This window comes from Xanthomonas sp. BRIP62415 (assembly GCF_003993515.1).
GTDB lineage: Bacteria > Pseudomonadota > Gammaproteobacteria > Xanthomonadales > Xanthomonadaceae > Xanthomonas > Xanthomonas euroxanthea.
The window spans coordinates 56832-114502 of the sequence record NZ_QEZH01000013.1; the positions used below are offsets into that span (position 1 = coordinate 56832).

Below are 57671 nucleotides of genomic sequence, written 5' to 3' on the forward strand. Positions count from 1 at the left end.
CAGGGGAATGGCGACTCACAAACCTCGGCATGCGAACTGAACCGATTGAATAGGGCAATCGCGTCTCGCTCCCACGTCGCTTGGTCGTCGCAGGCCGCGCTAGGGCGTGGCGAAGCGGAACAACACCAGGCTGATCGCCAGCGTGCCCATGCCGGCGACCAGGCCGTAGACCGTCTCGTGGCCCTGCGCGTAGCGCTTGGCGGCCGGCAGCAATTCGTCCAGTGCCAGGAACACCATCACCCCGGAAATCAGGCCGAAGACGGTGCCGAACACCGCTTCGGACAGCACGCTCGACAAGGCCAGATAGCCGATGCCGGCGCCGATCGGTTCGGCCAGTCCGCTGAGCAGGCTGGCGCCAAAGGCGTAGAGCTTGTTGCGGGTGGCGAAGTACACCGGCACCGCAATGGCGATGCCCTCGGGAATGTTGTGGATGGCGATGGCGAACGCGAGCGGCATGCCGACCGCGGGGCTTTCCAGCGTGGCGAAGAAGGTCGCCAGGCCTTCGGGAAAATTGTGCGCGGTGATGGCGATGGCCGTCATCAGGCCGACCCGGCGGATATAGGCCCGGTTGTCGTCGCGGAACAGCGGATCGTCGCTGGACAGGCTCTGGTGCGGGTTGGGCACCAGGCGGTCGATCACCATGATCAACAGCATGCCCCCCAGAAACGCCAGCGTGCCGAAGGTGAAGCCGAGCTTGTCGTTGTAGGCGTTGGAGAACGAAGCGATCGATTTGTTGAGAATCTCCGACAGCGATACGTACACCATCGCGCCGCCGGCGAATGCCAGCCCGAACGCCAGCAGGCGCGGATTGGGCTTCTTGGAGAACACGACCATCAGGCTGCCGAGTCCGGTCGCCAGGCCAGCTGCCAGCGTGACCGCAAATGCGGTCCAGACATTGTGGGATGACACTTCGAGCATGTGACGCACGACCTCGTGGAATGGAACCGACCTGCGGGGAGCGTGGCGACTGCTGCTGCGCACTTTGCGCATGGCCACGCTGCGCCTGCAGGATGGCCATGCCTGGATGACGAACACGTGGTGTCTGACGCGGCAGGCCTGGCGCGTGCACGCTGACAGCTGGCGAACACTGCGGTGGCTGGCGCTGCTGCAGGCCTGCGCGGTGCTCGGCGTTGGGGGCGGCGCGCCAGCGGGTTACCGCCGCCGCGTCTGTTCGCGCAACGTATCAACAGCGGCTTAGCCGCCTCGACGCGCCCGCTCTTCGATGGCAAAGCATTCGTCCGGGCGCGGCACCGGCGGCTTGAAGGCGACCGGCACCTGGATCGTCTGCGGCACCGCCTGGCCATTGCGCGTGGCGGCCCGGAATTTCCATTCGCGCACGCGTTTTTGCGCGGCTTCGTCCAGCACCGGCTGACCGCTGCTTTGCGCGACCGATACATCGGTCGGGGTGCCTTCGACACCGACCACCACCCGGAGCACGGCAGTGCCGCCGATGCCGGCACAGGCCAGTTGCGGGGAGTATTCCGGCGGCGGCGTCTTCAAGGCGGCCAGTTCGGTCGGAGCCACCGCCGGCGCGGCCGGCGGCTGCGACGACTTGCCACAGCCGCTGATGCCGACGGCAATGAACAGGCCGGCGAGGGCGGTGCGAGACGGGGTCATGGGGTGGCTCCTTGATCGTAGAGCTGGGCGGCCTTGGCCGCGCAGATGAAGTCGTTTTCGCTCAATCCGCCGACGTCGTGGGTGGAATAGCGCACCACCACGCGGTCGTAATGCACGCCCAGGTCGGGGTGGTGGTCTTCGCGGTGGGCGATCCACGCCAGCGCGTTGACGAAGGCCAGCGTGCGGTAATAGTCGGCAAAGCGGAACGTGCGGGTGATCGCCGTGCCCAGTTCGGCCAGCTCCCAGCCTGGCACCTGCGGCAGCAATTCGGCCAGGCGCGCTTCGCCGAGCTTGTGGTCGCTGCCCTTGCGCGGCAGGCAGTGGGCCTGTTCCAGGGGAATCAGATCGGTCATGACAGTCTCGCAGGGGTGGCGGACAGCGCGTTCACTCAGGATCACGGTGTTCCATGAGCGCAGGCGCATTGAGCGGTAGAATAACCCCATGATCCAGATATCCGACAAAGCCCAAACCTATTTCCGCAAGCTCATCGAACGCGAGGGCGTGCCCGGCATGGGCGTGCGCCTGAGCGCAGTGGACGCCGGCACCCCGCGCGCCGACGCCCGGCTCGAGTTCGCCGAACCGGCGGACCTGAGCGGTGACGAATGGGCGATCGACTGCGACGGCTTCACCTTGTATATCGTCGCCGCCAGCGTGCCCTGGGTGGATGGCGCCGAAATCGACTACGTCACCCAGTCCACCGGCAACCAGCAGCTCACCATCAAGGCGCCCAAGATCAAGGGCGAAGCGCCGGCCGACTCCGCATCGATGGTGGAGCGCGTGCGCTGGGTGGTGGAGAACGAGATCAACCCGCAGCTGGCATCGCATGGTGGCCGTGTGGCGGTGCAGGAGGTCTCGGCAGAGGGTGTCGTGCTGCTGCGCTTCGGCGGCGGTTGCCACGGCTGCGGCATGGCCGATGTGACCTTGAAGCAGGGCATCGAGAAGACCTTGATGGGGCGCGTGCCCGGCGTGATTGCGGTGCGCGACGCGACCGATCACGCCACCGGCGACGCGCCGTATATTCCGCGCGACAGCGCGGCCTGATTCCGCGCCACCGGTGACCACGGCCGCCGATCTGCTGCAGGCATTGCGCGCGCGCATGCCGGGCAAGCTCATCCTGGATCGGCGCACCGGCCTGCCTTACGGTTGGGCAACCTGGATGAGCAGTCGCATCGGGCCGGCGGCTGCATTCAACGATGACCAGGTGATGGGTGTGCTGCTGGCCCGGCCAGCGCCGCCTGCAGGCGCTGGCATGGCGTTGCTGTTGTCGCCGTTCCAGGCATTTCGCAGCCTGTGGTGGCAGCACTGGGAGCCGCGGCCGAAGGACCAACGGCCGCAACACTGGCTGGCGCTGCTCGCTAGCCTGTTGATCCATCTCGGTTTCATCGCACTGCTGATCTGGGTCGTCACGGTGCGCTGGGCGCCGGACGACACCAAGACCGGCGACGAATCGCGGGTGCGCATGACCTTCATTGGCAACGGAGCGGCGGAGCAGGGCGGTGGGCAAGGGCAGCCCGCTGACGCGGCGCAGGCCGCCTCGGGCGATGCGGCTTCAGCGCCGCAATCTGCTGCGTCCGTTGCAACCGGCAGGCCGAGCAAAGCAAGTGCAGCACCGTCGGAGCCTGCGCCCGCCGAGCCACCAGTCGATCCTTCAAGTACTGCCCAGGCGCAGGACATCGCGCCGGAACCGGAGGCTGCCGCTGCCAGCGAACCGGTGGCGCCTGAGGTGCCACGTGTGAGCGTGCAGGTGCCGCCGGTGACGATTGAATCGCCGCTGCAGGTCACCGAAACACCGGTGGCCACGAACGACTTCGTCGTGCCGCCGCCGCCCACGATCACGGTGGCTCCGCGTCCGGTTGCGCCGGCCGCGCCGCAGATCGAGGTGCGCCAGCGCGATATCCAGACCGTCACCGAACAGCCGCAACTGCGCGAATTGCAGCGTCCTGCAGCCACGGTGGCGGTGCGCACTGCCAACGCGCCAACGGTGCGCGAGCGGGAAGTCGTCGTGCCGGACCGGCCACAGGTCGTTGCGCCGTCCGTACGCAGTCGCGAGATCACTCCGACGGTTCGCATGCCCGATGTCGCCGTTCGAACGGCCGAACTGCCAAGCGTGCCAGACCCGGCGCCCCAGCCGGCACCGGCGGCACCAGCCCAACAGACGCCGGTGACTCTGTCGCCGGCAGCATCCGCGTCGGCTACTGCAGCGACGCAGCCATCGGTAGCTTCCACGCAGCCCAACCAGGCGCAGGCGAATCCAGCGCGAGGCGCGCAATCCAGCAACACCGCAGCGGCGGCCGCATCCGCAACCAGGCCGGCGTCCAGCAATGCCGGTCCAGCCCCGGCAGACCGTAGCGGCGGCTGGGATACCGCGGCCAATGCGGACGACTGGAGCAAATCCGACCGTCGTCGCAGCGGCGAAGCAACAGGTGCCAACGGAACGCGCAATGGCATGTTCAACGCAGACGGCAGCGTCCACGTCGCCGCCGGAACCGGCGATGCCGGCACCGGTGCTGGCGACCGCGGGCCGCCAGGCAGCGAAACCGATACCTGGACTCGCGACCAGATCGCCCAGGGCGGCACCTGGCTCAAACGTCCGCCATACGGCTACACGCCGACCTCGCTGGACAAATACTGGATGCCAAACCAGTCGCTGCTGCAGGAATGGGTGCGCCGCGGCCTGAAGAAGATCGAGATCCCGATCCCGGGAACGACCACCAAGATCAGCTGCGTGGTGTCGTTGCTGCAGTTCGGCGGCGGCTGCGGCTTGAGCGACCCGAATCTCAACGATCAGCCGGCAACAGCCAGACCGCCACCGGCTGTGCCGTTCAAGCGAGAGCTGCAAGAAGACAATGGGGCTGTTAGGTAGCTAGTTGCTAGGCTTGACCTGACATAATATACATTATGCGAAATTGGATCTTGGGCGGCACGGGCGCGGTTCCGCTGGATCTGGCTCTTGTCAGTTTTTTAATTCGTGTTGGGCACCGCACTCTTTGATGGTCCACCGACGCACTCTGAGTATCCATTTAACGCAGTCAAGGGGGTCTATAGTTCCGGGAACGCAGTAATGAGTGCCTGGTTTTCCCAGTCGCGCACTCTGGGGGGCGAACAATTGAAGGTGGCCCGGCGTTTGGCGTCCTTGCTTGCCGCTGCCTGTCACGGGTTTTGGGCTCTATGGCCCGCGCAGCTGCTGAGGCAGATCGCTTAACGTAAATGGCGGGCCTGATCGACCTTGCCCAGCGCATGCTTTCCGGTGGCGCCAACCCGGTTCCGAAATTCCCCGCGCTCCTGCTGGTGCTGTCGCCCCCTGCGCTTCCAGTCACACGTTCAACGTCGCCAGTTGCTGATCCAGGCGTTCGTTGCGGGCGAAGGCCCGTTGAGCTGACGATGCAGGCGATTGCCTACGAAGATACGTGCCGTCGCTCAAATCCGATGAGGACCTTTGGGGTAACTGCGGAACCAGTCCTGCTCGAACTGCGAGGTCAAGTAAGGCCGCACAAACGCCGACTGTGTGAGGTCCCGCAACCGCTCCTCATGTTGAGGGTCGGCAGGGATTCGTGAGAAAAACAGCCGAATCGGCTCTAACACCATGATTCAACGAGGAAACACCCCTCGACGTCAGGCAGTTCGTGGATTACAGACCTAGGCTTGATCGACCCAGAAGCCGCGTGACACAGGCATTCCTGGAGTACTGCTCAGGAAGGCTCCGACCGTCGCCTGATCCATTGCAGTAGTTCCTCGTGCGGGATCGTACGTCCAGCGTCGACGTCGGCCATACCCTCGCGGGTCCGCCGATCCTTCTCTTCCTCGGTCAATTCCGGAAGGAGTGCTAGTAGCTTGTCTTCAGGGCTCAGAGGCCGATGAGCTGCGCTCAAGTTGGCTTGATTCTCGTGAATATGGGCAGGATCTGGGGATCATCCAAGCCCGCCGGCAAAGGCAGCGATACGTCATGGACCGCCAAGTCGATGATTACGTCCAAATCTGAGCATAAGGGCTGTATGGCGGTGGTCACCAGACGAGCCGCCCGCTCGGCGAAAGCCAGGTCGACCACCAGCCAGATCAGCAGACCGGGAGGCTGTTCGACGCCCCCTGACGAGTTAGTTTCCAGGAGATACGCCGACGAGACGAAGTCGGCGTGCTCAAGGCTGCCGCTGATGGCCGGAGCGAGCCAAGCCGGTGCGGCCTGGGCAGGTCTCACCGCGAACTCCGCCGGCGCCAGCCGTTCCACCCTGGCCAGAAAGCCCGTATCCAACAATGTCGCAACCTCTTCCGGGTACAGGACAACGCCACCGTCGTTGGGATTGAGCATCAACGTCGCGCCGCGAGTACCGGTTAGCAGCTCACGGCCTGATACTCCCAGAATTCTGACAGCAGCCGAGCTGGCCGCCTGCGCCTTGTCGAGCGAGGTAAAGAAAGGGATCGCATCGAAACCGTCAGGATGGCGGAACTGGACCAGTCGCAGTGTCAGAGCGTCGTCCGAGACGGGCGCATGTACGTACACGATCGCATCCATCAGTCGCTTGAAGAATGCGCGTTCCTCGGCTGCACTGTCGCGGGCCCGTTCAAAGGAAGCCTCCAGCGCTGTCTCCGCAGACGTAGTCCCTCTTCCACGCGGCCTGCTCGATTGCTTCATGGTCAGATGCGATGAGGGCCAAGCGGGTACCCGGAGAACCAATCCGCCTCGATCTCGCTGCTCAGGTAGGGTCGCACGAAGGCCGACTGGGTCAGCGCTCGCAGCCGCTGTTCGTGCTCAGCAATCGCCTCGATGTCGCTGACGGTTGGATAGTGCCGCAGCAGTCGACATGCCTCTTGCCGCACCTCTTTGGGCACGGCTTGGCTGGCCGCTAGCTGCCTGAGGAATGCGCCCGCCTGCAGCACATTGCGGGTTCGCTCAGATGGCATCGTCATGACATCAAGAATGACTAGTACTAAGGAATGCTTAGCTTATCGCGTTTGTCGCCGGCCAGCGCACGGTGCAACTATGGACCTTGCGATTCCTGTGTTAATGTAATACAATCAATAACTTACTTCGCATAACGTCGCTTATGTAAAGCCGCGGCGTGGCCGGTATGGTGAGTCTGGTGTCTGAGTGGCTCCGCCCTCGATTGGTGTCTTGCTCACGTTGCGGCTAGCCCGCGCCGGACGCTCCAGCACTGATAGCCTTCAGTTCCGCGAGCATGATGGGCGCAGGCTTGGTAGGTTTCGAGAATCAACCCGGCACGCTTGAGGGGCACCGATGACGCAGCAAACGGATGACTCAGAGAGCGATCCTGCTCAGGCCAAGAAGAATGCTCAGGCGAATTTCGATCGAATGCTTACTGGCATTCCGATGGAAATCCAAGACAGAGAAGCCAGCTTGGCCAGTCGGCTGGCCGCCTTGCCTGGAAGCCCGATAAAAAAGCTGCGCGCCTTGCACAAGGAAATGGAGATCCTGTCCGCTGCGATGGCTCCCTATGTCGCATGCAGTGCGGGGTGCTCGGCATGTTGCCACTACCCGGTGCACCTTTATCCCGTTGAGGCCGAGCTTATTGAGAAGCGCTCCTCGCATTCTCGATTGCCGAAGTCGCTTCCTAGTGCCGACTTCCATGGTTCGCCCTGCCCCTTCCTCATCCAGGAACAATGCTCGATCTACGAGGACCGTCCAATGGTTTGCCGCCAGCATGTTGCGTTGACCAACACGGCGTACTGGTGCGATCCGGTCAGATCGGGCGAAATCACTTTGCCAATGGCCCAACTCTCCAAAGTTCAAGAAGCTTTTCATGAGCTCGTAGCAAAAGATGGCCGCACGACCCCCATGGACATTAGACAGATCTTTGCGGTACCCGGCGAAAGCTCCTAGGCATGGGAGTGCCTGAAAACTTGACCCGACAGCGCCCTTTTATGCGAGATATGCGCGCAACGGGAATGTCAGGACTGATGGAACCGCGCTTCTTGCGTACGCCCACCGTAGCCATAGGCCGAGGCGCGCGCATCGTGGACATGTACATAGCTTGTCGGGTGCACGGGGCCTAACAGGCGCTCAAAGCAGGCGAATACCTCGGCAAGATTCTCTGCCTTCTCCGCTTTGGTGTTGGTCTCATCCGTCACGATGATCTCCAGCGAGAAGCTTGAGACGCCAATCTCGCTCAGCGTCTTTCCTCCGATCAGCCAATCTTCAGGGCGGATATACGTGATGATCGTCGCGATCAGGCCCGCCTTCTTTCCTAGAATCCGGCTGGTCAGATCGCTCACCTGGGTAGATATCTTCGCGGTCAGCGCGGGAGACGAAGATGCAGAGACTTTGATGTTGATCAGAGGCATGAAGGAGCACGTGTGAAGCCGAGAGGCTAGTTGATGGCGATGACCACTTTGCCGATGGGCCTTCCATGTTCCATGCGCGCAAACGCGGCAGCAGCTTCAGCAAAAGGAAAGATGGTGTCGATAACCGGCACGATGGCGTGATCGTCGATGAAGCGGATAAGGGCTTGGGTCATTCTCTTGGACCCCACTACCACTCCGGTGAGCGACTTTCCGCCGATGAGTGAGAATGGATCGATGCTCAATGCAAATCCGCCAGCGACACCACCGATGGTCACGACTCGGCCGCCGGGGCGCAGACTTCGCAGCGAGCGAGCAATCGTGCCGGCTCCACCGATATCCATCACCAGGTCTACGCCGCCGGTGGTGTGGAGCACTGTTTCGTCCCAGTTGGGGTCGGTGTTGTAGTTGATGGTGGACTGTGCCCCTAATGCCACCATGTGCGCGATGCCCTCTTCTCTCCCAGAGAGCACTGTGACGCGCAAACCCGCGGCAAGCGCAAGCTGGACCGCCCAAGTAGACACGCCGCCGGTGCCCTGAATCAGCACATGAGCACCGTCGGGCAGCGCGCCCAACTCAAATAACGCGTGCCAGGCAGTGACTCCTGCACACGCGATCGTAGAGGCTTGCTCCCATGACAAAGTGCGTGGCGCGTGCACCAACGCGCTTTGATCGACCACCAGATGTGTCGTCAGCACACCGTCGATGTTGCCACCCAGCGACATGGACAGCGCTTCGTCACTGGGAAATCCTTCGATCCACAGCGGAAAGAAGATGGGGAGAACGGCATCACCGATGGAGAACTCGGTGACCGCCGGACCTGTAGTGACTACTTGTCCGGCGGCATCCGACAATGGGATGCGGGCTTCACCGGCTCCCATCTGGCCGTGGGCGACGAGTAAGTCACGGTAGTTGAGCGAGGCGGCCTTGACGGCCAGCAAGACTTGGTTATCACCCAAGGACGGGTGCGGAACCTCGATTCTGTGAAGGCTTTGTGGCCCCTGTCCACGGATGACGCGGTAGGCGTGCATGAGGCTCATTCGGCGAGTTTGGTGAGAGGCGGCGACCGAGATGGTGCAATGGCACATCGCATTTTTTGATGGCGCCACTAATGAACAATGTGGGCCGGATAGCCAATCGAGCTGAGTGCTTGCTTTATCAGCTCAAGCGGTCGGCGGGTTTCGAGGCCGATGCGGCGTTGGTCCGGCATGAACTGCGCCCGCATCGAAGGGTCTACGCTCATCAACGCACGTCGAATGGGCGCCACACATGCGCTGCAGGCCATGGCGGGGATATGTAGTCGATGCATGCTTTGCTGCTCCGAGCCGGGCGGACAGCCAGCCTCAGGCTTCCTACTGTGGGAACGTCAATGCCCGTTCGTCGGGCTCGCCAAATCGTCCAGAATCGGACATTCCGGGCGGTTGTCGCCATGGCATCGACTGGCCAGGTCGCGCAGCGTTCGCTGCATGGCCTGCATCTCGGTAATCTTGATCTGCAGATCGTCGATGTGGCCCTGGGCCAGTTTCTTGACCTGGGCGCTGGCTCGCCGGTCATCGCTCCACAAGCCTAAGAGCGATTGGATTTGTTTGATGGAGAATCCCAGGTTGCGGGCACGACGAATGAACCGAAGCCTGTGCACATCGGCATCGGTGTAAAGGCGATAGCCCGCAAAGGTGCGACTAGCCGGAGGGATCAGATCGATCCCTTCATAGTGGCGAATCATCTTGGCGCTGACCTCGCTAAGCGCGGCGGCTTCGCCAATGTTATGCAATCCGGCTTCGCGCGCGTCGGCCAGTTCGGGTCGCAGTGCCTTGGAGCTGCGTCTGGTTGCCATCATGCCTCTCCCACATCGATCTTGGTTGGCTGCCAACGGCGCAACAGCAGCGTGTTGGCAATCACGCTCACACTGGACAAGGCCATCGCTGCGCCAGCGATGACCGGATCAAGCAAGCCCAAGGCCGCCAGAGGAATCCCGACCACGTTGTAACCGAAAGCCCAGAACAGGTTCTGATGGATCTTGCGGGTCGTGCGGCGGGAAATGTCGATGGCATCGGCGATGAGACCCGGCTCAGCGCGCATTAGGGTAACCCCAGCGGCATGCATCGCCACATCGGTACCGGTTCCCATGGCCACCCCCAAGTTGGCGGCAGCCAGCGCTGGCGCATCGTTGACACCGTCGCCGACCATGGCCACCGGTGCCACCTGAGCCAATTCAGCGACCAACGCGGCTTTCTGCTCAGGCAATACATTGGCGCGCACCTCTTGGATGCCCAGCACCTTGGCCACCGAGGCGGCCGCGCCGGGGTTGTCGCCAGAAATCATGACGGTGCGCAAACCCAGCGTGTGCAGCCGTTGAACAGCCGCGGCTGCACCCAGACGCGGCGGATCCTCAAAAGCCAGTATCCCGAGCAACTGCGGATGATCGGTGCCCTGCTCTGCCAGCCAGGACACCGTGTGGCCGGTCTGGCTGAGTAGTTCGGCCCGGGTCTGCAATGCCGTGAGCACGACGCCATGCTCAAGCATCATGCGGGTACTGCCCAGCAACAGGTTCCTGCCATCCACCTTGCCGGTAATGCCGCGGCCAGGCACCGCCTGCACGTCGCGTGCAAGCGGAATGGCGCGCTGGCCCATCACGCTCAGTACGGCCTTGGCTAAGGGATGCTCGCTGCCTTGCTGCAGGGCCGCCGCCAACGGCAACAGATCGGCCGCATGGCCACGGGTGGCAATCTCTTCGGTCAGTACAGGACGTCCTTGGGTCAACGTGCCTGTCTTGTCGAAGGCCACCACCTTTACGGTACGTGCCACTTCCAGCGCCTCGGCATCCTTGACCAGAATGCCCGCTCGGGCGGCCACGCCGGTGCCGGCCATGATCGCGGTCGGGGTCGCCAACCCCAGCGCGCACGGGCATGCGATGACCAGCACCGCTACCGCGCTCAGGATCGCCTGGTTCCAATCACCCGTTGCCAGACCCCAGCCGAGCAGCGTGAGCAAAGCCAGGCCGATCACTACCGGCACGAAGATCGCGCTCACCCGATCCACGGTTCGCTGGATAGGTGCCTTCTTGGCCTGTGCATCCTCCACGAGGCGAATGATCCGAGACAAGGCGGTCTCGGCGCCGATGGCCAGTGTGCGCACCAGGATGCGGCCTTCACCATTGATGGCCCCACCGGTGATGCGATCGCCCTCCCCGCGCGCCACGGGCATGGATTCCCCGGTGATCAAGGACTCATCGACATGCGTGCGGCCCTCCGCGATCACGCCGTCCACGGGGATGCGCTCGCCTGGCCGCACACTGACAATGTCCGAGACGGCAACCTCGTGAATGGCAACCTCGCGCTCTTGTCCGTCCTGATACACGCGTGCGGTGGCTGGCCGCAGTGCTTGCAAGGCCCGGATCGCTTGCGTGGTCTGTTGCTTGGCGCGGGCCTCTAACCACTTGCCCAGCAGGATCAAGGTAATGATGACCGCCGAGGTCTCGAAGTACAGCGCGGCATCGCCGTGGTGTCCGGCATCATTGAACAAGTGATAGACACTCAATCCATAACCGGCGCTGGTCCCCAAAGCGACCAGCAGATCCATGTTGCCCGTGCCGGCGCGCAGTGCATGCCATCCGGCGCGATAAAAGCGCGCACCGATCCAGAACTGCACCGGCGTTGCGAGCAAGAACTGCATCCAGCCCGGCAGCATCCAGTGCTGACCTGCGACCCATCCCAGCATCGGGACGACCAATGGCAGTGAGAGGGCCGCAGCGATCAGCAGTTTAAGGGTGTCACCACTGAGCGCCTGGCGCGCCGGCGCTGTATCGATCTTGCCTTCCAGTGTCTGCGGTTCGACCGCGCGATAACCCGCTGCGCTGACGGCGGCGACCAGGGATGTGACCTCCACCAGTGACGTGGCCCGTATGCGCGCACGCTCGGTGGCCAGATTGACCGACACCTCCATCACGCCCGGCACAGCACGCAGCGCACGCTCTACCCGTGCCACACATGAAGCGCAGGTCATCCCTTCGATGATCAGATCCCGCTCCTGGCTGGCAACCTCATAACCGGCCTGCTTCACCGCCGCGATCAAGGCGGGCAACGCGGCTGCCGGCGCGGTTACCTCGGCCACTTCTGTTGCCAGATTGATCGACGCATCGCTCACGCCGGTAACGGCCCGCAAGCTGCGCTCTACCCGGCCTACACATGAGGCGCATGTCATGCCGGCGACACTGAAGCGATGGGTGGCCGCAGGCACCGGTTGCGGCAAGGTGAGCGTTAAGTCCATGGAGTAAGGGCCAATAGGAACGAGCAGGTAGCCTGAGCCTTCCCATGATGGGAAGGTCAACAACACGGGACGGTTCTCCACTCAACTCGCCTGTCGTTTGACCTTCCCACCGTGGGAAGGCTCATCGTGACAGCGTCGGCAAACCGCCGATGCTTTTGGAGGGTTGTCCATGAATCTCGTTGTTGAAGGTATGACCTGTGGTCACTGTGTCCGAACGGTGACCCAAGCCATTCAGGCCCTTGACCCCCACGCCCAGGTGGACGTCGATCTGGGCAGTGGCATGATCAAGATCGAGGGCCTGCTTGCCGTAGAACAGGCGGTTGAGGCTATCCAGCGGCAAGGCTATGTGATCGCCGCCGTGCTCCCTTCTGAGGCTGGCACGCCGGCCGCCCCGGCCGCATCCTCCTGCTGCGGCGGATGCCACAGCTGAGTCCGCGCGAGGGCTTGATCCTGATCAATGCCAGTCAGCCCCAAGAGGGCTAGACTGGCCATCATGAGAGCTCGCACGTCCCCTACCCTGATCTGCCCAGCGTCCACAGGCGCTGCTTCGGGCGTGTGGGAGCTGTCATGGTGAAGCTGCTGAGGCGATGGCGGCGCCCCCGTTCTCGTGCCCGACTGGCATGGCTGGGACTGTGGGCGCTGCTGCTGCAGCAACTGGCGCTGGTGGCTTACGCCTGTCCGCTGGAATCGGTGGAAGCTGGACAAGCGACCCTGATGGTCGGTTGCGAAGAGATGTCCGCGCCGGATCCCGATGCTCCGGCGTTGTGCGACCAGCATTGCCAGCGCGATCACATCGCCACGGCCGATGCGAAGGCCCCTCAAGTGCCTTACCAGCCCGCGCTGGCCGCCTTCGCGCTCGTGCAGGCTCTGTTGCCACCGGTACACGCGCAGTTCTATCGGGATGTTCCGGTGTGCGTGTCCGATCCGCCTCCCCTGCAGCGCTTCTGTAGCCTGCTGATTTAAGACCCCTCCTGGATTGACCCGTGCTCGTGCTGCATGCGTTGCAGCGCGCTCGTTGTCGTTTGTCCGGAGGTCTTATGGAGATGTCTTTCTTCTTGCGTGCAAGGCGCAGGATGGCGTGTGGATTCGTGTTTGCCTTGGCGCTCAGTGGTCCTGTGGTGGCGGCATCGCCCGCTATCCCGATCAGCTACACAGAAGCCCTACAACGGGCGCTTGCTAACGCCCCAACCCTGCAGGTGCGTCGATCCCAGATCGATGCCAGTACCGAAGAAGCCGCGCGTGCTGGCGCGCTGCCCGACCCACGTTTGATCGTGGGGCTGGCGAACTGGCCTGTCAGCGGACCCGATGCCTTCAGCCTGCGGGCCGATGAGATGACCACCCAGCAAGTCGGTCTGATGCAGGAGTTTCCTGCGCGTGCGAAACGACGTGCCGAGCACGCGCTGGCGCAAGCGACGCTGGCGCAAGCGCGCTCACTGTCGATGGCCGAACAGCAGATGGTGGCCCAAGCGGCCGCGCTGGCCTGGATCGAGCTGTGGAGTACGCAGCAAGCCGTAGATGCGTTGGAAGGTTTGCGCGAGCCGGCACGCATAGCCGAGCGTGCGGCGCGTGCTCGCTTGGCAGGTGGCACGGCCGGGGCCAGTGACGTGCTTGCCGCCCAGGCCGTCCTACTGCAGTTGGACAATCGCCTGGAGCAGGTACATGCGGAGCACGCCGCGGCGCAGGCCGGCCTGGCGCGGTGGTTAGGTATTGCACCAGAGGCGATCTTGGCCAGTGGTGCGGCACCGGATTTTTCGCAGTTGCCATTGGAGCCCACCCAACTGCTGGCCAAACTGGACCAGCACTCGCCACTACTGGGCTGGGAGGCACGCCAGAGCTTAGCCCAGGCCCAGGTGGATGCGGCCGTGGCCGAAACCCGCCCGGATTGGAGTGTGGAGCTCACCTACGGACGTCGCGAGCGCGCACCCGACGGCATGGCGCGCAGCGACATGCTTATGGTGGAAGTGGGTGTGGGCCTGCCGCTGTTCCAGAAGAACCGCCAAGCACGAGGCATCGCGGCACGGCGGGCCGAGCTGGAGGCAGTGTCCGCAGAGCGCGATGAGGCCCGGCGCATCCAAGCCGAGTCGGTGCAACGCGCGATAGCGCGATGGCGCGGGTTAACCGGCCAATTGGAGCGTCAGAACACGCAGAGCCTGCCTTTGGCGCGCGATCGCGCGCGCACGGCGTTGGCCGCCTACGGCGCCGGTGCCGACCTGCAGCCGTGGCTGGAAGCGCGGCGCGATGAGATCGAATTGAAACTGGAGAACGCCCGTCTGCTGGGCGAACAGGGCCGTGCCTGGGCGGCACTGGCCTATCTGCTTCCCCATGAGGAGAACACGCCATGAGCCCGACCAAGACGCGTCTCACACAGCTCGCCGTGGCCCTCGGGTTGCTGGCGCTCGGCTTTGCCGGCGGCTACGCCAGGATGACTCGAACCTCTGATACCACCCCGCCCACCGGCACGAGCGGCGCAGATCAAGCACGCAAGGTGCTGTACTGGTACGACCCCATGGCGCCGGAGCAGCGATTCGACAAGCCGGGCAAATCTCCGTTCATGGATATGGAGTTGCTGCCCAAATACGCAGATGAGGCCATGGGGGGCGGAACGCAGATCGATCCGCGCCTGCAGCAGAACGTGGGCATACGCACTCAGGAAGTGACGGTAGAGTCACTAGGGACTGCCGTACGCGTGCCGGGCACACTGACGTGGGATCTGACCCAGGAAACCCTGGTCAGTGCGCGCATGGAAGGCTTGATCACCCACGTGCAGGTAAAGGCGCCGTTTACCGAGGTTCGTCGTGGTCAAGCGCTGGCCACCGTGCAGGCCCCGGCATGGAACGCGGCCATCGCCGAAGCACATGCCCTGAGCCAAGCTCAGTCCGCGGGTGCGCGTGAGCTACAGGGTGCGGCGCAACAACGGTTGCGTTCGTTGGGTGTTCCTTCTGGCGCCTCGGCCAGAAGTGGCGTCGTGCTTGGCGCAGACCACAGTGGTGTCGTGACCGAGATCCTGGCACGCGAGGGGCAGACGGTGATGCCCGGTACGCCACTGTTCAAGATCAATGGGCTGGACACGCTGTGGCTGGAGGCCTCGGTGCCCCAGGCAGCGCTGGGCACCTTGCGGCCGGGGACCTCAGTGCAGGCCACGGTCAGTGCCTGGCCGGCAGAGCGCTTTGCCGGACAGATCCATGCGTTGCTTCCCCAGGTCGACATGGCTAGTCGCACGCAGCGGGCGCGAATTGTGCTGCGCAACCCGCAGCGTCGGCTGGTGCCGGGCATGTTCGCCGAGGTTCTGGTGCAGCCCGATGCCGAGCAGGCCCTGCCAGTCGTTCCCACGGAGGCGCTGATCGCCACCGGGCGGGACAGCCGGGTCATCGTGCAGGATCCGGACGGGAGCTTTCGGCCAGTGCGGGTGAGTGTCGGACGTAGCGTGCAAGGGCGCACGCAGATCGTGGCAGGCTTGGCCGGTGGTGAACGCGTGGTCGTCTCGGGTCAGTTCCTGCTCGACTCTGAAGCCAGTCTCTCCGGTGCGTTGGAGCGCCTGGGCGCTGCACAACCGACAAGCCCTGCCAGCGCATCAGGTGTGCACGAGCGCCATGACGCCGGGCACGACCCTCGCACTGTCGTGCCGTCACCGTCCAGACAGCCTGCGCCTGTCGCGCCAGGGACCTCCACCTCTACGCCGCCGCGCTGCCCTGTGCAGTATTGGTATGACCCGATGGTGCCGGAGAAGCATTTCGACAAGCCGGGCAAGTCACCGTTCATGGATATGCAGTTGGTACCCAAGTTCGGCCCCGCCGCAGCCGCTGATTGCCAGGCAAGCGACGTCATGTCCGAAGCGATGGAGGGCACGCCATGATCGCGCGCCTGATCCATGCTTGCATCGCCAATCGCGTGCTGGTGCTGGTTGCCGCCGCGCTGCTGGCGGTGGTCGGTATCTGGTCGGTAAAGAACACGCCGCTGGATGCGCTGCCGGACCTGTCCGATACCCAGGTCATCATCCGCACGCAATGGGCGGGGCAAACCCCGCGCATCATCGAAGACCAGGTGACCTACCCGTTGGCCACCACGATGTTGTCCGTCCCGGGCGTGAAGGCGGTACGCGGCTTCTCCTTCTTCGGTGATTCGTTCGTCTACATCCTGTTTGACGATGCCACTGATCTGTACTGGGCTCGCTCTCGAGTGCTCGAGTACTTGAGCCAGGTGCGCGATCGACTTCCACCGAATGTGAATCCGGCGCTGGGTCCTGATGCGACAGGACTGGGCTGGATCTACCAGTACGCGCTGGTGGATCGGACCGGTCAACGTGATGTGGGGCAGCTGCGTGCGTTGCAAGACTGGTTTCTTCGTTATGAGCTAAAAACCGTACCGGACGTGGCTGAAGTAGCCAGTGTGGGCGGTGCGGTGCGCGCTTGGCAGATCCAGCCGGATCCGCAGGCGTTGGCGGCCCGTGGACTGACGGTGGCCGAGCTCATCGAGGCGGTGGATGCGGCCAACGGCGCTACCGGGGGCTCCGTGATCGAACAAGGCGAAGCCGAACTGATGGTGCGTAGCGAAGGCTACCTGCGCACACAGGAGGCATTCGAACAGGTGCCGGTAACCAGCAACGACGGCATCCCCGTCTTGCTCGGCGAGGTGGCCACGATCAGTCGGGGGCCGGTCTTCCGTCGTGGTATCGCAGAGTTGGATGGTCAAGGTGAGGTGGCCGGCGGCGTGATCGTCCTGCGGACCGGCAAGGATGCCTTGGGGGCCATTCGGAACGTCAAAGCGCGACTGCAGGCGTTGCAATCCAGCTTGCCCGAGGGCGTGGAAGTGGTGCCGGTGTACGACCGCTCCGAGCTGATCCAGGATGCGGTACGCAACCTCACCCACAAGCTTGGCGAAGAGTTCCTGGTCGTAGCGCTGGTATGCCTGCTGTTCCTGTGGCACCTACGCTCGGCGTTGGTGGCCGTCATCACCCTACCCTTGGGTATCCTGGCGGCCTTCATCGTGATGCACGCCCAGGGGATCTCCGCCAACTTGCTGTCATTAGGCGGCATTGCCATCGCCATTGGTGCGATGGTCGATGCAGCGGTGGTGATGATCGAAAATGCACACAAGCATCTGGAGCACTGGCGGGAGGAGCAGGGCCGGGAACCTCAGGGTGAGGAGCGCTGGCAGTTGATGGCCCGCTCGGCGGCCGAGGTCGGACCGGCCCTGTTCGCCAGCTTGCTGGTCATCACCCTGTCTTTCGTGCCGGTTTTTGCCCTGCAGGCGCAAGAAGGGCGATTGTTCTCGCCCTTGGCCTACACCAAGACCTACGCGATGGCCGCCGCAGCAGGGTTGTCGGTGACCTTAATCCCGGTCTTGATGGGCTACCTGATCCGCGGCCACATCCGCCCGGAACAGCAGAACCCCATCAATCGCATCCTGATCGCTGGCTATCGGCCCATCCTGCTGTGGGTCCTCAAACATCCCGGTGTCACCTTGCTGCTCAGCGGCCTGCTGCTAGTGCTCACCTTGATCCCCTTTAGCCGGTTGGGCAGTGAGTTCATGCCGCCCTTGGAAGAAGGCAGCCTGTTGTACATGCCCACGGCCCTGCCCGGCCTGTCCGCCGACAAGGCCCGTCAGTTGCTCCAGCTCTCGGGCCGGATGATCAAGACCGTACCGGAGGTTGAGCACGTGTTCGGCAAGGCGGGCCGTGCCGAAAGTGCGACCGATCCGGCCCCGATCGAAATGTTTGAGACCACCGTGACCTTCAAGCCGCGGGATCAATGGCGCCCGGGCATGACCCCTCAGAAGCTGCGCCAGGAGTTGGACGCAGCGGTCAAGATTCCCGGTCTGACCAACCTATGGGTCCCGCCCATTCGCAATCGCATCGATATGTTGGCCACCGGCATCAAGAGCCCGATTGGGATCAAGGTCTCCGGACCGGATGTGGAGCAGATCGAGCGCCTGAGCCAGCAGATCGAGCAGGTGGCCAAGACCGTGCCCGGCGTGAGTTCGGCACTGGCCGAACGCGTCACGGGTGGGCGCTATGTCGATGTACAGGTGCGTCCGGAAATCGCTGCACGTTACGGATTCACTCAAGGCCAACTCCAGCAACTGATTGCCACGGTCGTTGGCGGCGATCCAATCGGGGAAACGATCGAGGGGCGCGAACGCTATCCCATCGTCTTGCGCTACCCCCGTGGCCAGCGTGACTCGTTGCAGGCCTTGCAGGATCTGCCGCTGATCGCGCCAGGCGGTGTGCAACTGACCATGAGCCAGGTGGCGGAGCTGTCAATCAGCCCAGGCCCGCCGATGCTCAAGAGCGATAACGGCCGGTTGGTGGGCTACATCTACGTGGATGTGGCCGATCGCGACTTGGGATCGGTGGTCCAGGACCTGCAAGCCGCGGTGCAGACTCAGGTGAGTTTGCCTGCCGGCTATGGTCTGGCCTGGTCGGGGCAGTACGAGTATCTGCAACGGGCATTGGCACGCCTGCAATGGGTGGTGCCCGCGGCGTTGGCGATCATCTTCCTGGTCATCTGGATGGTGTTTCGCCGGCTTAGCGATGTATCCATCATCCTGCTCAGCTTGCCCTTGGCGTTGGTGGGCGGTTTCTGGTTGATCTGGGGGCTGGGCCATGCGATTTCGGTGGCCAGCATGATCGGATTCATCGCCCTGGGCGGCGTTGCGGCTGAGTTCGGCGTCATCATGCTGCTGTACCTGCGTCATGCCTGGGAGCAGCGCTTGGCCAGCGGTGCGCCGGAAGATGTGTCTACCCTCCAAGAGGCTATCTACGAAGGTGCCGTGCAACGGGTGCGCCCGAAGGCGATGACGGTAGCCGTCATCCTGGCCGGGTTGTTTCCGCTTTTCGTCGGTGCCGGTGCCGGCTCGGAGGTCATGCAACGTATCGCCGCGCCGATGCTGGGTGGCATGCTCACCGCACCGGTGCTCTCCATGGTGGTGATTCCCGCAGCGTTCTATCTGGTGCGGCGACGTGGATTGCGCGCGGCGCGGGGCGACCAATGAGAGACAGACTGAGCACTTGAGGTCCGTCCCCACAAAAAGACGCCAGTCATGGAAGAAGTCATGACTGGCGTCAAAGGGGAGAGTACCGCCTACGTGCTTACTTATCAGTGCCCGGCGTGCGGGGAAATCTCAAAGCTCAGCGACGCCCGATCCGACACAAAATCCAACCCTTTTCTTGTAGAGGGCATCATGTGATTGGTGTGGATGTACCAGGTCTTGGCGGTGGTCACCTGGAAACTGGCTTGGCCCTGGGCATCGGTGCGCAGGAGCGTAGCGCTACCGTGCCCGCCCTTGACCGGTGCGTCAGCGCGATGGCCGACGTACACGCGCAGGTTGGGCACTGGCGTGCCCTGCTGCAGCACCTGGAAAGACAGCTGTTCGCCGACCTTCACGCTTCCAGGATTGCGGGCCAAGCGGATCTCCAACGGATAGCCCAGCGAGGCAGCGAAGTCGTCGGTCAGTTTTGTGCCCACCTGTCCAATGGCACGGGCATGCTTGGTATAGCTATAGGTGACCCCTTTGGGGAACTTGCTTGCATCATAGGTGGCCAGCGTATCGGGCAAGTCTTCCAGCTCCAGGTACTTGCCGAACTCGCTGGCCGTACGGGTACTGGTGGAAGCCATCGTCGAGACACCCAGCAGATGGGTGCCCTCGCCCGCCGGATGCACGGTGAGCTGGCTTTGCTTGCCGACCTCTTTCCAACTGGCCAAGTCCGGGGCAGCCTTAGCGCCGCTCTGACTCAGCGAAACGTCCTGTAGACGCGTTCGGGGGACTGCACCTGCACTTTCATCGAAGGTGCCATTGTTCACCAACGCGGTGTTCGCCTCGCCCGCTGCGGTACCGGGCTTGGAGAAAGCGACAAACAGGTCGTGCGCGCCGGCGCTGCCGGCCACGGCGAACAGCAGTAGTGCGGCGGATAGTTGCATGTTTCTCATGATGTGTAGCTCCTTGGGATCGTGGCTTACCAGTGGTAACCAAAGCGGACATTCCAGCGACGACCCAGCAAGTCGTACGTCATGGTGTCGGTGTTGGCGTTGGGGTTGTTCTGCACGAACGGCGCCTTCTTATCGAGCAGGTTTTCAACGCCGGCGGAGATGTCCCATTTCTTCTTGATGCCGTAGCTCAGTTGCAGGTTGTGGTACACCACGCTGGACACATGCGAGCCGATCGTGCCGGGCACGGCGATGATGTCGTCAGCGCTGCCGATGTACTGCGCCGAATAGACGCCGGTCCAACGGTTTTTGCCCATGCGCAGTGAGCCCAAGCCACGCCACTGGGTGTAGCTACCCAAGCCGCTGGTGATCTTGCCGGCGTACTCAATGGTGGTAGCACCGGCGAAGGGAGTGACGTCATAACGCTCGAGATACGAAGCGTCCAGACTCGCGCTGGCCTGCCAGCCGGCCACATCGAACTGATATAGCACGCCGATATCCACGCCTTCGGATTCCTCGCTGGCCGCATTGACCTGCTGGGACGAGAGGTAGTTGACCTCACCGGTGACCGGATCACGGGTAAAGTTGGCCGGTGAGCAGAACGGATGGGCCAAGTTCGGCGTGGTGTAGCACGCACGCAGCTTGACCGACCCTTCAATGCTACGGATCGCGTTCTCGATGCGGATACGGTAGTAATCGGCCGTGAGCGTCAGTCCCGGCGCAAACCCTGGGGTCCACACAAAGCCTGCCGTGAAGGTTCGCGCATCTTCAGGCTTGAGGTCGGGATTGCCGCCTGTCGTGGTGAGGATAGTGTTGCCCAACTGACGAAAGTTGGTCGGCACGCCCGCGGCTTGGCAGTTGGCCCGAATGACCGAGTCGGCCGGTAACGTGCTCCAGTTGCTGCACGGGTCCAGCGTAGTCAGGCTGCCTTGACCGATGCCACCGAACAACTCCGGAATGCTGGGGATACGAAAAGCCGTTGCGTAGTTGAGACGAATCTTGAGGGGTTCGGCCACCTGCCAATCCAGCCCCACCTTGTAGTTGGTGTCACTGCCGAACAGGTCGTAGTCGGAGTAGCGGCCGGCCAGGTTCAGGGTTGCGTAGTCCACCAACGGGACGTCCTGCAGCAGCGGGACGGCAAACTCGACAAAGGCTTCCTTTGCCGAGTACTCACCTTCGATCGGATCCTGACGCACGATGTTGGCGCTGCCGTTGACTACCAGCGGATCTGGGTACAGCCATCCCCGTTCCTTGCGAAACTCCACGCCCGAGGCAAACGCAACGCTACCGGCAGGCAGATCGAACAAGGCACCGGAGACCGTGCCGCTCACCCCTTGCTGGCTATTGCCACCGGATCCACGCTGGGTAAACAGGATGTAATCCAGCACTTCGGGAGTCAGGTTGCCGTAGCCCAGGTAGTTGCCGCACGGAATAGCCGCCCCTGGTGTGTTGCTGCACAGGCTGGTGTTGAGAGTGTTCTCTACCCGATCCAGGTTGGCGATGTTGGTCGAGCTGTCTGTGGCCGAATTGCGCCCCCAGTTCAACGCCACATTCCATGCCCAGTTATCGCCCCACTGCCCTTCCAGCCCTAGCACGGTGCGGAACGTATCGACCTCTTGCTCGGTGATGCGCGCTCCAGCCTCTTCCAACCGACGGCGCTCCAAGGTCAGGTTTTGGCCGGTGGGGTTGGTCGGATTCGTGGCGGCAATCCGGATCGTGCGATAGACGCCCAGGGTGTTGGGCGAGGCACGCTGGTTGGACTGGCGATTGGTCGCCATCAGTTCGGTGAAAAGGCGCGTGTTCTCAGTCAGGTCGAACTGGCCAAAGCCACTAAGCCCAATGCGTTTGATCGGGCTGACGGCATTGAGCAGCAGGTTGTAGTTGTAGTTGTGCTTGGCGGGATCGTAGAGCTCGTAAGAGCGCGGATCTCCATTGGGATCCTGATTGAAGTTGACTACCCGCCCATCGGCCAAGCGTGCACGACCGCCGATGGTGGATGAGTTGCCCACGCACTGCAGCGTGCCCGCCACTACGCCCAGCGGGCACGGCGCGCGCGAGGCCATGGTGATGGTGCCACTTTCGGCATAAGTCAGGGCGCCAGACATTGAGCTGCGCTCGCCGGTGGTACCGAAGGCCAGGTTGAAGGAGCCGATCTCGCCATCACCCTGGAAAGTCTGACCGTTCCGGGTGGATAGCTCCACGCCATCCATTTCCTTGCGCGTGATGATGTTCACCACGCCGGCTACGGCATCGGCACCGTAGATGGCAGATGCGCCGTCCTTCAGGATTTCGATGCGATCAACTAGGGCCAAGGGCACCACGTTGAGATCCACCGAGTTGTTGGCGCCGGTACCACCGTTGACTACGCGTCGGCCGTTGAGCAGCACCAAAGTGCGGTTAACGCCCAAGCCACGCAGGTTGATCTGGGTGGTGCCGTTACCGTTTCCCGTCCAAAAGTTGTTGGATTGCGAGCCGGCTGCACCGGCCGATGCAGGCAAGCGCTGGAGCAGCGTCTCTACCGACACAGCACCGGAGCTCTGGATAGTCTCGGCATCGATGACCGTGGTGGGTCCCACACCGGACATCTGAGCGCGTTTGATGTGACTGCCGGTCACTTGGACCGCATCAAAGGTGGTGGGTGAAGCGGTCGACGGCGCAGAGGCGTCGGCGCCACCGGAGAGGGAGGCGCTGTAGGCATCCGGACCGGCTTGCCCTACACCGGAGGACGGTGCGTTGCGCGCCGGCTTCGGCGTGTTGGCTCCTTCTCGCACGATCGCCAGCGCGCCGCTTTGATCACGCTTGACCGTCAGTCCCGTGCCGGCGAGCACGCGGTTCAGCGCTGCATCCTGGGACATGTCCCCGCGTGCGCCTGCGGTGCGTCGATCACGAACGTCTTCGCTCAAGTAGACCAGACGAACGCCCGATTGCCGGGCATAAGCTTCCAGCGCGACTTTCAGGTCCCCTTCGGGAATATCAAAACTGCTCGTTTGTGCAGCGGCGGAGGCCGCGATGACCAGACCACACATGACAGCCAACGCTGTCCTCGCCACTTTCGTACGTGCCATGCATTTTCCCCAGGTCGGCGCGAATCGGCCTGATATCTGTGACGAGAGGACGGCACGCTTCCGGTATGAAATATTTCAGATTGATGTCTGTGGGCGTCTCACTGCGGCTGGGAGACGCGAATCTGATCCCCCTGCGTCTCGACGCGCAGGTTGAAGCCCGTGGCCAGCAGACGTGCGAAGGCATCGACACCTGTGGCATCGAAGCTGCCGCCCACACGCATGTGGGCCGTTTCCGGATCCATCAGCACCAACTGCTTGTCGTTGTAGCGATTGAACTGGGCCGCCACATCCGCCAGCGTGGTTTGATCGAACTCCAGGGTTCCATGGCGCCAGCTCAAGGACCGGCGCACTTTGTCCTGAGCGTTTACCGCCACCAGCGTGCCCGCCGGCTTGCTGTACAGCAGTCCCCCGCCTCGCACTATCACCGGCGGCCGGCCGGGCTTGGCCACCATCGGCTCGACGCGCACCTTGCCCTCCAGCACCGCCACTTCCAGGCGCTCGCGCTCTTGCCTGACGGAGAACTTCGTTCCCAAGACCACCACCTTGTGGTCGCCGGCATGGATCACAAACGGATGCGCAGGGTCTGGCTTTACGTCGAAAAAGGCTTCGCCTTTGTCCAGCCATACATGGCGCAGCGAGGGATCCACCTGCGCGCGGAGCTCGGTGTGCGTATTCAGTTCCACCCGCGAACCGTCCGACAAGGCCACGACTTCCCGTCCCCCAACCTCGGTGGTGTAGCGAGTACCCGGCCCCCACCAGGGCATGTTCAGCAGTACGGCCAGCATTGCCACCGCCGCGGCCGCTGACCAACGCACCGGTGAGGCCCAACGCCGCGTGCGGGGTGATTGCACGCCGCGCACGGCCGCCAGTCGATCGGCTCGATCCCAGACCGACTTCAAACGAAGCCAGGCCACACGATGGGCCGTATCCTGCCCCAACCAAGCATCAAGCTGCCTCTGGTCCTGCGCGGTCCACTGCGAAGATTGGGCGCGATTGATCCACTGCGCAGCAACTTGTTCGATGTCGTTGTGCGGGCTCATGGGTGCGAACGTTCCTTGTTGAAGCGCCGGGCCGGGCGCTGAATCTTGCCGGTACCGCCAAGCATGAAGTCCGCCAATGCGCGCATGCCCAACAACGTCTGGCGCTCCACCGTATCTTCGGCAATCCTCAGGCGGCTGGCCACTTCGCGTTGGCTCAAGCCGTAGATCTTGCGAAGCTCGACGATCTGCCGGCATTTGGCGGGCAGTTTCTGCAAGCCTTGCTGGAGGCGCCGTAACTCATCGCGTGCACCCAGATGCCGCTCCGGCGTCACCTCATCGCTCTGCATCACCGCCTGCTCGACATCGGCCATGGCTTCAATGGACACGATGCGTGAGCGGCGGATGCGATCAATGAGCAAGTTGCGTACGGTGGTCATGACAAAAGGTTTGGCCTGCGACGGCAGACCCCGACGCGCGGCTTCATATATGCGTGTGTAAGCCTCCTGCCGAAGATCAGGAATCTCGCTGTCCTCATGCCCATGCCGGCGCAGAAAGGCGTGGATCAAGCCTTCCAGCGGCAAGACATGGGCGATGAACCACTCATCCAGTGCGGTGGTCACCAGGGTACTCGCTGATTCATCGGGCAGGCTCAAGCACGTCCATTCACTAGGACGAGCGCGGTCAGGAAATCCGGTACACCGCAGCACCCGCCGGCCTGCTGGGCCGGCGGGTGCTGGGATCAGATCTTGAAGTCGTCGTACGCCACCTGGCTGTCGGGTACCCCCAGCCTGCTCAGTAGCTCTCGGGTGGCCTTGAGCATGGCCGGCGGTCCGCACAGGTAAAACTCGCAATCAGCCAGGGCCTGATGGGCTTTGAGCAGACGATCATGGGCCACTTCGTGAACCAGACCCCGCAAGAGGGCATCGTCGTTCTGCGCCTCATCCGAGAGCACCAGATGCCAGGTAAAGTTCGGGTGCTGCCCGGCCAATTGCTCCATCTCCTCGATGTAAGGCGCCTCCTTAAGGCTGCGTGCGCCATACCAGAAGTGGATCCGCTCACCGCCCTGCCCCGCCAACAGCGTCCGAATCATCGCGCGCAGCGGCGCCATGCCAGCGCCGCCGCCGATGAACACTTTCTCCCGCCCGTGGGGTTTGAGCGCGAAGTCGCCGAAGGGGCCGCTGAAAGAAACCCGATCCCCCGGGGAGAGCGTGTACAGGTAGGTCGATCCCCTGCCCGGCGGTTGCCGCTTCTTGTCCGATCTGCCGGGACTGAAGCGCGCCAGCAACGTCAGACGACCCTGCGCCTGATCAATGGGCAAGGCCAAGGAGTAGGCCCGGCGTACCGGCTCGCGATTGACCAGCTTTTCCGGCAGATCCACGCCGGCCCAATCCTGATGGTGGTGTTCGGGTCGCACCAACTTGTGAACAGGCACGTCGTAATCGGGCACGTGCACCTGCAGGTAAGCACCGGGTTGATACTCCGGTCCGGCAGCCTCGTCGGGCTTGAGCACGATCTCGCGCAGGAACGGGGTCACCGCCGTAACCTGCTCCACGGTAGCCGCATACTCGGTCCATAGGCTTGCCCCGCCGGCCACCTCGACATCGGTGTCTTCCGTCACGGCCAGGTTGCAGGCCAGGCGATAGCCCATCTTGACCTTGCTGGCGCCCAGGTGGGCGCGATCGGCCGCGGTGGCTTTGGGCGCCGCGCCGCGGAAGCGCACCTCGCACAGGCCACAGCTCTGCCCTCCTCCACAGTTGGACGGCAGTTGCACGCCCTCGCGTGCCAGCGCGACGTAGACGTTGTCGCCTGCCGACGCCCGTACGGTGCGCAGCCGTGTCCCGTCCGGACCGAATACCGACAACTCGCGGGCCGGACGCCAGCGGCGCGGCACGAACTCGCTCCAGTGGAAGCTGGCAAACAGCAGCCAGATGCCGGTCAGGGCCAACCACAGACCGCCGATCGCTGCGGTGACCACCAACGGGTTGTTGAAGTTCTAGCGCCCGGTGTAGTCCATGATGTGCAACATCCAGAACACATCGAACAGACGCCAGGTCTTGTTGCGGTGGTAGAGCACTTCGCCCGTCTGGGCAGACAGGTACACCGTGGTGTCCTGCGTGTCATCGGTGTCCACACGCCACAGACGCCCCTCGTGATCGCGCACCTCCCCGCTCCACTCCAACAGGCGCGGCGCTTTCAGCGTGCCCGGTCCGGTGTAGGAGGCCTGAGCCAGGCGGGTGGCCCAGGCCGAATCCAAGGGGATCGGCTGGCCCGTAACGGCGTTGGCCAAGGTGACACCTTGCGCATCGGCCAATTGGTACACCGGCGTGTCCAACAGCCAGCCAGAACTCACGCGGCTGATTTTCTTGTTGCCACCCAGAAAGCTGGCCGGCGATCGGGCGTTGGCGGGCCAGTCATGCGCGGCATGCGCGTGGGCCTGGAACTGATGGCCCTGCACCTGATCGTGGTCCAACCAGCTCATCATCACGCCACTGGCCATCCAAAGCAGCAACTGCAGGCCGATGATCAAGCCGACCCATTTGTGCAGCGTTCTCATCCAGGGCGTCATGCTGCGGCCCTCCTGCGGAAGCTGTAGAACAACAGCCAGGCGCCACTGAGCACGAACACCAGTCCGACCGCCGAGGCCACGCGCAACAGAGTGTTGTTGACGTCCGAGCGCGCCTCGTAGTCCATGATGTGGAACATCCACAGGAAATCGAACCAACGCCACAGGCTGTGCCGCCGCGCCAGCAACTCGCCGCTATAGGGCGAGAAGTACAACGTCGTTTCACCGGCATCGGCGTAGTGCACGGCCCACATGGGAACCGGGCGGGTGGCGACTTCCTGCGGCGCCTGCGTCACCCATTCAACCCGGGCTACCGGCGCTTGGCCCTGGTACACCGCCTTGGCCAGCGCGATCGCCATCTGCTGATCGCCCGGCGAGAGCACATGGCCGGTCGTAGCGTCGAGCAGGTAAATCTTGTCGTGGGCATGGATTTCATAGACATCCCGCTCTAGCAGGCGCTTGAGCTTGACCTGGGTCATGCCCGAGTAGCGGCGCTGCAACTCCTCACCTGACAAGTGCGTGGGTGCGACCAGCGGTTGCTGATGCGCATGGGCCAGGTGATCGCCATGGATGATGTCCAAGGAAATGACCGTCATGTACACGCCGCTGATCATCCACAGCAGCGCTTGCACGCCGATGATCAGGCCAATCCATTTGTGGGCCTTACGCGCCCAGAAAGCCGATTTCATAGTGATCTCGTTCGACAGGAAGACGACACCTGCCCCCGTCACACGGACGGGGGCAGGTGAAGCGGGCCTTACCAGTGGTAACCCACGCGTGCATACCAACGACGACCCAGCAGGTCATACGTCATCGTGTCGGTATTGGCGTCGGTGTAGCTCTGGATGAACGGGGCTTTCTTGTCGTACAGGTTGTCGATGCCGAAGGACACATCGAAGGTCTTGTTCGGTGCGTACTTGAGCTGGACATTGTGGTAGGTCACGCTGGGGGCATGATCGCCAATGTCGCCGGGGCTGGCGTTGATGTCATCCGCCTTGCCGATGTACTGCAAGCTGTAAGAGCCGGACCAGGCTTCGCGCTCCATCGTCAGCGAGGTCAAGGCGCGCCAGTGAGTAAAGCTGCCACGGCCACCGGTGATCTTGCCGGCGTACTCGATCACCTCCGCGCCCGGGAACGGCCGCACGTCGTACTGGTCCAGATAGGACACATCCACACTCAAAGTCGAATCGAACCCAGCGACCGCGAACTCGTACAGACCACCCAGGTCGATGCCCCGTACCCGCTCGTTGGCCGCATTGACCGGCTGGGACGACAGGAAGTCCACTTCACCGGTGATCGGGTTGCGGGTGAAGTTGTCATTGCCGCAGAACGGATGCGCCAAGCCCGGGGTGTTGTAGCAGATCGACAGCTTGGTTGAGCCATCGATACGCTGGATGGCGTTGTCGATCTTGATGTTGAAGTAGTCCACCGTCAGCGTCAGCCCTGGCAGGAAGCGCGGGGTCCAGACCGCGCCCACGGTCAAGGACTTGGCATCTTCCGGCTCCAGGTCAGGATTACCGCCGGAGGTGGTCAGGATCGTGTTGCCCGGCTGCACGTAGCCCGCCGGTACGCCGTACGCCTGGCAGTTCTGACGCACTACCGAATCAGCCGGCAAGCTGCTCCAGCCGCTACAGGGATCGGTCGTGGTCAGGTTGCCCTCGGCCACGCCACCAAACAGCTCGGGGATGTTAGGGATGCGGAAAGCCGTGGCGTAGTTGGCGCGCACCTTCAAGGACGGCACGATCTGCCAATCCAGGCCCACCTTGTAGTTCACGTCTTCGCCGAACAGATCGTAGTCGGAGTAACGCACCGCGGCATTGAGCGTCAGGCTCTCGGCGATCACGCTGTCCTGCAACAGCGGCACGGCAAACTCGGCGAAGGCTTCCTTGGCCGTGTACTCACCGGCGATCGGATCCTGTTGGTTCGTGTTGGCAATGCCCAGCACCGTCAGCGGATCAGGATCGCGCCAACCACGCTCCTTGCGAACCTCGATGCCGGAGGCAAAGCCCACCCAACCGGCCGGCATCTCGAATAGCTGGCCGCTGATGTTGGCGGTGAAGCTTTTCTGGTCATTACCGCCGTTATCGCGCGTCCTGAACAGGATGTAGTTGAGCACCTCGGGGGTCAGGTCGCCGTAGCCGAGATAGTCACCGCAGGGGATCGCCGCGCCGGGCGTGTTGCTGCACACCGCGGTATTGAGCGTGTCATCCACCCGGTCCAGGTTGGCCACATTGGTCGAGCCATCCACACCGGTGTTGCGCCCCCAGTTCAGCGCGGCCGACCAGTCCCAGTTCATGCCCAACTGGCCTTCAATGCCCGCGACCACGCGGAAGGTATTGGTTTCCTGGAAGAACTCGCGCGGGCCGGCCTCTTCCAGACGGCGGCGCTGCAGCAGCAGGTCTTGGCCGGTCGGGTTGGTCGGGTGGCTGGCCGCGATGTTGATCGGGCGATAGACACCCAGGCTGCCGGGCGTGGCCAACTGGTCGGACTGGCGGTTGGTGAACATCAACTCGGTGAACACGCGCGTGGTTTCATTCACCGTGCTGTCGCCGAACAGGCTGAAGCTCAAACGCTTGATCGGATTGACGGCATTGAGATAGGGATTGCCGTTGTAGTTATGTTTGGCCGCCGAATACGGTTCATAGAAATCCCCGTCACCATTGGGATCCTGATTGAAGTTCACGCGCGAGCCGTCGGCTAGCAATGCGCGCCCACCGATGGTGGCCGAACTGCCCACACATTCGAGTTGCCCGTCGACCTCACCCAAGCCGCACGGTGCGCGTGAGGCCATGTTGACCGTGCCGGTCTCCGAGTAGTTGATGCCGGCCATCAACGAACCGCGGTCTGACGTAATACCCCAGGCGAAATCGAACGACTTTTCTTCGCCATCACTTTCGAAGGTCTGTCCGTACCGCACTGCCGCCTCGGCACCGTCGTAGTTCTTCTTGGTGATGATGTTCACCACGCCCGCCACGGCATCGGCACCGTAGATGGCTGAGGCACCGTCCTTGAGGACCTCGATCCGCTCGATCAGCGCTACCGGGATGATGTTCAGGTCCACCGAGCTGTTGGCACCGGTGCCACCATTGACCACACGACGACCATTGAGCAGAACCAGCGTGCGGTTAATGCCCAGGCCGCGCAGATTGACCTGAGTAGTGCCGTAGCCGTTCTCGGCCCAGTAGGCATTGGACTGGCTGCCGGCAAAGCCGGCCGAGGCCGGCAGGCGCTGCAGCAGCGTCTCCACCGAAGTGGCGCCGGAGCGCTCGATGGCTTCGGCATCCACCACGCTGACCGGACCAACACCGGAGAGCTGCAGTCGCTTGATATGGCTGCCGGTGACCTGGACGGTGTCCAGCGTCTTGGCCGACTCGCTCGTGGCGCCCTGTTCAGCCTGCTGAGCCAGAGCCACCGTGGAAAAACCGGCGCACAGAAGGGCACCGACGGATACCGCCAAAGGATTGCGCTTGAAGTACATGGGTTCTCTCTCCCCCGAAGGGCAATGCATGCGTATGACCCTGGTGCCCCAGACGTGGGGGCCTATGCGACATCAGGGCGTGCGTAGACGTCGCCAATCAATGGCGACCAAGCAGCATTAGCCGATGGGAGGTCGGAACAGCCGGGATACCTGTCGTCGCAGCGGCGGCAACTCAGGCGTAGGTAGGTAGGTGCTCGTCAGGGCGTGCTGGGCGGCAAAGATGACCGGCACACGCCCGGCGAAGAAGGTGAGCACACAGCTGCAGTCGCAGGAGGTGGTGCTGCAGTCGCACTGATGATCGTTCTGATCACCCTGCCCGGCTTGCTTGCCACCGGGACGAATTTTGTTGCAATCGTTACTAATCTTGGCGCGTTCATTGACACGCGCGCCGCCGTGCACCGAGTGGGTGCCATTCACCGCACCTGGGGGAGGAATATGCCGCACGGCCATCCGCGTGGTGGCCTGCGCGCTCAGGATCCCATCCGCGCAGAGCACGAGGATCAGGAACATACGCAGTAGCACACGAAGCGACGACATGAGCGTGTGGCGAACCCGCAGGTTGTCTATACCACAGCAATAGCACGAGGAAATTCTTAGTGTCAACTGCTTATGCAGCACAGCATCGAAAGTGGTTGGACTGGTTGTATAGACATGTAATGCTTGGCCCATGGACGAACCCAAGCCGCACTACCAGAAGCTCAAGCACTTCATCCTGCGTCACATCACCAACGGCGACTGGCCCGCGCGCAGTCGCGTCCCCAGCGAGAACGAACTGACGGCCAAGTTCGGCTTGTCTCGCATGACAGTGAATCGAGCGCTGCGCGAGTTGACCGATGCCGGCGTGCTGACCCGAGTGCAAGGCGTGGGCACGTTCGTCGCCGGGCCCAAGGCCGAATCGGCGATGTTCGAGGTGCGCAACATTCGCGAAGAGATTCAGTCCCGCGGCCAGACACACTCGGTCCAGGTATTGATCTGCGAGACGGTCGAGGCGCGCTCCAGTGTGACGACCAACTTCGGCCTGACACCGGGCACGGAGCTGTTCCACAGCCGCCTGCTCCACCACAGCGATGACAAGCCCGTGCAGTTGGAGGATCGCTTTGTGCAACCCAGCGTGGCGCCGGATTACCTGGACATCGATTTCCACACCGAGATTCCGCATCAGTACTTGATGCGCGTTGCGCCGCTGGAGCGCGCCGAACATGTGATTGAAGCCGAGACGGCCAGCAAGCGTCTGGCTGCGCAACTGAAGATCAACGAAGGCGATCCGTTGCTGGTGCTGACCCGACGTACGTGGTCGCGCGGACAGGTGGCCAGCTTTGTGCGGCTGATTCACCCGGCATCTCGTTACCGCTTTGTGGGCACCTTCCAGGTTGGCGCCCCCCTGACCCCTTGAGGATTTGATGGATACCTTGGAACGCTCCGCTTCCCCTGCGCGCACCGTTCGCGCTCCGATCGGCACCCAGCTGCACTGCAAGAGCTGGCTGACTGAAGCGGCCTACCGCATGATCCAGAACAATCTGGACCCCGATGTTGCCGAGCGCCCGGAAGACCTGGTGGTCTACGGCGGCATCGGTCGTGCTGCGCGCGACTGGAAAAGCTTTGACCGCATCTTGGAAACGTTGCGATCGCTTGAGAACGATGAGTCCTTGCTGGTCCAGTCGGGCAAGCCCGTCGGTGTTTTCCGCACACACCCCGATGCGCCACGCGTGCTGATCGCAAACTCCAACCTCGTCCCCCATTGGGCGACGTGGGAGCACTTCAACGAGCTCGATAAGAAGGGCTTGATGATGTACGGCCAGATGACGGCCGGCAGTTGGATCTACATCGGCAGCCAGGGCATCGTCCAGGGCACGTACGAGACCTTCGTGGAGTTGGGGCGCCAGCACTACGGTGGCAACTGGCAGAACAAGTGGATCCTTACCGCCGGCTTGGGCGGTATGGGTGGTGCGCAGGCGTTGGCGGCGACCTTGGCCGGGGCCAGCAGCATCGTGATCGAGTGCCAGGAGTCGCGAATCGATTTTCGCATTCGCACGCGCTATGTCGATCACAAGGCAACCTCCATCGAGCAGGCCTTGCAGATCATTGAAAGTAGTCCAGTCCCCGTGTCGGTGGGATTGCTGGGCAATGCGGCCGAACTGCTGCCGCAGTTCGTCGCCCTTGCACGTAGTGGCGGCGCCCGCCCCCATGCGGTGACCGATCAGACCTCGGCGCACGATCTGATCAATGGCTATCTGCCCGCCGGATGGACCCTCTCACAGTGGGAGCAGGCCCGCAGCGGTGACGATGGTCAGCGACGCGAGCTGGCGCAGGCTGCCGCGGCCTCGTGTGCCACGCATGTGCGCGCGATGCTCGATTTCCACGCCATGGGCGTGCCGACGATCGATTACGGCAACAACATCCGCCAGGTGGCGCTGGATCAGGGCGTGGACAATGCTTTTGCCTTCCCCGGCTTCGTGCCCGCCTGTATCCGTCCGCTGTTCTGCCGCGGCATGGGCCCGTTCCGATGGGTGGCCCTGAGCGGGGATCCAGAAGACATCTACAAGACCGATGCTAAGGTCAAGGAACTGTTTCCTGACAACACGCATCTTCACCACTGGTTGGACCAGGCCCGCGAGCGCATTGCCTTCCAAGGTCTGCCCGCACGGATCTGCTGGTTGGGCTTGGGCGAGCGCCACAAGGCCGCGCTGGCCTTCAACGAAATGGTGCGCAATGGCGAGCTCAAAGCACCGATCGTCATCGGACGCGATCATCTGGACTGCGGCTCGGTAGCCAGCCCCAACCGTGAAACCGAAGGCATGCGCGATGGCTCCGATGCGGTCTCGGATTGGCCGCTACTCAACGCGCTGCTGGCTGCCAGTGGCGGTGCGACCTGGGTGAGCCTGCATCATGGCGGCGGCGTCGGGATGGGCTTCTCGCAACACTCAGGCGTGGTCATCGTGTGCGATGGCACCGAGCAAGCCGATCGCCGGCTGGCGCGTGTGTTGTGGAACGACCCGGCAACGGGCGTGATGCGCCACGCCGACGCGGGCTACGAGCAGGCACTGGCCTGTGCCCGTGAGCATGGCCTGACCTTGCCGGCCATTCTGGAGTGAATCGCATGCTTACTCTGACACCGGGCCAGCTGACGTTGGCCCAACTGCGGCAGATCGCGCACGGGACTGATCCCATCGCCTTGGACGCAGATTGCTGGGACAACGTCCGCGCCTCTTCGCAGGCCGTGCAGGCCATCGTGGCCGCCGGCGAGCCGGCCTATGGCATCAACACCGGCTTTGGCAAGCTGGCCAAAGTCCATATCCCGCGCGAGCAACTGGAACAGTTGCAAACCAACCTGGTGCGCTCGCACGCCGTGGGCATGGGGCCATTGCTCGACGATGCCTGCGTGCGCCTGATCTTCGCCACCAAGATCGCTTCTTTGGCGCGAGGCTACTCCGGTGTACGCGAGCATACCCTGCTTACCCTGATCGCGATCTACAACGCCAGGATCTGGCCCTGTATTCCCTCCCAAGGCTCAGTCGGTGCATCCGGTGATCTGGCCCCCTTGGCGCATCTGACCTTGGCGGCCATGGGCGAAGGCCAGGTACGTGTCGACGGGCAGATCCTGTCGGCCAGCCAGGCCCTGCAAGATGCCGGGATCGCTCCCATCCGACTGGCAGCCAAGGAAGGGCTGGCATTGCTCAACGGCACCCAAGTGTCCACGGGCATTGCGCTGATGGCGCTGTTTGCCGCCGAACAAGTCTATGCGGCCGCCGTGCTAACGGGCGCGATGAGCGTGGATGCGGCATGCGGCTCCGATGCTCCGTTCGATCCGCGCATCCACGCCGTGCGTGGCCAGCCCGGCCAGATAGCAGTGGCCGCGCACTACCAGCGACTGCTGGCCGGCAGCGCCATTCGCCAATCGCACCTTCACAACGACACCCGCGTGCAAGACCCTTACAGCCTTCGGTGTCAGCCTCAGGTCATGGGGGCGGTGCGCGATGTCATGCAGCACGCCGCCCACGTGCTGCTGACCGAAGCCAACGCAGTCTCCGACAATCCGCTGGTGTTCACCGACACCGGCGAGGTGATCTCCGGCGGCAACTTCCACGCCGAACCGGTAGCCTTTGCCGCGGACCAGCTGACGATGGCGGTGTCCGAGATTGGCGCCCTGTCGGAACGGCGCATCGCCCTACTCATCGATGCCACGATCTCCGGGTTACCCGCCTTCCTGGTCGCCAATCCGGGCGTGAACTCCGGCTTCATGATCGCGCACGTGACCGCGGCCGCCCTGGCCAGCGAGAACAAGACCCTCTCCCACCCGGCCAGTGTGGACTCCCTGCCCACCTCGGCCAATCAGGAGGACCATGTCAGCATGGCCACCTTCGCCGCGCGCAAGTCGCGCGAGGTGGCCGACAACGTGCGCCGGATTGTGGCCATCGAACTGCTCGCCGCCTGCCAAGGCATCGAGTTCAGGCGGCCACTGGCGTCTTCGCAAGCATTGGAGGCAGTGCATGCGCAGGTGCGTAGCGAGGTGCCCCGCTACGATGAGGATCGCTATCTGGCGCCGGAAATGCAGGCGATGGAAGCCTTGATCGAGCGGGGCGGTTTGCGCGCGTTCCTGGACTGGCCGCTGCAGGATCTGCGCGCGTGAATCTGGCTTGGCACGGACGCGTGGACCTGCCGGCGACCGCCGATACGCAACGCTGGCACCAAAGGGTGGCCTTGGACCCGCAGCCTGAGGCGCCCGGCATTGCCCTGCTGGGATTTGCCAGCGATGAAGGGATTCGTCGCAACGCCGGCCGCCTGGGCGCCGCACAAGGGCCCGGTGCACTTCGCAACGCCTTGGCCAACCTGCCTGTGCTCCATTGTGCTCCGCTCTACGATGCGGGCGACATCACCTGCGTGGATCAGGCATTGGAGCTGGCGCAGGCCCACTACTCCCATCGAGCGCAGCAACTGCTGGATCAGGGGCATTGGGTGATTGGTCTGGGCGGCGGCCACGAGATCGGGTATGCCAGCTACGCCGCACTGCGCGGACACCTGGGCGCATCCAAAGCTCGCATCGGCATCTTCAACTTCGATGCACACTTTGATCTGCGCGAGCAAGGCAGTGCAAGCTCGGGCACGCCCTTCCTGCAGGCACTGGAGCATGCCCGCAGCATTCGCTCCCCGCTGCGGTATCACTGCATCGGTGTAAGTCGATCCAGCAACACGGCGCGTCTATTCGCCACGGCCAACCGCGAAGGCGCCCATTACCTCACCGATGACGTGCTGTGCACCTGGAATTGGCAGGCACAGGCTGAGGTTCTGCGTGCGTGGTGTGATGCGGTTGACGTTATCTACCTGACGCTGTGCCTGGACGTGCTGCCACAGGCGGTGGCCCCGGGCGTGAGTGCCCCCAACCCACGCGGGGTGAATCTGGAGGTCCTGGAAGCCCTGCTGGATCTGGTCATGGCCTCGGGCAAGGTACGTGTGGTCGACGTGGCGGAACTGTGTCCGCCCCTGGATCCGGATCAGGCCACCGCACGTGTGGCTGCGCGCTTGATCCACCGCATGGTCAGCGCGCAGGCTCAGTGGGGTGATACCGGCTGGCAAAAGGCAGTGAGCTAGCGGGAGCGCTCAGCCAGAAGTTGTTTCATCTGGGCGATCTCCTGCTTCTGCGAGGTGATGATCTCCTGGCAGAGCTTGACCAGCTCGGGATCCTTCAGGCGGTTTTCCTCGCACATCAGAATGGCGCCGGCATGATGGGGAATCATGGAGCGGATGAACTGCCGATCTGTCACCGCGGCCTGCGTGCGAATTCCCCACCAGCAGAACAGCATGAACGCCACGGTCACGCCGGCCAGGATCAGATTACGCCGACGATCGGGGTACATGCTGGACATGAGCCAAAGCTCGATCAACAGCATCGGCGCGGCCATCAGGCCCGCCATGTAGAACTGGTTGACGTTGTTATAGACGTTGGCCCACTGATCGACCATGGCATACATCAGGGCGTACATGGCCAGGAACGACAAGGCCATCATCAGCAGCAGGCGACCGTAGTGGCCCTGATGCGTCTGACCGGAACTTCCGTGCGAGGCGTGTTGCTCTGAATGCTGCGTGTGCGTGCTTTCGTGCTTACCGTGCGAAGAAGACATGTCGATCTCCGTGGGAATGGCAGAACATCGCCGAATCCCGGGGGCCAAGGAACCAGCCCCCGGGGAGATAGCAGTTACATACCCTTGCCGGCAGCGAATTCCTGCGGGCTCAGCTTGCCGTCCTTGTTGCCATCAAGCATGCCGAAGTGCGGCGCGAGCTTGTGCTTGGCCAGTTCTTCCTTGGACAGCGCACCATCCTTGTTGGTATCGAGCTTGGTGAAATCGGCATCGGCCGCGGCCGGCTTGTGCTGACCATGCTCCTGCTTCTTGTGGTCCATCGGCTTGTGCTGACCGTGGTCGGTGGTGGGCGTGGTGGTCTGGCCGCCGGCGAAGGCCGCGCCCGCCATCAGAAACAGGGCCATCATCGAGAGGGAGGCATAACGCTTCATTGCAGTACTCCTTGTGGGATATGAGCCATCAGTGACAGGAATGGCCGCGCGCAGGCTCATCGGCGCGGTCAGGGGGGGAGGTGGCAACAACGGTGGAGCCGGACAAACGCAAGGCATTGGTGACCACCGAAACCGAGCTCAGGCTCATGGCCAGGGCCGCCATCATCGGACTGAGCAAAAGGCCGAAGCTGGGATACAGCAGGCCGGCGGCGATAGGCACGCCGATGGCGTTGTAGACGAAGGCGAAGCCCAGGTTCTGCTTCATGTTGGCCACCGTCGAAGACGAGATGGCACGGGCTTGCACGATGCGCCTCAGATCACCCTTGACCAGGGTGAGCTGGGCGCTGGACATGGCCACATCCGTGCCCGTCCCCATCGCGATGCCCACATCGGCTGCCGCCAGGGCCGGCGCATCGTTGATGCCGTCGCCAGCCATGGCCACACGACGACCCTGGGCCTTGAGTTGCTGGACCAGTTCGGCCTTGTCCTGCGGCTTGACGCCGCCACGCACATCCTCGATGCCCAGCGTGCGCCCCACGGCCTCGGCCGTCGCCTGTGCGTCACCGGAGGCCATCACCACGTGCAGGCCATCGGCACGTAGCAGGTTCAAGGCAGGCAAAGTCGTGACTTTGATGGGATCTGCTACCGCAATGGCGCCGGCCAATCGTCCATTGACCGCCAGGAACATCACGCTGGCGCCTTCCTTGCGCAGACGCTCGGCGCTGCTCTGCAAGGGCGCAACATCAGCCCCTACCGATGCCATCAAGCTTTGGTTGCCAAGCACCACATCCTGATCGGACACGCGCCCGCGAACGCCTTGACCGGTGAGCGAATCAAAATCTTGGGCGGCCACCAGGTTCAAGCCACGTCGCTGGGCTTCCGCCACGATGGCCTCGGCCAAGGGATGCTCACTGCCCTGCTCCAAGCTGCCAGCCAAGCTAAGGATCTGATCGGCATCGAAACCGGCGTAGGAGAGCGTGTCGCGAAAGGCTGGACGGCCCTCGGTCAACGTACCGGTCTTGTCCACGATCAACGTGTCGATCAGACGTAGCTGCTCGATCGCCTGAGCATCGCGGAACAGGACCCCGACCTGCGCAGCGCGGCCAGTGGCGACCATGATCGACATGGGGGTAGCCAAACCCAGGGCACACGGGCACGCAATGATCAGAACCGATACGGCATTGAGGACGGCAAAAGTCCAGGACGGTTCGGGTCCAAACAGACCCCATCCGAAGAACGTGAGCACCGCCGTGGCCAGCACGGCCAGGACAAACCAGTACGCCACCTTGTCCGCCATACGCTGCATCGGCGCGCGGGAGCGCTGGGCTTGGGCTACCAACTGCACAATCTGCGCCAGTACCGTCCCGGATCCGACTTTGTCCGCCCGGATGACCAAGGCGCCCGTCCCGTTGAGCGTGGCGCCTATAACGTGATCACCGACAGCCTTCTCCACCGGAATGGGTTCACCGGTCAGCATCGACTCATCGACACTGGTGCGGCCTTCGATGACCTCCCCATCGACCGGCACCTTCTCGCCCGGTCGTACGCGAAGCAGGTCACCCACGTGCACGTGATCCAGCGCAACGTCCTCTTCGCCCCCATCGGGTTTGACGCGGCGAGCCGTCTTGGGCGCCAATCCCAGCAGGGACTTGATGGCCGCCGAGGTTTTGGAACGCGCCCGCAGTTCCAGCAGCTGTCCGAGCAGGGTGAGCGAGACGATGACCGCTGCCGCCTCGAAGTAGACCCCTACCCGTCCATGCTCGCGGAAAGAGTCCGGAAACAGGCCCGGTGCAACGGTGGCCACCACGCTGTAGCCAAACGCGGCGGCCACGCCGATGCCGATCAGCGTCCACATGTTGGGGCTGCGATTGCCGATGGACTGTAGGCAGCGCTCAAAGAATGGCCACCCCGCCCAGAGCACCACTGGAGCGCTCAGCACGAGCTCAATCCAGGTGCGCGCCTGCGTGGACGAGCCGGGCAGACGGTGTCCCAGCATGGCCAAGACCAGGACGATCAAGGTCAAGGGCAATGTCCACCAGAACCTTCGGGTGAAATCGCGTAACTCCGGATTGTCGTCCTCCTCCAGCGAGGGCATCTCCGGCTCCAGCGCCATGCCACAGATCGGACAGGTGCCGGGACCTGGCTGACGAATCTGCGGATGCATCGGGCAGGTGTAGACCGTGGCGTGGGTACCGCTGGGTTGGGCCACCGCTGCTGGGGCGGTCACTTCAACTTGCTGGGGAGCATCGTCCGTATAGCGGACGGGACTGGTGATGAACCGCTCTCGGCATTTGGCTGAGCAGAAGTGATACTTCGTTCCGCCATGCAGGGCGTGGTACGGCGTTCTAGCCGCGGAGACCTGCATACCGCATACCGGATCACGCACCGAGTCTGGACCATCGCTGGCACCCTGCGGCATCGCCTTGCCGGCTTCATCGTGGGAATGAGGGGACATGGATCACTCTGGTCTGGAAGAAGGGATCGCGAGCAAACTGTCAGCTGCGTTGACCGTGCAGGACGTAAGGCTGCGTGGTGCCATCGGGCAGTACGAACTCCACCGTATAGGGTTGAACGCGTCCGTCGGGCATCTCCATGCCAGGAGAACCGGCAGGCATCCCCGGTAGCACCAATCCACGGCCTACCGGGCGCTCACGCAGCAGGCGCAGGATGTCCTGCACCGGCACATGACCTTCGACGATGTAGCCATCGATCTCGGCGGTATGGCACGAGCCGCGTCCATAGGGAACGCCCAAGCGCGCCTTGATCGGGTTGAGGTCTTCGCTGTTGTGCACCTCAACCGTAAAACCTGCTTTCTCCAGATGCTCCACCCACAGTTGGCAGCAACCGCAGGTCGCACTCTTATGTACTTTGACCAACGGCAACGGACGCTGCGGTTGAGTGACCTGCTGCGCAGCCGCCGATGTCGGAGATTGGGCGTCCGATGCCGCCTCTGAATTGACAGCCGATTCGGGGCGCGCGCATGCGGTCAGCGACAAGGCCGTGGCCAGCAGAAAGAGACAGCTGCGTGAAGTGTTCATCATGCTTCCTTAAGAGATGCCCGAGCGCCGAGGCGCTCGGGCGTGGAGCCGGGGCAGCTCCATGAAGGGATCAATGCTGGTGATCGTGGCCGTCATCGGCCTTGGGAGCTGGCTCGGCTGGTTTGGCTGGCATGGAGCCGTGCTGATCGTGCTCGCCCTCGGACTTGGCCTGCGCAGGTTGCTTTGCCGGCTCGGCCGCATGCACGTGCGTCTTGCCGTCGGCATGCACATGCGTGGTGCCTTCCTTAGGCTTGCTCATGTCCATGCCCATGCCACCTGCTTCATGCCCCTGGCCATGGCCATGGCCATCACCCATCTCTTCGCTATCACCGCCGCCATGGTGATCTGCACCCGCTTCCTCGCCATGCGAGTGCCCGCCGGTCTCACCGCCACCGTGTGAATGGCCATCACTGCTGGCTACCAACGCCTGGTAGCCGGCCTTGTCCAGCTTGGGCAGCTTCTGCAGGAAGGCCGACATGTTCCAGATGAACTCATCGTCCATGCTGCCGCCCCACGCAGGCATGCCGCTGGCCTTGATGCCGTGCTTGATCACCCAGAACGCCTCAGCTGGACCCACCGGGTGCTTGCTTAGGTTTGGTGGCGCGGGGTACAGACCCTTGCTCATCTCGGTGGCCGCCGCATCTGGCGAAAGATGACAGGTCACACACATAGCGTTGTAGTTGCCCGCACCCTGGCGGATACGCTCAGGATCATCCAGGTTCGTGGGTACCTGAAGCTTGGCGGCGCGCACCTCAATGGAACGCTCACGCGCCGTTTCAAGTAGCGCATACACCGGGCGACTATGCGGATCATCAGCGGCCACGTTGTACACGCCCAGAGAGACCGCGGCGGTTGCGACCACCGCAACCAATGCCACGCCGGCGCCGAGCCATACCCACATCTTCTTGTTGGATTTCATTGTCAGTTCCCCTTAGAACCAGGTACGAAGGCCGATGACCAAGCGCGTGTCTTCAAAAGACTCGCCATGCTCGCGTCGCATGTCTGCGGTATTGCCAAACGCACGCTCGTACACCACGCCGATGTAGGGAGCGAACTTTCGGGTGAACTCATAACGAAGTCGCAGGCCCGCCTCAGCGGTACTCAGACCCGAACCTATTCCGCGCAATGGATCGTTCTTGCCATACGCCGTGACCTCCACCAGCGGCTGCAGGATCAGCCGATTGGTCAGCAGCAGTTCGTACTCGGCCTCGACATTGGCAGCAGTCTGGCCGCCTTCGCCGAGATAGGCTGTGGCGGATACTTCGAACTTCATCGGTGCCAAGCCCTGTACGCCGATAGCGGCGAAGTTCTGCGAAGCCCCCGGCTTGAAGTCATGGCGCACACCGGCCACCACATCCCACCACGTGGAGATACTGCGGCCGTAGAGCACTTCCAGATCAGCCGACTCGGTCTGACCATCTGTGCGTTCGCCTTCACTGCGGAACCAGACGCGATTGAGGTCCGTACCGATCCAACCCTGACCCTCCCAACCCAGCCCGGTGCCCGGATCGGCATCCCAGGCTTCCAGGCGATTGAGCAGTACGTAGCTCTTGATCGAATTGTCATGCACCGGATGCGCGTGTGCGGGCGCGATGGCCGCCTGACGATCAGCCTCGGTCACCGCAGGAATCGGGGTGCGCGGCTGCGTTGGTGCGACAGGCCCATGTCCCATCTGACTGTGGTCCATGCCCTCCATCGATTGCATGCCAGCTTCTGGCGTAGCGGATGCGGGCGAACCGTGGCCCATCTGCGAATGGTCCATCCCCTGCATCGCAGGCGTGGACGTGCTGGAGGCGTCGGACGCAGCGGGCTGTGCCATCTGACTGTGATCCATGCCCTGCATCGGCTGCGTCTGCGCTTTGGGCGCTGCAGGTGTACTCGCGGGCGAGCTGTGCCCCATCTGCGAGTGGTCCATGCCCTGCATGGCAGGCTCGGCTGCTTGAGCCGGCGGCGCGGCATGGCCCATCGCCGCATGATCGATAGTCGCTTCGCTGGTCTTGGCCGGTGTTGTAGGTTTGGGGGCTGGCGCAGGCTTTGATGTCGGCGCCTGATGTGCAGAGTGATCCTGAGCCTGGGTCTGCGCGCCCTGCTCCATCGGCATGGAGCCGTGCTGCATGGATTGGGCGCTGGCCGCATTGGCCAGGGCCAGCGAGATAGCCAGGGTCAGCGCAGTCAGGGTGGTATTGCGTTTATTGATGTTCATTCGTCGACCCTCACCGTGCGCATCATTCCGGCTTCCATGTGATAGAGCAGGTGGCAATGGAACGCCCAGCTGCCCAACGCATCGGCACGCACGCGATACGTACGTCGGCTGCCTGGCGGCATGTCCACCGTGTGCTTGCGCACCATGAAGTTGCCGCTATCGTCTTCCACATCGCTCCACATGCCGTGCAAATGGATCGGGTGGGTCATCATCGTGTCGTTGACCAATACGATGCGCATGCGCTCGCCGTAGTTCAGCCGTAGCGGCTCGACATCGGAAAACTTCTGACCATTGAAACCCCAGGAGAATTTCTCCATGTGTCCGGTCAGATGCAGCTCGATCTCGCGACCGGGGTCGCGTCCGTCAGGGTCTTCAAAGGTGCTCTTGAGCATGGAATACGTCAGTACATGACGGCCGTTATCGCGCAGGCCATTGCCCGGATCGTCCAAGCGCGAAGTCACGCTCATGGCTTGGTTGTCCAACAGCGGATTGTTGGTCTCGCTGGCAGGGTGTGATTGCATGCCCCCATGCTGCATGCCGGCCATGGCACCATCGCCGGCGGCGGGCATCGCGTGACCCGCATGGGCCGAGGCCTCATTGCCGCTGGCAGGTGGGGTCATGCCGGGCATGCCCATGGCTGCACCACAGCCGCCTTCCATGCCCTTGCTGCCGCCAGACATATCCATCGATCCATGATCCATGCCCATGTCTGCCATCGTCAGCAGCGGCCGGGGATCCACAGACGGAAGAGGCGCGCGTAGTCCTTCGCGCACGGCGAGCGTGCCGCTGACGTAGCCGGTGCGACCGGAGTCCTGGGCAAAGATGGTGAATGCGTCCTGCCCGGAGGGCTCCACGATCACATCGAAGGTTTCTGCTACTGCAATGCGGAACTCGTCGACCGAAACCGGATGGACGTACAAGCCATCCGCCGCGACCACGGTCATCTTCAACCCCGGAATACGCACATCGAAGTACGTCATGGCAGAGCCATTGATGAAACGCAGACGCACCTTCTCGCCACTGCGGAACAACCCGGTCCAGTTGCCCAGAGAGGTCGTGCCGTTCATCAGGTAGGTGTAGGTGTTGGCGTTGACGTCGGACAGATCCGTGGGCGTCATTCGCATCACGCCCCACATCTTGCGATCTTCCAACGTGGCCGACAGACCATTGCGCTTCACATCGCGCGCGAAATCGCCGACCGTGCGCTTGTAGTAGTTGTCATGGCCCGGCATCTTCTTCAAACGATCGAACAGGGCCGTCGGGTCCAGGTCTGTCCAATCGCTCAGCATCACGACGTAGTCGCGATCGAAGCTGAAAGGCTCTGGCTCCAGTGGATCGATCACGATCGGTCCATAAAGCCCAGCTTGTTCCTGGAAACCTGAGTGGCTGTGGTACCAGTAGGTTCCGCCCTGATGCAGGGTGAACCTATAGTGGTAGGTCTCACCACGTCCGATGCCGTCAAAGCTCAGGCCCGGCACGCCGTCCATGTTGGCCGGCAGAATGATGCCGTGCCAATGGATGGAAGTATCCGTGCCATGGAGGGAGTTAGCGGGCAATGCATTGGAGACACGCAGGTTGACCGTGGTGCCTTCCCGCCAACGCAGCAACGGCGCCGGAACGGACCCGTTGACCGTGATCGCGGTGCGGGTCTTGCCGGTGAAGTTCATCGGCGTCTCGCCAATGGTCAGGTCAAACTCGGTGCCCGATAGTACGTTGGGTTGTCCCGGGCCCTTGAGCGCCCAACTGGCTTTGGGCCAGAAACCTAATCCTGCGACTGCGCCTCCCAAGGCCAAGCCCTGGACAAATCGCCGCCGCGAAGGCAGCAGCGGTCCACCGTGTGGACCACGAAAATCATCATGCGACATGAAAATGCTCCAAGCGTCGTGTTGCCACCGGCGGGCGGTGGTACAGAGCGGGCGGCTGGCCTAAACAGGCATGCAAGCCACACCAACGGCGCCATTGCGGCGCCTAGGGACGCTTAGCCGATCGGTGGTCGGATCAGATGAGGCAAGGCAGGTGCCGCATGCCCGAGGGGCAGCGGCATGACATCCAGGCCCAAGGCCAGTTGCACCGAAACATGCAGGCGCGCAGGAAGTGCGCTCGCGCACGCGTGTACGCAGGCGCACCGGCACTCAGAAGACTTGCAACAGTCGGGACCGGCATGGTCGCCATGCCCCGTGCCAGCCTTTTCAATCGATGTGGCATCGGGATGATGCTCAGCACTGTGATGGGCGACGCAGTCTTCATCGACTTGCACCGCGGCAGCCACTTCGCTGGCCTGCTCTTCCATGACCGGGTTCATACTGACCGAGGCAAACGCCGACCACGCGCCGTTAAGCACGAGCATGGCGATCAGGAACAGTCGCAGTAGAAGTGAGGAGGCTGACACGGGCGACATGGTAAATCACTTTAGACAAGGCGCGTGTGTATCGGTCGTGAACAAAATCTCAAGCAGGCCTGAGATGCCGCGACTTCTCAGTCGCACTAGCCACGGCCACTGCGACTCCCTCCAGGAGCGCCCAAAAGGCGGGTTGAGGCGAAGAATTGCCCTTGTGGTGAGCGCTTGTTCGGTTTACTTCTCGGGTGTGGCCTCGATCAGCTTCACCAACTCGCGCTTCTGCTGCTTGCTTAGCGAGCCCCAGCGCAGGAGCAGCTTGGCCAGCAGATCATCGTCGGTGTAGAGGAAGGCGGCGGGGATCCCCAACGCTTGAGCCAACCGCTCAGCAGTCTCCAGCTTGGGCTCGTGCTTGCCACGCTCGTACTGGTTGATTCGGGGGCTGGCCACGTGAGGATCCAGACCGGCCCGGATGCCCAACTCCTTCTGCGACAAACCCGTGTGCAGGCGGGCTTGTTTGAGGCGTCGAGCGAAGGTCGGTGTTGAGTCGACGGACAAAGTCACGCGCGCACCCCATGGAGACCCCATAAGGATGGCGGATGTACCCTGCCTTGCATACTAAGATATTCTTAGCCTTGAGGCAACCGGCGACACCGGTAGCGCCGCCACCGCCAGGAGCCACGCCGCTCCCTCATCCCCGGAAACCGCATGCCCGGAACCTCGTCAATGACGCCATCTGGGGTCGCCAGCATCGAGGAGTTGGGCCTTCGTGGCACCCTTTTCCTAGCCGCACTGTTAGCCGCGCAGCTACGACGCATACCGGTGGCGCCCACACGCCGCTCCACCTTGCTGGTGCTGGACGCGCTGCGAGACCTGGCCTTGATCCAAGTTCCCTGGCCAGCGGATCGATGGCAGATCCGCCCCGATGCCGAGGTCACGCCCATCGAAGATCTGCAATGGGCTTTCGCCTGGTCTACCCACGAGCGCAGGCACCTGCTCCCGGTGCTGGAAGACCAACTCGGCGATATGGCACACGATGTAGACCTGGCGGACGCGAAACTGGAGCTGTGGGATGAACTTGCACTCTGGGAGACCGAGCAGTTTCTGGAGCAGCAATTGCTCAAACATCACTTCGACCCAGGCTGGGCACGCGATGTGGGGTTCGTCTTTCAATCCGGGCCGCCGGGCTTGCCGATCGCGCGGTGGCGTTACTGTTGCTGGGCGGCGGTACGCCAAGGCGCGTCGGTGGCAATGCGTCTTGGCGTGCACGACAGCGCCCATGTGCGGGAAGCCATCTTTCAGGAGGTCCAGAAGCGCCTGCGCTACCTGATGACCAGTTCGCCCGAGCAAGGCATGTTCAAGCCCTATCATTTGGCACCGGAGTCCTCAGTAGCCAAACTGTTTGTAGAGTGGGTTGTCCCTATGGAATGGGCGTACTGGACAGGTGAGCGCCACCCCAGCCGCTAGCAGACAAACGAGCAGCCTCGTTAGTCGGCTCCTCCATCCTGCGTACGGCCGCGCCGAGTTTTCTTCACCGCATTTTGTGCCGGCGTCAGTTGATTCAGTAGGGGCTCTAGCGCTTCAAGACGTGCGTTGGCACGCAAGGCATCGGCTTCAGCGCTCTCGCGGCGCTCGCGCTCCCGCGCAAGCGCGTCTTGGACTTGAGCTAGCTCGCTGCGCATGGCATCCAAGGCCTTGGCGTCAGTCTTCCAACGCTCCTGCAGTGCCAAATGATCCGTCGCGGTCTGGCGCAACGCCACGACCTCGCTGTGTTGGCCTTCGTGGGCCTGTCGCAACTGGGCAAGCTCACGCTCAATCCGCCCGTGGCGCTCCAGCCATTGACCATTGTCGCGGTTCAGCACCAACAGCTCCTGATTCTTCGCGCCTAAGGCTTCATTGGCCTGACGTAAGGCTACTTGCAGCTCTTGGACCTGATGCTCGTGGCGGCGCAGCTCTTGCTCGCGCTGCTCTTTGGTGGAAGTGCGGTAGTGCTCCAGTGCTTCCCGGGCATGAGCATGCTTGTCCTCCAGAGAACGCGCATGCGCCTCGTGATCAGCCAGCCGCACCGTCATGCCGGCGATGCGCTCGTTCAACTGGGCGATTTCCGCGACCTTCTCACCCAGATTGTGCTGAAGCAGGGCGTGAGCGGCTTGCTCTTGCTGCAAGCTGGTCTCAGTGCGCTGCAGTTGGCTGCCCAGAGCAGCGGCTTCCTGCTGGGCGGTGGAAAGCGCTTGTTGCTGACGCTGAAGGTCGGCCCCATGGCGCTCTCGCTCCCTGGTGAGGATCGCCTCCGCTTCCTCTTGAAGTCGCGTAGCCAGGCGCGCGACCAAGTCCTGCAAGGCTTCACTCACGGCTGGGCACCGCACTCTTTGATGGTCCACCGACGCACTCTGAGTATCCATTTAACGCAGTCAAGGGGGTCTATAGTTCCGGGAACGCAGTAATGAGTGCCTGGTTTTCCCAGTCGCGCACTCTGGGGGGCGAACAATTGAAGGTGGCCCGGCGTTTGGCGTCCTTGCTTGCCGCTGCCTGTCACGGGTTTTGGGCTCTATGGCCCGCGCAGCTGCTGAGGCAGATCGCTTAACGTAAATGGCGGGCCTGATCGACCTTGCCCAGCGCATGCTTTCCGGTGGCGCCAACCCGGTTCCGAAATTCCCCGCGCTCCTGCTGGTGCTGTCGCCCCCTGCGCTTCCAGTCACACGTTCAACGTCGCCAGTTGCTGATCCAGGCGTTCGTTGCGGGCGAAGGCCCGTTGAGCTGACGATGCAGGCGATTGCCTACGAAGATACGTGCCGTCGCTCAAATCCGATGAGGACCTTTGGGGTAACTGCGGAACCAGTCCTGCTCGAACTGCGAGGTCAAGTAAGGCCGCACAAACGCCGACTGTGTGAGGTCCCGCAACCGCTCCTCATGTTGGGCGATGGCTTCCACATCACTGAGTGTCGGGTAGTGACGCAACAGCCGATAGGCTTCCTCGCGCACGGACTTGGGTACGGCTTGGCTGCCGGCGAGTTCCTTGAGAAATGCTCCGGCCTGCAGCAGGTTGCGAGTACGCTCGTCAGGCAGGGTCATGCGAATACTCACCAAAGCTAAGGAATTCTTAGCGTAGCGCTTAGCCCCGCCCGCGTGCCAGCGGCGAGGGCGCAGCCTACCGCTTGGCTACCCTGCGCGTGGCACGAGCAGCCTCTTTCTTGATGGCAGGCCGCGCCTTGGCTGGCCGTGGTTGTGCGAGCGCTTGGGCCCGTGCCTGGGCTGCGGCACTCTCACGCTCGGCGCTATGCTGGGCCCGTTCGGCCGCACGTCGGGCTTGATCGGCCTCGCGCAGTGCCGCGACATGTTCGCGGGCCTGCGTAGCCAGTTGGGCTTTTTGCGCCTTGGTTTCCTGACGCAGCCGATCAATCTCGGTGTAAGCCCGGTCCTCGACCTGGCGCAGGTGCGTCTGCAGGGTCTCGCGTTCGCCCGCAGCCGTGCTTCGTTCCTGCTCCAGACGGGATTGGGCGCTGTGCAACTGCGCTTCCAGGGCATCTCGGCGCCCGCTCAGTTCCTCCAGTTGCCGCTGCAGCGCGACCACCTGTACGGCGAGCTCGCCAGCTCGCTGCTCGCAGACGGCCAACGCCGCCTCAGCGATCTGAGCAGCAACTACCGCCTGCTGGCGTTGTGCCTCAATGGCGGCCATGCGCTCGCGCTCGGCGGTCACGCGGGTTTCGATCTCGGCCTGGGCATTGGCCAGAAAGGCGCGCTCCGGCGCCAGCGCAGCGTCTGCTTGTCCACGCCCGGCCGCTAACGCCAATTCCCACACTTTGGCCAAGGCCACGCCCACATCCTCCGGAACCTCCGGCAGCGCCAGCCGGTGCTCGAGCCGCTGGGAGAGCTGAGTCCACCACGCGTCCAGCAACGGCCCGATCGTATTCGGCGAACCGCGGCCCAGGTGCAGGCGCACGCGTTCGACGGTCGGCCGTTCGCCGGCGCCGAGCAACGCATCGGCCGCCTCAAACACTTCGTTTTCTTGGATTCCTCTGGCCATCTGGATGCCCTCCGACACGAACGCCCTACCCCATTGCCAACCCACGTCCGATAACAGATAGTTATCGGCGGTAGATGCCCTATTCCGTATTATAAAATACATGCGACATGTTAAATCTAACACACTCGTACCCGGCGTTCCCGCCCTCGCCACACTCGCTCCGGATCGTCTCGCCGCACAGGCCGCCGATGCCGTGCGCGAACTGCTGGCCGAAGCTGCTGCAGCCAATACCACCCGCAGCTATGCCACCGCCCTGCGCTACTGGGCGGCCTGGTTCCAGGGCCGCTTTGGCCAGCCGATCACGTTGCCGGTACCTGAGCCGGCGGTGGTCCAGTTCGTGGTCGACCACCTGACCCGGCGCGGAAAGACCGGGCTGACCTGGGAACTGCCGCCGACACTGGATGCGTACCTAGTCGCCGCCGGCCTCAAGCAGAAGCCCGGTGCATTCAAACTCACCACAGTCGTGCACCGCGTAGCCGTGCTCTCGGCCGCCCACCAAGCGCACAAAGCCGCTAACCCGTGTGAAGCGCCCGCCGTGCGCCAACTCCTCAAGCGCGGCCGTCGGGCGGCCGTCAAACGCGGCGAGCGACCGCACAAGAAGACCGCCATCACCCGCCCAGAGCTCGAGGCAATGTTGGCTACTTGCGACGACTCATTGGAGGGGCTTCGAGATAAGGCACTGCTGCTGTTTGGCTTTGCCAGTGGCGGGCGCCGGCGCAGTGAGATTGCGGCGGCTAACTGGCAGGACCTGCGCCGCGTCGGCGAGGACGCCTTCGTCTATCGGTTGGAGCACAGCAAGACTCAGCAGGCCGGCCCTAGCGCCACTGCCACACCCGACAAGCCAGTGCTGGGCCGCGCAGGGACCGCGCTAGCGGCATGGTTAAGCGCGGCTGAGATCACTGAAGGTCCCATCTTTCGCCGCTTGTGGGGCGAGCGCGTAGGCCCGGCCCTTTCGCCTAAGGCGGTAGCCGCGATCGTGCAGCGGCGGGCGTTGCAGGCTGGGTTGAACGGGGACTTTGGCGGCCATAGCCTGCGCTCGGGCTTCATCACCGAAGGCGGCCGCCAAGGTGTTGCCTTGCCTGCCCTCATGGCGCTGACCGAGCATCGTTCGGTGGCCCAGGCGATCGGCTATTTCCATGCTGGTGATGCATCGAATAATCCGGCCGCTCGTCTGTTAGATCCGTAGCGTGACACCCAGCCCGAACCGGTATTACGCAACCCCGGTGGCACGAAGGCAATCAAGACATCTACCCACGTTCCTTCAGCCGCTGCCGCGGGCCACCACGGTTCGAAGAAAGCAAAACCACTTGCCGCAAACATGCTTCCGCGCCGCGAGTAATCCATGGTCACGTCGCTTTCATAGGCGAAGGGCCTGCGTGACCGTGCCCTGCTCTGCTTCGGATTCGCGAGTGGCGGTCGTCGGCGCAGCGAGATCGCGGCTGCGGATATGCGCGACCTGCGCAAGGTCGGCGAGGTCGGCTACATCTATCGATTGGAGTATTCGAAGACTCAGTAGGCTGGGGTGAAAGCGGACTCGACGCCGGACAAGCCAATCCTAGGACGCAGCGCCGAGGCACTTGCGGCTTGGCTGGAAGTCGCGGGGAGCTACGAAGGGGCGATTTTTCGACGGATTTGGAAAGAGCGCGTCGGCCCTGCCCTGCCACCCGGCTCTGTGGCTGCTATCGTAAAGCGGCGGGCCCGCTTGGCGGGGTTAGAGGGGGACTTTGGGGCGCATAGCTTGCGGTCCGGGTTCGTCACCGAAGCAGGCAGGAAAGGCATTCCCTTGCCGGCAGTTATGGCGATGACCGAACATCGTGCGGTGGCTAGCGTGATTGGATATTTTCAAGCGGGCTCAGCAGAAGATAATCCCGCTGCACGACTTCTAAGATGAATGATAAAAAATGTCGGTTGCCGTGGCTAGGATAGACGTCGATGCTGGGTCAGCTGATGATTAGCGGTACCAATTGGTTTGGGATCTCTGCTAGATGTCCTGAGGAAATGGAATTTCTATTAGCGCCGGGGGTGGGTGCGTGACGCCTGAGACAATTTCGCGGCTATTAGCCTCGATGAATGCTGGTCGCCTTCTTGTGGTCTGCGGTGCGGGACTCTCGATGGCGCCCCCAAGCAGCCTGCCGTCGGCCCGCACGGTTGCTGAGCGATGCTTCGACAAATACCGTCTCGAATCTGATCCGAATTGCGACCTTGGTCTTCGGGACAATCTGGAGGCACTCGCCGAGCACTTTGCAGGCCTCAACACTCTGCAATCGGTCTTCATCGAACACCTTGTGCCCTGGCCTGCTTTTGTGCAGCCTTCGAATACAGGGCATGCGGCGATCGCGGATTTTCTCATCACCCGCGCCGCCGTTGCCGGCATATCGAGCAACTACGACACGCTGATCGAGCGACGCGCTTGGGACTACGGCGCGGACTTCCGCAGCTCGCTCGACGGAGACGAGGCCACGTCCCATTCCGTCCGCCAGGCACCCTTGTTGAAATTCCATGGCTGCTCCCAACGGGATCGGCAAGCCACAGTCTGGGCACCTTCACAGCTCAATAATCCGACCATCTCGGGGCGCATTGCGCGAAGTAAAGTCTGGATGGCTGCCAACCTTCGGCAGAAGGACCTGCTCGTCGTCGGCTTTTGGTCTGACTGGCAATACCTCAATGCCGTGATTGGCGAAGCGCTGATCGACGTGCAGCCGTTGTCCGTGACCGTCATCGACCTCTCGCCGACAAACGCGCTCGAGCAGAAGGCCCCGAAACTCTGGGAGATCGCGCACGCACAAAACGTGACGTTCGAACATGTGCAAGAGTCAGGAGCTGCGGCGCTTGACGAGCTTCGTCGAGCTTTCTCATCGAGCTACCTCCGTCAGGTCCTGGACGCCGGACGAGCCGCCTTCGAGCAAGCTACCGGAGCCCAGTGTGACCCGGCTTGGCTAGACGTTGGAAATTTCGACAGCGAAGCCCTCTATGGTCTGAGGCGGGATGCCGAAGGCGTCTCGGCGGCAGAGCCGGCGAAGCTCTTGCGTCCGGTAAATCCAGAAACCCTTGGCTTCTTCCACTTGCTGCTCCGTCAGGCCGGCGCCGTTCAACGCGCCGATGGTTATGATCTGAACGGGCGGAGCATCCGGGTCCTCAACGGGGCGCAATGCATCCTCGGGACGCTACGTGGGAAGTTCGTCGAGCCGCCTGCCGCTGTGCAGTCCGACATTGTTGTCGCGGTAGGTGCGACCGACTTGGGCGTGCCGGACAATGTCGTGCGCAGCGGACGCACCGGTAACGTCATTCGTCCAGACCCAGCGGGCGAATGGTATGACCTTCCTGGGGCAATAGCTGCGTTGGGCATCTGATGGACATCTTCACCCAAGCCGAAATCCTCCTTCGTGACGCACAGTATGAGACCTGGACGTGGACTGGCTCGACCCGCCCGGTGGCCTGTTTCGAAAGCGCGGCGCTGATGGGATTCGTCCACGTCTTCGATAGTGCAGATGCTCTCCTCGGCACGTGGGAGGAGAACCAGAAAATCACACTCGCTCGGCATGCCGCTTCGTTGCGCGGAGCCGGAGCGAAAGCATGGAACGTCTATTCGGTCTTTCTGACACCGGATCAGGATGCGCGCCGAATGCGCGAGATCGAGCGCATCGAAGAAGATTTCTCTTTGACTCGGAAAATCGCGAGGGCCTCCATCAATACACCTGGTGACGTTGAGAAGGCGCTGCTACCGCTGCTGTCGATACGCTCCAAGCCGCTACTCGGCGCCTCCAACTTCGAAACGAGGCTGCGGACCAGGCTGAAGGACATCCCTCCGGATGCCGTGACCGCTTTCCTAAGCGAAACCACGCCAGCAGAGATCGCTCGCATCTTGGGGGCGACGTCATGAGGCTCGATTTCGTAGAAGTATGCGGCTTTCGTGGCTTCAGGGATCTCGTCCGGATCAGTTTCGGACGGGGCTTCACTGTCATCACCGGTCGCAACGGCGTGGGCAAAAGCACGCTGTGCGATGCGGTCGAGTTCGCGATCACTGGATCCATCGACAAGTACGTCGTCGAAAAGGCCGCGAAGGAGAGCCTCAGCGATTACCTTTGGTGGCGCGGCGAAGGTGTTCCAAAAGCCCACTACGTGACAGCCTCCTTCATTGACGACAGCGGCTACCCGTTCACCATCACGCGAACGCGAGAACGCGGCTCCGATCGTTCACCGGAGGAAATCCAGTCCGCGCTTTGCCGCGGACCTGCGCCAGACGACGCACTTCGGCAGCTCACCCGGACGTCGATCATCCGCGACGAATGGATCGCCGCGCTCAGCCTGGATCTCACCGAAACGGAGCGATTTGATCTTGTGCGCTCGGCGCTCGGTCCATTGGAAGGGTCGGAAGCCGGTAGTAGAGCCAAGGAAGTCGTGACTGCCGCCGAAGCCGCGCACACTAAAGACGAGGCCACCTATGAGGCTGCCCGCTCGCGACTGGCCGACAGACTGACGCAGCAGTCCGAGACACAAGCCGCGCTCAGCAGATCAGGGGACGTGTCCGGCGCGCTCCAGGTGATCGCTGCCGCGGCGCCGGAGGCGCCCATCGAGCTGACGGCACGTCTGGCTGCAGGTCGAACCGCGCTCGCAAACGGACGAGCCAAATTGGGCCGGATGGGCGAAGCGCTTCAACTCGGTCGAGAGGTCGCGGCGGCGCAGGCCCTCTACAACGCTCCCGAGTCCGCGGCGAGACGCAAGGCCGCATTGGCAGCGCATGAAGCAGCGCAGCGCGAGCACGAGGCTGCACGGCAAGTCCTTTCTGAAGCCGAACAACGTCTCTCGCGGGAAGAAGAGATGGACGTGATGGCGGCGTCGCTGAGCTTCCTCATCGAACACGGCGAGCGCCTCGGGCTGCACGACGATCATTGCCCGCTTTGCGCAGCCCATCGAACATCGGACGAGTTCGCCGCCGGCCTGGCTGCGGCGCGGCGACGGATCACATCAATGGCGTCGGGCGTTCAGGCCGCTCGCGATGCTCTCGCCTCCGCAAAACAGAACGCGCTGCGACCCAGCCTCACGTTGCAGACAGCTACGGTCGCGATCCAAGCGGATGCGGACGAGGTGCGGCGCCTGCGCGACTCGGAAGCGGCGCATGTGGATTTCTGCGATCAGTGGGGGCTCGATCACCGCTTCATCAAGGATCCTGACGGGCTGGAGCAGGCCATTTCTTCAGAACGCGACCGGTTGATCGACCTCGAGCGCGCGCTACTCGTGCTGGAGGCCTCGCAAGCTCTGTCGCGAATGTCGTCGATCGAGAGCAACATCTCGGCGCTGCGCGCTGAAATCGATAAGCTGGCGCATTCGGTTGGCCAGTCGCAAAATGCCGTCACAGCAGCCCGCGAGATCGAACGCTCTGTGAGACGTGTCAGCGCGGAAATCATAGATGAGCGCCTTGCTGAGATCAGCCCTCTGCTCAACGAGCTCTATCAGCGCCTGCGACCGCACGCCGACTGGCGGACAATCGACTACAGCATCCGTGGTGACGTCCGACGCTTCCTAAGCCTCAAGGTGGGCGATGGGCTGAATCCGCAATTCGTCTTCAGCAGTGGTCAACGTCGCGCTGCCGGTCTCGCTTTCCTTCTCTCGGTCCATCTTGCGCGGGCATGGACACCGCTCAGGTCCCTTCTGCTCGACGACCCCGTTCAGCACATCGACGATTTCAGGGCCCTTCACCTGGTCGAAGTGCTCGCTGCTCTGCGCTTGGATGGGCGCCAGATAATCTGCGCCGTCGAAGACCCCGCGCTGGCCGATCTGCTGTGCCGGCGCTTGGTGAGCACTTCTACGGAGGGAGGCCGGCGTCTCGACATCGACCTTGGACTGCTCGGCGCCACAAGCGTTGTCATCGACCAGGAAATCAATCCGATGCCGGTCGGAGTTTTGCGTGGTGTCGCCACCGCATGACGGCCGATAGCGGGCAAATCGAGCTTCCGGCAACGCGCAAACGTCGAGCGCACGGCCCCTGGAGCGATCTGGCGCTCCACACCATTGGCTGGCGCGCGTTTCAGGATCTTTGTTCGCAGGTGTGCGAAGTCGTACTCGGCCGACCCGTAGAGATCTTCCGTGAAGCGCATGACGGCGGCCAGGACGCGGTCTTCCTCATCGCCTCGGGAACGAACGCACCGCCCATAGGCACGGTCCAGTGCAAGCATACGTCCGATGCCATGAGGGCCTTGAAGCTCAGCGATATCACCCCCGAGCTTGAAAATGTCGATGAACTCGTCAAAGCCGGTCAGGCGGACACCTATGCCTTCATGACGAACATGAGCATAGATGCACCTGTGGCGGCTGCGATTCGCGCCAGGCTCCGAGCGCTCGGCGTGCGTAAGCCTCACATTCTTGGTCGCCAGTATATCGTCCGAGTCATCAGAGCTAGCGCGCGGCTGCGTGCCCTCGTCCCGCAGGTTTACGGCTTGGGGGATCTCACCTCGATCGTGGACGAGCGGCTAAGCGAGCAAAGCCGGGCGCTGCTTGACAGTTGGATTCCAAAGCTCCGCACCTATGTGCCCACAAAGGCCCATCGCGACGCCGTCAACGCCATTTCCAACCACGGCGTAGTGCTCCTGTTGGGCAATCCCTCAAGCGGCAAATCAGCGATCGGCGCGATCGTCTCGACGATCGCTTCGGAAAACCCGGATAACACCGTTCTCGCTCTGACCAGTCCCCGCGATTTCGAGGCTGGATGGAATCCGAACGATCCGGGCCGCTTCTTCTGGATCGACGACGCGTTCGGCTCGAATGTGCTACGCGACGACTATGCGCAGGACTGGGCGTCGGCCTTCTCGAAGCTTCGAGCCGCAATCAAGCACGGCAACCGCTTCCTCCTGACCTCCCGCAAGCATATCTATGAAGCGGCACGGCGGCGGCTGGGACAGCGCAACCTGGCCCAATTCGCTGATGGCAGCGCCGTTGTCGATCTCGGCGAACTGACATTCGAAGAAAAAGCCCAGATCCTCTATAACCATGTGAACTTCGGTGAGCAGAGCCAGAGTTGGCGATCAAGCATCAAGCCACACCTAACCGCGGTCGCCGCCGTTCGCGACTTTCTTCCTGGGATTGCCGAACGTCTTGGTGACCCGAACTTCACCAAGGGGCTCGCGCCTCGTGAAAGCTCCCTAGTTCGCTTCATGGAAGAGCCGACAGAGCATTTGATCGATACGGTCAATGCCCTGGATGATCAGCTTCAAGCCGCGCTCATCTTGGTTTACGTCCATCAAGCCGGCTTCGATCCTAGCGACCACGATGTGTGGGCTGCCCAGGCGGTCGCGGAGCTGACGTCGTACAGCCTCACCAAGATCCAGGATTGTTTCGCTGAATTGAAAGGCTCGTTCTTGAAGCTCTCCGGATCAAAGTGGACCTTCGCCCATCCGACGATATCCGACGCGCTGACGGAGATCCTGCGCCAGAAGCCGCATATGATGGCAGCGCTCATACGGGGCGCGACGATCGACACCATTCTCAACAGTTTCACGTGTGAGGGCTCGCCTCTCATTAGAGACGCGCTTGTCATTCCGACGACGCTCGACGACGCACTGGTCGCCCGGCTTGGCCACACCCCCGATGAACGGCACCGGAACTGGATGCTATTCCACTTCTTGTCCTATCGGGCGAGCGGACCCGTGTTCACAAAATTGGTGCAGCAGCTTCCAAATTTACTTAGACGGTCCTGCTGGCAAACCGACCTCGCCGGCAACAATCCCCAGATCGCCGCGTACGCCCGAGCCCATCACCTCGGTGTGTTATCGGAAGATCTGCGCTCGGAGGCCGCCGACACATTGGAATCGGCCGTGCTCACAAACCTGGATTCATCCATCTTCGACGAACCAGAGATGCTGGCGCTCATACCGCCGCTGAGACTGGTCGGCATGGGATTGGCACTGCGAACAACCGTGCTGCCCTCGATCGAAGAGCGGATCGACGAGATCGTCGCCGACGCTGACTTGGACGAGGAGCCTGACAACCATTTCAAAAAGCTTCTTGGTGTACTCGATCGCATTGAGACGATCGGCGTTGACGCGGACGCCACAGCGCTGATCGACGACGCGCGTGATCAGGTGAAGCGGTCAATCAAGGGACTGGAGGAGCGCAAGCGCGAACGGGAGGAAGGCTCAGAAGACGAAGCGGATTGGACGCACATCGTGACGCAAAAAAAGGAGGAAGCTTCGGCTCTCACTCCGGTCCCCACGAAGCGCTCGGTGTTCGACGATGTCGACAAATAGTCATGAAGACGCGCAGCGGCTGAGCTCCAGCCAGTCGGGCCCGCCCTTGACAGATAGCGCGGATGCGAAGCGTCCCCTACGAGGCGCCGCAGCTGCTCAAGCGGGTTTCGACTATCAGCTCGACGTCTCAATCCTCGCGGCCCTGCAACTTCTCCTCATTTCTAAGTCGGCTACGCGCCTTGTGCTCGAGCCCGCGAACGAAGAAGATTTGGAAGCGGATCTTGAGCCCCACAAGCCGGGACGCCTGCAACCAAGTGCAACCGTCGCAGGCGGGTACAAGCTTGTCGTCCAAGTCAAAATGGACAACGGCGAGCCGTGGTCGATCGAGGATTTCGAAGCCCTGCTCAAGCACGGCTCTGAAAAAAAAGGTGGGCGCCGAAACGCCCTTCATCATCTCGACGAACCGAATACTCGTTATCTGCTCGTCACTAATGCCGACGCAAAAGGCGTCGCACGTGGACTGCTGGTCGAAGGCTTCGAAGAGGTCTCGGACAAGGCAAGCTTTCCGCCGAGCCTGCACACGACATTGAAAACGTCGCCCGAAGGCCGTGTCGCGATCTGGGGGAAGCTTACCGAGAAACATCTCGCATCCGATATCCGAGCGCTAATGTCGGACCTGTTGCACGTTCCCAAGGTCGAGCAACTAAATCTCCTCCAAAAACTCCGTCTCGAAGCCAGGCGGCGGACCCGAGGCAGCACGCCCGGTCTGTGGACGAGCGATGACCTTCTGGCAATGGTGCGGGCGCACGGCGGATTCCTGGCCAGCTCCGCCAGCCTCGAGCATTTCGTGCCCCCGGCGAACTTTGACGAGATGCTCAAGGTCATGAACGACAAGAACGCAGTCGTCATTCGGGGACCTTCGGGCACAGGCAAGACGCAGGCAGCGCTCAAGCTGTGCGATATCGCGCGACGGCGTAATGCTGTGCTGGAGGTCGTCACCATTGGGGCGGACGATGCGCCGACGAGCGTGCGCAAGGTCGTCAATAACGGACCGACACTCTTCTACGTTGATGATCCATGGGGCCAATTCAGCCTACGCGGGGGCAGCGAGGCTTGGACCGAGCAATTGCCACGCCTCCTTGCCAAGGCTACGCCGGATCATCAGTTCATCGTCACCTCCCGCAGCGACATGATGCAGAGCGCC

General features: G+C 62.7%; 48 protein-coding genes and 2 pseudogenes (1 of these 50 only partly in view). 20 read left to right on the plus strand and 30 right to left on the minus strand.

What is annotated here, in order from left to right; all coding sequences use genetic code 11:
- Positions 1-99 precede the first annotated feature (99 nt).
- The 3 genes from zupT to EO141_RS03540 all read right to left on the minus strand — a co-directional run bounded on the left by zupT (position 100) and on the right by EO141_RS03540 (position 1970).
- A complete protein-coding gene (zupT, locus tag EO141_RS03530; RefSeq protein WP_104650463.1) occupies positions 100-918 on the minus strand; it encodes a zinc transporter ZupT in 819 nt (272 codons plus the stop codon).
- 276 nt (positions 919-1194) lie between these two features.
- Positions 1195-1617 (minus strand): energy transducer TonB, encoded by a 423-nt coding sequence (locus EO141_RS03535; protein ID WP_104582585.1) that lies wholly within the window; start codon positions 1615-1617, stop codon positions 1195-1197.
- Positions 1614-1970, minus strand: a complete 357-nt coding sequence (locus EO141_RS03540) for a 4a-hydroxytetrahydrobiopterin dehydratase (protein ID WP_046342783.1) — start codon at positions 1968-1970, stop codon at positions 1614-1616. Before EO141_RS03540 ends, EO141_RS03535 begins: the two co-directional genes overlap by 4 nt.
- A gap of 88 nt (positions 1971-2058) precedes the next feature.
- On the opposite strand from EO141_RS03540, the gene EO141_RS03545 reads away from it, so the two are divergent.
- Positions 2059-2658, plus strand: coding sequence for an NfuA family Fe-S biogenesis protein (locus EO141_RS03545; protein WP_039815233.1), 600 nt, complete (start codon positions 2059-2061; stop codon positions 2656-2658).
- Between the two features lie 13 nt (positions 2659-2671).
- Complete coding sequence (locus EO141_RS03550) at positions 2672-4480, plus strand: transmembrane repetitive protein (protein WP_127168551.1); 1809 nt, start codon at positions 2672-2674, stop codon at positions 4478-4480.
- A 1002-nt stretch (positions 4481-5482) separates the two neighbouring features.
- Here EO141_RS03550 and EO141_RS03555 read toward each other — a convergent pair.
- The gene (locus tag EO141_RS03555) at positions 5483-6244 is read right to left on the minus strand and encodes an SseB family protein (protein WP_065031413.1); all 762 of its coding nucleotides are present in this window, start codon (positions 6242-6244) and stop codon (positions 5483-5485) included.
- Between the two features lie 2 nt (positions 6245-6246).
- Positions 6247-6519 (minus strand): BPSL0761 family protein, encoded by a 273-nt coding sequence (locus EO141_RS03560; RefSeq protein WP_065031414.1) that lies wholly within the window; start codon positions 6517-6519, stop codon positions 6247-6249.
- 328 nt (positions 6520-6847) lie between these two features.
- Here EO141_RS03560 and EO141_RS03565 point away from each other — a divergent pair, with 328 nt between their 5' ends.
- On the plus strand, positions 6848-7450 hold the full coding sequence (locus EO141_RS03565; protein WP_074053024.1) for a YkgJ family cysteine cluster protein: 603 nt from the start codon (positions 6848-6850) through the stop codon (positions 7448-7450).
- Between the two features lie 68 nt (positions 7451-7518).
- On the opposite strand, the gene EO141_RS03570 is transcribed toward EO141_RS03565, so the two are convergent.
- The 4 genes from EO141_RS03570 to EO141_RS03585 all read right to left on the minus strand — a co-directional run bounded on the left by EO141_RS03570 (position 7519) and on the right by EO141_RS03585 (position 12240).
- Positions 7519-7911, minus strand: coding sequence for a 4-oxalocrotonate tautomerase family protein (locus tag EO141_RS03570; protein ID WP_126945612.1), 393 nt, complete (start codon positions 7909-7911; stop codon positions 7519-7521).
- 26 nt (positions 7912-7937) lie between these two features.
- Positions 7938-8948 carry an NAD(P)-dependent alcohol dehydrogenase gene (locus EO141_RS03575; RefSeq protein ID WP_164739047.1) on the minus strand — a complete coding sequence of 337 codons (1011 nt, stop codon included), beginning with the start codon at positions 8946-8948 and terminating at the stop codon, positions 7938-7940.
- Positions 8949-9274: 326 nt separating this feature from the next.
- The gene (cueR, locus tag EO141_RS03580; RefSeq protein ID WP_196768840.1) at positions 9275-9742 is read right to left on the minus strand and encodes a Cu(I)-responsive transcriptional regulator; all 468 of its coding nucleotides are present in this window, start codon (positions 9740-9742) and stop codon (positions 9275-9277) included.
- Entirely contained in the window at positions 9742-12240 is a 2499-nt protein-coding gene (locus EO141_RS03585; protein WP_277601019.1) for a heavy metal translocating P-type ATPase, read from the minus strand. The genes cueR and EO141_RS03585 overlap by 1 nt, the downstream gene beginning before the upstream one ends.
- A gap of 103 nt (positions 12241-12343) precedes the next feature.
- Here EO141_RS03585 and EO141_RS03590 point away from each other — a divergent pair, with 103 nt between their 5' ends.
- The 5 genes from EO141_RS03590 (at position 12344) to EO141_RS03610 (ending at position 19164) form a co-directional block, all read left to right on the plus strand.
- Complete coding sequence (locus EO141_RS03590; RefSeq protein ID WP_126945618.1) at positions 12344-12604, plus strand: cation transporter; 261 nt, start codon at positions 12344-12346, stop codon at positions 12602-12604.
- Positions 12605-12741: 137 nt separating this feature from the next.
- Positions 12742-13137, plus strand: a complete 396-nt coding sequence (locus tag EO141_RS03595) for a hypothetical protein (RefSeq protein ID WP_102254386.1) — start codon at positions 12742-12744, stop codon at positions 13135-13137.
- 80 nt (positions 13138-13217) lie between these two features.
- Positions 13218-14516: a TolC family protein gene (locus tag EO141_RS03600; protein ID WP_241236617.1), complete on the plus strand. Its 1299-nt coding sequence runs from the start codon at positions 13218-13220 to the stop codon at positions 14514-14516.
- On the plus strand, positions 14513-16027 hold the full coding sequence (locus EO141_RS21625) for an efflux RND transporter periplasmic adaptor subunit (RefSeq protein ID WP_126945621.1): 1515 nt from the start codon (positions 14513-14515) through the stop codon (positions 16025-16027). Before EO141_RS03600 ends, EO141_RS21625 begins: the two co-directional genes overlap by 4 nt.
- Complete coding sequence (locus EO141_RS03610) at positions 16024-19164, plus strand: CusA/CzcA family heavy metal efflux RND transporter (RefSeq protein WP_126945624.1); 3141 nt, start codon at positions 16024-16026, stop codon at positions 19162-19164. Before EO141_RS21625 ends, EO141_RS03610 begins: the two co-directional genes overlap by 4 nt.
- Positions 19165-19268: 104 nt before the next feature.
- Here the strand turns inward: EO141_RS03610 and EO141_RS03615 are convergent, their stop codons facing one another.
- The 9 genes from EO141_RS03615 to EO141_RS03655 form a co-directional block, all read right to left on the minus strand.
- Positions 19269-20099 (minus strand): DUF4198 domain-containing protein, encoded by an 831-nt coding sequence (locus tag EO141_RS03615; protein ID WP_126945627.1) that lies wholly within the window; start codon positions 20097-20099, stop codon positions 19269-19271.
- A gap of 26 nt (positions 20100-20125) precedes the next feature.
- A complete protein-coding gene (locus EO141_RS03620; RefSeq protein ID WP_126947579.1) occupies positions 20126-23161 on the minus strand; it encodes a TonB-dependent receptor in 3036 nt (1011 codons plus the stop codon).
- Between the two features lie 98 nt (positions 23162-23259).
- On the minus strand, positions 23260-24201 hold the full coding sequence (locus EO141_RS03625) for a FecR domain-containing protein (RefSeq protein ID WP_126945630.1): 942 nt from the start codon (positions 24199-24201) through the stop codon (positions 23260-23262).
- On the minus strand, positions 24198-24794 hold the full coding sequence (locus EO141_RS03630; protein WP_206514013.1) for a sigma-70 family RNA polymerase sigma factor: 597 nt from the start codon (positions 24792-24794) through the stop codon (positions 24198-24200). Before EO141_RS03630 ends, EO141_RS03625 begins: the two co-directional genes overlap by 4 nt.
- An 86-nt stretch (positions 24795-24880) precedes the next feature.
- A complete protein-coding gene (locus tag EO141_RS03635) occupies positions 24881-26116 on the minus strand; it encodes a 2Fe-2S iron-sulfur cluster-binding protein (protein ID WP_164739048.1) in 1236 nt (411 codons plus the stop codon).
- Between the two features lie 18 nt (positions 26117-26134).
- Entirely contained in the window at positions 26135-26668 is a 534-nt protein-coding gene (locus EO141_RS03640) for a peptidase (RefSeq protein ID WP_127168553.1), read from the minus strand.
- A gap of 35 nt (positions 26669-26703) precedes the next feature.
- Positions 26704-27435, minus strand: coding sequence for a PepSY domain-containing protein (locus EO141_RS03645; RefSeq protein WP_206514014.1), 732 nt, complete (start codon positions 27433-27435; stop codon positions 26704-26706).
- Positions 27436-27461: 26 nt separating this feature from the next.
- On the minus strand, positions 27462-30182 hold the full coding sequence (locus EO141_RS03650) for a TonB-dependent receptor (RefSeq protein WP_126945635.1): 2721 nt from the start codon (positions 30180-30182) through the stop codon (positions 27462-27464).
- A gap of 117 nt (positions 30183-30299) precedes the next feature.
- Positions 30300-30692, minus strand: a complete 393-nt coding sequence (locus EO141_RS03655; RefSeq protein ID WP_074053011.1) for a CopL family metal-binding regulatory protein — start codon at positions 30690-30692, stop codon at positions 30300-30302.
- Between the two features lie 157 nt (positions 30693-30849).
- Here EO141_RS03655 and hutC point away from each other — a divergent pair, with 157 nt between their 5' ends.
- Genes hutC through hutG form a run of 4 tightly spaced genes read left to right on the plus strand, consistent with a single transcriptional unit; the run spans position 30850 to position 35768 of the window.
- Positions 30850-31575 (plus strand): histidine utilization repressor, encoded by a 726-nt coding sequence (hutC, locus tag EO141_RS03660; RefSeq protein WP_046932594.1) that lies wholly within the window; start codon positions 30850-30852, stop codon positions 31573-31575.
- A 16-nt stretch (positions 31576-31591) separates the two neighbouring features.
- Positions 31592-33274 (plus strand): urocanate hydratase, encoded by a 1683-nt coding sequence (gene hutU, locus EO141_RS03665; RefSeq protein WP_206514017.1) that lies wholly within the window; start codon positions 31592-31594, stop codon positions 33272-33274.
- Complete coding sequence (gene hutH / locus EO141_RS03670; protein WP_196768843.1) at positions 33271-34809, plus strand: histidine ammonia-lyase; 1539 nt, start codon at positions 33271-33273, stop codon at positions 34807-34809. The genes hutU and hutH overlap by 4 nt, the downstream gene beginning before the upstream one ends.
- 20 nt (positions 34810-34829) lie before the next feature.
- On the plus strand, positions 34830-35768 hold the full coding sequence (hutG, locus tag EO141_RS21635; RefSeq protein ID WP_231110600.1) for a formimidoylglutamase: 939 nt from the start codon (positions 34830-34832) through the stop codon (positions 35766-35768).
- Here the strand turns inward: hutG and EO141_RS03680 are convergent.
- The 9 genes from EO141_RS03680 to EO141_RS03720 all read right to left on the minus strand — a co-directional run bounded on the left by EO141_RS03680 (position 35765) and on the right by EO141_RS03720 (position 44851).
- Positions 35765-36298 (minus strand): DUF305 domain-containing protein, encoded by a 534-nt coding sequence (locus EO141_RS03680; RefSeq protein WP_065031431.1) that lies wholly within the window; start codon positions 36296-36298, stop codon positions 35765-35767. The two genes, hutG and EO141_RS03680, sit on opposite strands and share 4 nt — an antisense overlap.
- Before the next feature lie 74 nt (positions 36299-36372).
- Positions 36373-36687: a hypothetical protein gene (locus tag EO141_RS03685; RefSeq protein WP_049395166.1), complete on the minus strand. Its 315-nt coding sequence runs from the start codon at positions 36685-36687 to the stop codon at positions 36373-36375.
- A 28-nt stretch (positions 36688-36715) separates the two neighbouring features.
- Positions 36716-39106: a heavy metal translocating P-type ATPase gene (locus EO141_RS03690; RefSeq protein WP_081280536.1), complete on the minus strand. Its 2391-nt coding sequence runs from the start codon at positions 39104-39106 to the stop codon at positions 36716-36718.
- A gap of 76 nt (positions 39107-39182) precedes the next feature.
- Positions 39183-39725 (minus strand): DUF411 domain-containing protein, encoded by a 543-nt coding sequence (locus tag EO141_RS03695; protein WP_080955570.1) that lies wholly within the window; start codon positions 39723-39725, stop codon positions 39183-39185.
- A 70-nt stretch (positions 39726-39795) separates the two neighbouring features.
- Positions 39796-40644 carry a cytochrome c gene (locus EO141_RS21640; protein ID WP_228903386.1) on the minus strand — a complete coding sequence of 283 codons (849 nt, stop codon included), beginning with the start codon at positions 40642-40644 and terminating at the stop codon, positions 39796-39798.
- Positions 40645-40656: 12 nt separating this feature from the next.
- The gene (locus EO141_RS03705; RefSeq protein WP_065031433.1) at positions 40657-41928 is read right to left on the minus strand and encodes a copper resistance protein B; all 1272 of its coding nucleotides are present in this window, start codon (positions 41926-41928) and stop codon (positions 40657-40659) included.
- Positions 41925-43793 (minus strand): copper resistance system multicopper oxidase, encoded by a 1869-nt coding sequence (locus EO141_RS03710; RefSeq protein WP_065031434.1) that lies wholly within the window; start codon positions 43791-43793, stop codon positions 41925-41927. The genes EO141_RS03705 and EO141_RS03710 overlap by 4 nt, the downstream gene beginning before the upstream one ends.
- Positions 43794-43906: 113 nt before the next feature.
- Entirely contained in the window at positions 43907-44326 is a 420-nt protein-coding gene (gene copL / locus EO141_RS03715) for a transcriptional regulator CopL (RefSeq protein ID WP_081280532.1), read from the minus strand.
- Between the two features lie 174 nt (positions 44327-44500).
- Positions 44501-44851, minus strand: a complete 351-nt coding sequence (locus EO141_RS03720; RefSeq protein WP_005996633.1) for a helix-turn-helix transcriptional regulator — start codon at positions 44849-44851, stop codon at positions 44501-44503.
- Between the two features lie 120 nt (positions 44852-44971).
- Here EO141_RS03720 and EO141_RS03725 point away from each other — a divergent pair, with 120 nt between their 5' ends.
- Complete coding sequence (locus EO141_RS03725) at positions 44972-45730, plus strand: hypothetical protein (protein ID WP_231110607.1); 759 nt, start codon at positions 44972-44974, stop codon at positions 45728-45730.
- Between the two features lie 20 nt (positions 45731-45750).
- Here EO141_RS03725 and EO141_RS03730 read toward each other — a convergent pair.
- The 3 genes and pseudogenes from EO141_RS03730 to EO141_RS03740 form a co-directional block, all read right to left on the minus strand.
- Positions 45751-46617 (minus strand): annotated as a pseudogene (locus EO141_RS03730) (transposase); the annotation flags it as partial.
- Between the two features lie 445 nt (positions 46618-47062).
- The gene (locus EO141_RS03735) at positions 47063-47335 is read right to left on the minus strand and encodes a BPSL0761 family protein (RefSeq protein ID WP_065031337.1); all 273 of its coding nucleotides are present in this window, start codon (positions 47333-47335) and stop codon (positions 47063-47065) included.
- 76 nt (positions 47336-47411) lie between these two features.
- Positions 47412-48287, minus strand: a complete 876-nt coding sequence (locus EO141_RS03740; protein WP_164737143.1) for a DNA-binding protein — start codon at positions 48285-48287, stop codon at positions 47412-47414.
- 100 nt (positions 48288-48387) lie between these two features.
- On the opposite strand from EO141_RS03740, the gene EO141_RS03745 reads away from it, so the two are divergent.
- The 7 genes and pseudogenes from EO141_RS03745 to EO141_RS03775 all read left to right on the plus strand — a co-directional run.
- Positions 48388-49473 (plus strand): site-specific integrase, encoded by a 1086-nt coding sequence (locus EO141_RS03745; protein WP_065031339.1) that lies wholly within the window; start codon positions 48388-48390, stop codon positions 49471-49473.
- A 180-nt stretch (positions 49474-49653) separates the two neighbouring features.
- Positions 49654-50178, plus strand: a pseudogene (locus tag EO141_RS03750) (site-specific integrase); the annotation flags it as partial.
- Positions 50179-50353: 175 nt separating this feature from the next.
- Complete coding sequence (locus EO141_RS03755; protein ID WP_206514016.1) at positions 50354-51637, plus strand: SIR2 family protein; 1284 nt, start codon at positions 50354-50356, stop codon at positions 51635-51637.
- Positions 51637-52167: a hypothetical protein gene (locus EO141_RS03760; protein ID WP_065031341.1), complete on the plus strand. Its 531-nt coding sequence runs from the start codon at positions 51637-51639 to the stop codon at positions 52165-52167. The genes EO141_RS03755 and EO141_RS03760 overlap by 1 nt, the downstream gene beginning before the upstream one ends.
- Positions 52164-54212 (plus strand): AAA family ATPase, encoded by a 2049-nt coding sequence (locus EO141_RS03765; protein WP_065031342.1) that lies wholly within the window; start codon positions 52164-52166, stop codon positions 54210-54212. The genes EO141_RS03760 and EO141_RS03765 overlap by 4 nt, the downstream gene beginning before the upstream one ends.
- On the plus strand, positions 54209-56527 hold the full coding sequence (locus tag EO141_RS03770; RefSeq protein WP_065031343.1) for a hypothetical protein: 2319 nt from the start codon (positions 54209-54211) through the stop codon (positions 56525-56527). The genes EO141_RS03765 and EO141_RS03770 overlap by 4 nt, the downstream gene beginning before the upstream one ends.
- On the plus strand, positions 56514-57671 hold the 5' end (the start) of the coding sequence (locus EO141_RS03775; protein WP_196768837.1) for a hypothetical protein. 2889 nt of this gene lie beyond the right edge of the window; only the first 1158 of its 4047 coding nucleotides appear in the window; its start codon is at positions 56514-56516; its stop codon lies beyond the right edge, outside the window. The genes EO141_RS03770 and EO141_RS03775 overlap by 14 nt, the downstream gene beginning before the upstream one ends.

Excerpts from the sequence above, each read along its gene's own strand:
- zupT (WP_104650463.1), bottom strand. The coding sequence starts at position 918 with ATGCTCGAAGTGTCATCCCACAATGTCTGGACCGCATTTGCGGTCACG.
- EO141_RS03535 (WP_104582585.1), bottom strand. The coding sequence starts at position 1,617 with ATGACCCCGTCTCGCACCGCCCTCGCCGGCCTGTTCATTGCCGTCGGC.
- EO141_RS03540 (WP_046342783.1), bottom strand. The coding sequence starts at position 1,970 with ATGACCGATCTGATTCCCCTGGAACAGGCCCACTGCCTGCCGCGCAAG.
- EO141_RS03545 (WP_039815233.1), top strand. The coding sequence starts at position 2,059 with ATGATCCAGATATCCGACAAAGCCCAAACCTATTTCCGCAAGCTCATC.
- EO141_RS03555 (WP_065031413.1), bottom strand. The coding sequence starts at position 6,244 with ATGAAGCAATCGAGCAGGCCGCGTGGAAGAGGGACTACGTCTGCGGAG.
- EO141_RS03560 (WP_065031414.1), bottom strand. The coding sequence starts at position 6,519 with ATGACGATGCCATCTGAGCGAACCCGCAATGTGCTGCAGGCGGGCGCA.
- EO141_RS03565 (WP_074053024.1), top strand. The coding sequence starts at position 6,848 with ATGACGCAGCAAACGGATGACTCAGAGAGCGATCCTGCTCAGGCCAAG.
- EO141_RS03570 (WP_126945612.1), bottom strand. The coding sequence starts at position 7,911 with ATGCCTCTGATCAACATCAAAGTCTCTGCATCTTCGTCTCCCGCGCTG.
- EO141_RS03575 (WP_164739047.1), bottom strand. The coding sequence starts at position 8,948 with ATGAGCCTCATGCACGCCTACCGCGTCATCCGTGGACAGGGGCCACAA.
- cueR (WP_196768840.1), bottom strand. The coding sequence starts at position 9,742 with ATGGCAACCAGACGCAGCTCCAAGGCACTGCGACCCGAACTGGCCGAC.
- EO141_RS03590 (WP_126945618.1), top strand. The coding sequence starts at position 12,344 with ATGAATCTCGTTGTTGAAGGTATGACCTGTGGTCACTGTGTCCGAACG.
- EO141_RS03595 (WP_102254386.1), top strand. The coding sequence starts at position 12,742 with ATGGTGAAGCTGCTGAGGCGATGGCGGCGCCCCCGTTCTCGTGCCCGA.
- EO141_RS03600 (WP_241236617.1), top strand. The coding sequence starts at position 13,218 with ATGTCTTTCTTCTTGCGTGCAAGGCGCAGGATGGCGTGTGGATTCGTG.
- EO141_RS21625 (WP_126945621.1), top strand. The coding sequence starts at position 14,513 with ATGAGCCCGACCAAGACGCGTCTCACACAGCTCGCCGTGGCCCTCGGG.
- EO141_RS03610 (WP_126945624.1), top strand. The coding sequence starts at position 16,024 with ATGATCGCGCGCCTGATCCATGCTTGCATCGCCAATCGCGTGCTGGTG.
- EO141_RS03615 (WP_126945627.1), bottom strand. The coding sequence starts at position 20,099 with ATGAGAAACATGCAACTATCCGCCGCACTACTGCTGTTCGCCGTGGCC.
- EO141_RS03620 (WP_126947579.1), bottom strand. The coding sequence starts at position 23,161 with ATGGCACGTACGAAAGTGGCGAGGACAGCGTTGGCTGTCATGTGTGGT.
- EO141_RS03625 (WP_126945630.1), bottom strand. The coding sequence starts at position 24,201 with ATGAGCCCGCACAACGACATCGAACAAGTTGCTGCGCAGTGGATCAAT.
- EO141_RS03650 (WP_126945635.1), bottom strand. The coding sequence starts at position 30,182 with ATGTACTTCAAGCGCAATCCTTTGGCGGTATCCGTCGGTGCCCTTCTG.
- EO141_RS03655 (WP_074053011.1), bottom strand. The coding sequence starts at position 30,692 with ATGTTCCTGATCCTCGTGCTCTGCGCGGATGGGATCCTGAGCGCGCAG.
- hutC (WP_046932594.1), top strand. The coding sequence starts at position 30,850 with ATGGACGAACCCAAGCCGCACTACCAGAAGCTCAAGCACTTCATCCTG.
- EO141_RS03680 (WP_065031431.1), bottom strand. The coding sequence starts at position 36,298 with ATGTCTTCTTCGCACGGTAAGCACGAAAGCACGCACACGCAGCATTCA.
- EO141_RS03685 (WP_049395166.1), bottom strand. The coding sequence starts at position 36,687 with ATGAAGCGTTATGCCTCCCTCTCGATGATGGCCCTGTTTCTGATGGCG.
- EO141_RS03690 (WP_081280536.1), bottom strand. The coding sequence starts at position 39,106 with ATGCCGCAGGGTGCCAGCGATGGTCCAGACTCGGTGCGTGATCCGGTA.
- EO141_RS03695 (WP_080955570.1), bottom strand. The coding sequence starts at position 39,725 with ATGAACACTTCACGCAGCTGTCTCTTTCTGCTGGCCACGGCCTTGTCG.
- EO141_RS21640 (WP_228903386.1), bottom strand. The coding sequence starts at position 40,644 with ATGAAATCCAACAAGAAGATGTGGGTATGGCTCGGCGCCGGCGTGGCA.
- EO141_RS03705 (WP_065031433.1), bottom strand. The coding sequence starts at position 41,928 with ATGAACATCAATAAACGCAATACCACCCTGACTGCGCTGACCCTGGCT.
- EO141_RS03710 (WP_065031434.1), bottom strand. The coding sequence starts at position 43,793 with ATGTCGCATGATGATTTTCGTGGTCCACACGGTGGACCGCTGCTGCCT.
- copL (WP_081280532.1), bottom strand. The coding sequence starts at position 44,326 with ATGTCGCCCGTGTCAGCCTCCTCACTTCTACTGCGACTGTTCCTGATC.
- EO141_RS03720 (WP_005996633.1), bottom strand. The coding sequence starts at position 44,851 with ATGGGGTCTCCATGGGGTGCGCGCGTGACTTTGTCCGTCGACTCAACA.
- EO141_RS03725 (WP_231110607.1), top strand. The coding sequence starts at position 44,972 with ATGCCCGGAACCTCGTCAATGACGCCATCTGGGGTCGCCAGCATCGAG.
- EO141_RS03735 (WP_065031337.1), bottom strand. The coding sequence starts at position 47,335 with ATGACCCTGCCTGACGAGCGTACTCGCAACCTGCTGCAGGCCGGAGCA.
- EO141_RS03740 (WP_164737143.1), bottom strand. The coding sequence starts at position 48,287 with ATGGCCAGAGGAATCCAAGAAAACGAAGTGTTTGAGGCGGCCGATGCG.
- EO141_RS03745 (WP_065031339.1), top strand. The coding sequence starts at position 48,388 with ATGCGACATGTTAAATCTAACACACTCGTACCCGGCGTTCCCGCCCTC.
- EO141_RS03755 (WP_206514016.1), top strand. The coding sequence starts at position 50,354 with ATGAATGCTGGTCGCCTTCTTGTGGTCTGCGGTGCGGGACTCTCGATG.
- EO141_RS03760 (WP_065031341.1), top strand. The coding sequence starts at position 51,637 with ATGGACATCTTCACCCAAGCCGAAATCCTCCTTCGTGACGCACAGTAT.
- EO141_RS03765 (WP_065031342.1), top strand. The coding sequence starts at position 52,164 with ATGAGGCTCGATTTCGTAGAAGTATGCGGCTTTCGTGGCTTCAGGGAT.
- EO141_RS03770 (WP_065031343.1), top strand. The coding sequence starts at position 54,209 with ATGACGGCCGATAGCGGGCAAATCGAGCTTCCGGCAACGCGCAAACGT.